This window comes from Pseudoalteromonas sp. 2CM32C, from assembly GCF_023161925.1.
In the GTDB taxonomy this organism is placed as follows: domain Bacteria; phylum Pseudomonadota; class Gammaproteobacteria; order Enterobacterales; family Alteromonadaceae; genus Pseudoalteromonas; species Pseudoalteromonas marina.
Genome location: NZ_JALNTI010000002.1, coordinates 346,028 through 403,698, shown reverse-complemented (window position 1 = coordinate 403,698; position 57,671 = coordinate 346,028). Strand labels below are relative to the sequence as shown.

The following is a 57,671-nucleotide window of genomic DNA, read 5'->3' as shown; positions in this document are numbered from 1 at the left end:
TAAAAAACCACTTAAAACAATGCTTGAAATCGCTAAACAGCGAGGCATGACTACAGCCCTATTAGCTACATCACAAATAAACCACGCTACACCAGCAAGCTTTGCCGCTCATAATGAATCACGTAATAATTACGACGAAATTGCTAATGATTATATTGATAATAAAATTGCAGGCAAACTACCCGTTGACCTAATGCTGGGTGGTGGTACTAAATACTTTATTCGAGACGATAGAAATTTAGTTGACGAATTTAAAGCAGCGGGTTACCAGTATGGTGACGATATTCAAAACCTTAATCAAATTACGCAACTTCCAGCTATCGGTTTATATGCCGCTAAAGGCTTACCTTTTGCGTTAGACGAAAACCCAACAAGGTTAACTAAGCTTACTTCTATAGCACTCGACCTTCTAGACAATCAAAATAAAGATGGTTTTTTTGTAATGATTGAAGGTAGCCAAATTGATTGGTGTGGGCATGCAAATGATATAGCCTGTGCCATGGCCGAAATGGATGACTTTGCATCTGCTATCGAAAAAGCTAAAGCGTATGTTGATAAAAATAAAGATACTTTATTAGTTATAACTGCTGATCACTCTACAGGTGGCTTAACATTGGGTGCGCACGGCCAATATAAGTGGGAAGCAGATGTTGTGCATGGCGTAAAAGCAACAGCGGGTACAATTACACAACACTTACTTGAGTCTGATGATTTAAAATCAGTGTGGAATAAATATACCAGCATTGCATTTACCCCTGAAAACAAAATAAAACTTGAGCAAGCTAAATCTATGGGTGACAAAGCACTCAACTTAGCCGTTAAAAGTATTATTAGTGACACAAGCTTTACTGGATGGACTACGGGTGGCCATACTGCAGTAGACGTACAAGTTTTTGCTTATGGTAAAGGGAGTGAACAATTTGTTGGCTCTCAAAATAATACAGATATAGCTGATAAGTTAATACACTTTATAGAACAGTAAAATAAATATAAAGCAAAAAAAACCGAACAATGTTCGGTTTTTTTATTAAAGGTTGATTACTTTTAAGCGTAAATATCTACCCCAATTAAATTTTGTACTTCAGCTCTGCGTTCTAAATTTGCAAACTCAGTATAGGTAGAAATGGCTTTGCTATTTTTTGCACTAGGCTGGTCGTAAATTGTTTGGCTGAAGTTTTCACCCTTTGCGCTAGTTTTGAACAATCGATTAGCAAGCTCAACACCCTCGGCACTGGTTTTTACATAATCAGTATTTGTTTTTTGAGCAGCAGCTTGATCTGCCAAACCTTGTGGTCTTGCAGTTACTCCCTTAGCAGGGATTACTCTACCAGGAATATCACCTGTAAAAAAACCTGAGCCAATGGGCAGCGTCATCACGCTTCTCCAACCTTAAACATAACTAAAATTATGATTTAAAAACAATCAATTTGCAAATTAACGCGGTACTGTTTTATTCGCGCCCTGGTAACTTTTTCCATGTTACGGTATCACGAACGTACTTTGGTTGGGCATCACTTGCTTGAACGCCCTGGCCTGCAATAAATGCGGCATCAACAAAGGCAAGCATAAAACGTGCATCTGGTAATGTTATGTCTGTATTAATAGTGATGTTTTCAAAGTTTGCTAATGCATCAGGGTACGTTTTAAAACCTGTGCCTACTGCAACTGATGCTTCGTTACTCGTTATATACTCATTAGTTAAAAGTTCAGGTTTAATAACACACTCGTTATTAACTAATTCCATTAAACCATTATTTTCTTGGTATTGTGCAAAGTAAATTTCACCCATACGCGCATCTATACTTGGAAAAACAAGTAAGCTGTTGTTTTGCTCGTATGCTTGTTGCGCCATAACAGCCAATGTAGAAACACCTACCAATGGTAAATTAGTTGAGTACGCTAACCCTTGAGCTATAGCAACACTAATTCTTACGCCTGTAAAACTACCGGGCCCTTGGCCAAAACCAATAACATCCAGTTCTTTTAATTTACAATTTGCTTTGGCCAATAACTCATCAATCAAAGGTAGAATTTTTTGACTATGCTGCTGAGGGCACTCTTCAAAATGATGAAATGTCTCTCCCTTATAATGTAAAACAAGTGATAGTGCTTCTGTTGAAGCATCAAGGGCAAGAATATTACTTTTGATCATTTTATTACTCTAATTAATTTGTTGTAAAAATGTATTAGCGACTTCTAAGCTTCGCGTACGACGCATTGCAGGTAAGCTTTTTAAGAACACTTGACCATATTGGCGTGTTACTAATCTATTATCACATATAACAAGCACGCCTTTATCTTTGCTATCACGAATTAATCGCCCTACACCTTGCTTTAAGGCAATAACTGCTTGTGGTAATTGGATATGTGCAAATGGGTCTTTTCCCTGCATTTGGCAATCCTGCATTTTAGCTTGCAACAAGGGGTCGTCAGGCGCTGCAAAAGGCAATTTATCTATAATAACACAGCTTAATGTACTGCCTCTCACATCTACCCCTTCCCAAAATGATGCCGTACCGAGTAGAACTGCATTACCATGGCGGGTAAATTTTTCTAAAATAATCCGCTTAGACATTTGCCCTTGCATATAAACGGGGTAGTCTATTTGCGTTGTGAGCCCCTCTGCAACTAAATGCATCATACGGTAACTTGTAAAAAGCACAAAACAGCGCCCTTGCGCTGATTTTATAAGCTCAAGGGTTAATTTTACAATAGCATGAGGCATATTATCAGCATGCGATTCTGGCAAGTATCTTGGCAAACACAATAATGCTTGGTTTGGGTAATCAAACGGGCTGTCAACCATCATGCTTTGTGCTGGTTTTAACCCTAAGCTTGCATTAAAGTGGTCAAGCTTATTATCAACCGAGAGCGTTGCAGAGGTAAACACAAATGCAGCACCGGTATCTTGCATCATTTGTGAAAATTTTGCCGATACATTTAACGGCGTAATATTTATAGTTAAAAAACGCCGTGTTGTCTCATACCAGTAACTAAAACCAGTTTGTGCTGTATCAAAAACCCGCTCTAATTGACCTTTAAATGCTAAAGCCCGTTCAAACGGATGTTCTATTTTATCGCTTCTGTCTAAGCATAGTTTTAGTACTTGATAAACAAAGTCCAAATCGCTAATGACACGATGCAGTGCTGCACATATTTGCTTATCGCTAAGCTTTTCTCGCCAATCACCTCTACTGCCATCAACACCAAACTGCAAGCGTAAATCAGCTACACTGGTCTCTAATTTATTCAAGCTTTTACCAAGTTGTAACATATCAGGAATTTCAGCTCGGTATATCGCGCGTAAATCGTTAATTAAATCCACCAGCTTTTTAGTACTTACACTTTCACCAAAATAGTCGCTGGCAATTTCGCTTAGTTGGTGAGCTTCATCAAAAATATAAGCGTCGGCTGTGGGCATCAATTCAGCAAAGCCACTTTCTTTAACAGCCATATCTGCAAAAAATAAGTGATGATTAATAACAACAACGTCAGCTTCAGCAGCAGTTAAACGCGCTTTTCGTATGTAACACTCTTGAAAGTCTGGACACTCTTTACCTAAACAATTATCTGCAGTGGAGTTCACATAAGGTAAAACTTTGGCGTCATCTTCTATACCAATACAATCAGCTAAATCGCCTGATTGTGTTTCACTTGCAAATTTAGCAACCATGGCAAGTTGATGCATAACATCGGGATCGTCTGTAGGCACATGCGCAACATGTTGATTTAGCCTGTAAGTACATAAGTAATTAGCGCGACCTTTTAGTAAAGCCGTTTTTTTTGTAGCACTGAGTGCCTTTACTAATTGAGGTAAATCACGATGATACAGTTGCTCTTGCAATGCTTTAGAGCCAGTAGAAATAATTGTTCTACCCTTAGACTTAAGCGCGGGTGCCAAGTAAGCGAACGTTTTGCCCGTACCTGTGCCGGCCTCAACAACGAGTTGGGAACTGTTTTTTAACGCTTGGGCAACTGCAACGGCCATATCAATTTGCGGTTGACGTGGTGTGTAGCCATCAAAAGATAACGCTAAGGGGCCGGTTGCACTAAACAATTGTTTGATAACAGCAATCACATTTTAAAAACAATAGCGCGATTTTACGTAAGGCTGTAACCAAGGGCAAGCAAATCCCCCTCCTAACAAAATATAAAAAATTAAAATTAAGTACTAAAGACTGCAAAAGGAGCAACCCATATAAAATATTTACTTACCAACATTTGAAAAATCGAGAGCTAAATGCGGGTAATAGTGATCACAACTTTTGTTAATAAGTGCCGTTGGCATTGCCGCAAATTGCCCATGATCTTTTAAATACTCCATATGCTTTTCGCCGTCAGCAGTAAATTGATGAAATAAAGAGTGGTTTACTCCATCAAATTCTAATGGCTTTATACTAACGAGGTCACATAGCTCTTTATTAAAGGCAGGTGTCGATTTCACCCACTTTCCCTCAATAAACTGCTCTACATAAGCGTGCATTGTAAACACATCATTTTTTAGTAACTTGTCTAACTTAGGTGTACTTAAATGATTACGAACATCTGCCAAACCCAAGCGGGCAGGAATATTAATAGCTCGGCTCAATGCAATTTGTAATGATGCCTTTGGAATACAGTATGCTGCTTTATTGTCTAAGCAATAGTCACTACTAAGTGACTTTGCCCCATCTAAAAGTGTAAAAGGATCATATTTAATTCCATCTCTTACAAGGTAATAAATTGAAATGGCCTTAGTGCGATCGTCATGGCCTTTAACATTTTTCAACCAGTTATTTATTTCACTGTGCTTTTGATTAAAATAAGCATCATTTTGTATATACTGCTGCAAACCATTCCCCTTTGTGACTCTGATTTTTATAAATTAAAATATTTAAAATGCATTTAATGTGAAATAAAATAACTTTAAAACAGTTACTTAAAAATTAACCGCTATTTGAAGTAGGTTTTAATGTTACTAATACAAAAATTAAAATAATATGTCTGCACGGGTACTTTTAACAGTCCGATTGGGCCAAATGAAATTATGAAAAATATAGCAATTATTGCCTACGAGGGATGCTGGGCCGTCAGCGTATTATTAGCTAAAGACTTTTTTACCATTGTTTCGTTACTCGACTCGCATTATTTATTGCCTCAAAGTTATAACGTAGAAATAGTTACGACAGACGGTGCACCTATAACAAGCTCAAGTAATTCAATTGTTGTTGCCGATAATTCGCTTTCTGACAAACCGTATGATTTAGTGATTATTCCACCAATTGAGGGCTCTAAATTAAAGAGTATGCCCTCTAGCAGTATATTAATAATTGAATGGTTAATACCTAAAATCAATAGTAGTACGTCTATTCTCAGCTTAAGCACTGGTTCTTATTTTTTAGCCGCCACAGGCGAGTTAAATAACACAGCCATTGCAACTCATTGGAGTTTGGTTAAACCATTGAGTAAACTATTTCCCGACTGCCAGTTTATTAATCATAAATCGTATTTAAAAATGGGAAGTATCTATACAACGGGCTCTTTTGAGGCGGGAATAAGTGTACTACTAGAAATAGTTGCAAAAGACAAAGGCGATCGCTTTTCCCAGCAATGTGCCACACATTTACTTATTTCTGACTCTGGTAAATTAAATTTTGCATTACCAAAATATAGTAGCCACAGAGACGAAAAAATTAGTGAGGTGCAAGACTGGATTTATAATCACTCAAGCAGCGTAATCACAATCGTTGAGTTAGCAAAATACTTTAATTTTAGTGAGCGCAATTTAAAGAGGCGATTTACGCAAGCAACCGGTATATCTATAAATAGGTACGTGCAAGAAGTGAGAATAGACAAAGCTAAAAAACTATTACTGTCTACAGATAAAACCGTAAACGAAATATCAATTAACGTAGGCTACGAAAACAGCAGCTTCTTCACCCGCCTATTTAAAAAAAACACAGGGCTAACACCCGCAAAGTGGCGTAAAAATGAATAATAAGTTTTAATTTTATGAGCATTTATGCCCATGTGTCTAAATGCTCAATACCATCGTCATCTTTATTAACGCTTTTTTTATGGGTTGACGGTTGAGTCTCGTCACTTAAACCGTTTAGTTTTTTCTTTTTCTGTAATTCTCTCTTTTTTTTGTTTTCAAGTTCTACTTTTTCACTCGCCGCGCTACTTTGCACACCTGCAATATGGAATGCCCCTTTAGTTTCAATTGACAGTCGCGTTATTCTACCCAAATAAGGGATCATCATATCCATTAATACATCCTTAAAGCCAAAGCCTAGTTGTGAGTGAAAATCAACCAATTGATATAATACAAACTAATGCGGTTACATCTATAGTATCGGCAGTTATAAGATATGCTTTAATTAAGCTTAAAAAACACTTGCCATAGTGGTGCATAATATGTTTTTATAATCGCGAAATTTATTAAAACAAATATTTGTTGAGCGTTACGTTAGTAACGAGCAGCACAAAGGAAATAAAATGCGCTTAAACCTGACAACAGTACATCATCACCACCATTCACCGGAATAACCTGTCAGGTCTTTCGCTGAGAGGTTATTCCTAAAAGGAACCTCTGGCGATTCATAACACATTGATTCATTTTCGCCCTGAGGTTCCCCTCGGGGTTTTTAGTTTTTAAATTAAAGGAAAATGAATAATGAATAACACAAATCGTCTACGTATCGCCATCCAAAAAGGCGGACGCCTGTCTAAAGATTGTCAAGATTTACTAAAGCAACTAGGTGTTAAATTAAACCTACGTGAGCAACGCTTAATTGCACACTCAACCAATATGCCAATTGACGTACTTCGTGTGCGCGATGACGATATTCCGGGCTTAGTAATGGACGGTGTTTGTGATTTAGGTATTGTTGGCGAAAACGTACTAGTAGAAGTACAAGCCGAACGTGAACGCCAAGGTGTACCAAGCGAAGTTAGCAAACTAGCAAAACTAGACTTTGGTTACTGCCGCCTTGCACTTGCATGGCCACAAGAGCTTGGCCCACGTGATAAAAGCTGGTTTGAAGGCAAACGTATTGCAACAACCTACCCAGAAATATTAACGCAGTGGTTAAAGCGCGAAGGCATTAATGCAAGCACTGTAATGCTTACAGGCTCAGTAGAAGTAGCTCCACGTGCCGGTCTTTCTGATGCAATTTGTGATTTAGTTTCAACCGGTGCAACGCTAGAAGCGAACGGCTTGATTCAAGGTGATACAATTTTAGAATCAAACGCATGTTTAATTCAAAATAAAGACCTGCAAGATGAAGACAAACTAGCGCTAATCAATAAGCTTATGCCACGCCTTCGCGGTGTTAAACAAGCTAAAGAAAGCAAATACATTATGCTACACGCGCCAAAAACTAAACTTGATGAAATTTGCGAAATTTTACCAGGCTCTGGCCAACCTACTCTACTTGCACTTGCTGGTAATGAAGAGTACGTAGCGCTTCACATGGTAAGCAGCGAAACATTATTTTGGGAAACAATGGAGCAGCTTAAAGCCCTAGGCGCTAACTCTATTTTAGTAATGCCAATTGAAAAAATGATGGAGTAAGTACCATGCTTCGTTGGAATGAGGAATCTTCACAAGTACAAGCAGCGGCGCTAATGCGCCCTGCGGTTTCTGCCAGCGCAAAGGTTGAAGCTATATGCCAAACAATTATGAGCGATGTGAAAGAGCAAGGCGATAAAGCCTTACTTGATATGGCTAAAAAGTTTGATAATAGAGCTAACCCTCGTTTACGTGTACCGCTTGATGAAATAAACGCATCAGAGCAAGCACTAAGCGCAGAGCTTAAATACGCAATTGACACCGCTTATGCAAACGTTAAACGTTTTCACGAAGCGCAATTGCCTAAAGATATTAAGTTATCAACCCAACCTGGCGTTGAATGTGAACTGAAATATCAGGCCATCGAAGCTGTGGGTATTTATGTACCTGGCGGCAGTGCTCCACTGCCATCATCGGTTATTATGCAAGGTGTACTTGCACAATTAAGTGGTGCTAAAACCGTCGTACTTGCCACCCCTGTGCAAGGTGATGAAAGCATTAACCCTGCGATATTATATGCAGCTAAGTTATGTGGCATTACAACTTTAATTGAAAGTGGTGGCGCAGGTGCAATTGCCGCAATGGCCTACGGCACTGAATCAGTGCCTAAAGTGAACAAAATTTTTGGCCCAGGTAATAGCTTTGTAACGATGGCCAAACAGCTTGTTGCGCAAACAATTCCTGGTATGGCAATCGATATGCCAGCAGGCCCTTCTGAAGTACTAGTTATTGCAGATGAGCGTGCAAACCCAGAATTTATAGCGGCAGATTTACTCTCGCAAGCTGAGCACGGCGCAGACTCGCAAGTTATTTTATTGTGTAACAGCGAAAGTATCATTGAGCAAACGCAGCAGGCTCTTACACGTCAGCTTGTTAAATTAAGCCGCAAAGAGACAGCCGAGCAAGCTCTGGCTAATTCATCACTTATTTTAGTGGACTCTGTTGAGCAAGCATTTGACGTATCAGCGCAATATGGCCCTGAGCACTTAATTTTGCAATTAGCAGATTCAACACCTTACTTAGATAAAGTAAAAAATGCAGGCTCGGTATTTGTTGGCGACTACACGCCAGAATCAGCGGGCGATTACGCATCGGGTACTAACCACGTGTTACCTACCTACGGTTACAGTGCAACCTATTCAAGCTTAAACTTGCTTGATTTTTTCCGCACATACACAGTACAAACTATAAGTAAAAGTGGCCTAACACAGCTGTCAAAAGCTATTTTACCACTAGCAGATGCAGAAGGCCTTGATGCACACGCAAATGCGGTTTCAATTCGTTTAGAGGCAATTAAAAATGAGCAATGAGAGCGCACAAGCGACTAGCTTATTACCACAAAATATTGCAGCCCTTGCTGCCTACAGCTCTGCTAAAAGTGAAAAGCTAACAGGGTCAACGTGGTTAAATGCCAATGAAAGCCCGTACGCTAAAAATATTGAACTGAGTATTGAAGATTTAAATCGCTACCCAGATCCACAACCGCAATTGGTTATTGACCGCTATGCTGCGTATGCAGAGCTTGAAAGCGAAAACGTATTAATGACGCGCGGCGCCGATGAAGGCATTGAGCTTTTAGTACGTACCTACTGCGAACCTGCAAAAGACAGCATTGCGTTATTTTTGCCAACCTACGGTATGTACAAAGTAACCGCTGATACGCATAACGTTGCAATCAATGGCTTAACCCAAGCGCTATTACTTGATGGCAGTGTTGATGAAATAGTTGAGGCAGTGGGCAGCTCAAAACTAGTGTTTATTTGTAACCCAAATAACCCAACTGGTAGCTTAACCCCCCTTGAAAAAGTAAAAGCACTGGCAACAGCGCTTGCCGGTAAAGCCTTAGTTATTGTTGATGAAGCCTATATTGAGTTTTGCCCTGAGCAAAGTGCTACAGCGCTGATTAACGAATATAGTAATGTAGTGGTACTGCGCACTTTATCTAAAGCGTTTGCGCTTGCAGGGCTAAGAACCGGTTTTACACTTGCACAAGAAAGTGTACTTGCACCTATTCGTAAAGTGATTGCGCCGTATCCGGTATCGGGTGTGGTAGCAAGTATTGCTGCACAAGCCATAGCGCCTGATGCAATTACATCAATGCGCCGCCAAGTGACTATTTTAAATAGTTTAAAGGCTAAGCTTGTACAGTGGTTAAACGCATCCCCTGCTGCATTAAAAATTCTCACTGGTGAAGGTAACTTTGTTACCTTAAAATTAGCCGACAAAAACTACTTTAAAGTAGCACTTGAACAAGGCTTAGTGATGCGCGCGTTTACCCTATACGGTGAAGACGATTGGCTACGTATCTCCATTGGTAATGAGCAAGAACTTGAGCAAGTAAAAATTTGGTTAGATGGCCTTGATAAGCCAGCAACCTCACCTCTTTTATCAGGACAAGAAGTATCATGAGTAACCCCTATTTATTTATTGACCGTGACGGCACCATAATTGAAGAGCCAATCACCGACAAACAGGTAGACAGCCTAGAAAAATTAGCGTTTTTACCTGGTGTTATCCCGGCTTTATTACAGTTACAAGCCGCAGGGTACCGTTTAGTGATGGTATCGAATCAAGATGGCTTAGGCACAGACAGCTTCCCGACTGCTGACTTTGACATAGCCCAAGATAAAATGATGGACATAATGCAAAGCCAAGGCATTAGCTTTGATGAAGTATTGATTTGTCCACACTTTGACGAGCAAAACTGTGATTGCCGTAAACCTAAAACAGGTTTATTAACTGAGCTTATGCGCTCTGGCAAAGTTGATTTAGCACGTTCATATGTAATTGGCGATCGCCAAACCGATATTGGCCTTGCTCAAAATTTATGTTGTGAAGGCATTTTGTATGATGGCAGCTGGCCTGCCATTGTTACAAAGCTTACAACTGCCAATCGCGAAGGCCGTGTTACGCGTAACACCAAAGAAACCCAAATTGATGTAGCCATAAACCTAGATCAAACTAAAAACGGTAGTATCGAAACAGGCCTTGGCTTTTTTGATCATATGCTTGATCAAATTCGCACCCACGCCAACATTGGTCTAAATATTAAAGCGAAAGGCGATTTACACATAGACGAGCACCACCTTGTTGAAGACATAGGTATTGCCCTAGGTGTTGCGCTTAAACAAGCGCTTGGCACTAAATCGCAAATAGCGCGCTATGGTTTTGCGCTACCTATGGATGAATGTAAAGCTGAAGCACAAATTGACTTATCGGGGCGCGCTTCGTTTGTATTAAACGCTAATTTTAGCCGCGAAAAAGCAGGCGATTTAGACGTACAAATGGTGGAGCACTTTTTCAAAAGCTTAAGCGATAATGCCGCTATTAGCCTTATTTTATCGGTCAGCGACGGTAACTGTCATCACCAAGTAGAAGGCTTATTTAAAGCGTTTTCACGTGCCCTTCGTATGGCAATAGCACAAGACACGACCCAACAAACAGCCAGCTCTAAGGGATGTTTATGATTGCCATAATTAATACCGGGTGTGCCAATATAAATTCAGTACGCTTTGCCTTTGAACGCTTAGGTCAAACGCCAACAGTCATTACCTCACCAGAGCAATTAGCTGGTTTTGAGCGTGCAATATTACCAGGCGTTGGACATGCATCTGTTGCCATGAAACGCCTTGTAGATAACGGCTGGCAACAAGCTATAAACGAATACCAGCGCCCACTTATGGGAATTTGCTTAGGTATGCAGTTACTGTGCGAAAGCACCGAAGAAGGTAACGTACAATGCTTAGGTAAAATACCAGGCCAAGTAAAAGCCCTTGATGTTGGCAATTTAACATCGCCGCATATGGGTTGGAATAACTTAAGCGTAAATAAAGAGCATGCACTTACCAAAGGCTTAACACAAGACGAGCAAGTGTACTTTGTACATAGCTTTGCGCACACCGTAAACGATGCAACACTTGTAAGCGGCGAATACGGCCAAACCTTTTCAGCCATAGTTGCAAAAGACAACTACGCTGGCATGCAATTTCACCCAGAGCGCAGTGCAAAAGTAGGCACACGTTTATTACAAAATTTTGTTGATTGGCAGTTATAAACGGCCCATTAACCAACAATAAAGAGATTATTTGTGATTATTCCAGCATTAGACGTATTACAAAATCAAATTGTTCGTTTATACCAAGGTAAGTACGACACTGCTCAGTTTTACCCTTTTGAGCTTGGCGCACGTTTAAAAGAATACGCCGATAGCGGCGCAGGTAAATTGCACCTTGTAGATTTAGAAGGCGCACGCGATCCAAGTAAAAAACAGTGGCAACATATACAAGCTGCAACTAAAGCGCTTAACGTACCGTACCAAGTGGGCGGCGGTATTCGCTCAGAGCAAGATGTAAGCGATTGGCTAAAAGCCGGCGCTAACCAAGTTGTTATTGGTTCTATGGCGGTAGAAAAACGCGAGCAAGTAAAAGCCTGGATTGAACAATTTGGCGCAGAGCACTTTGTTATTGCCCTTGATGTAAATAAAACAGCCACGGGCTGGGCTCCTGCTACGCACGGTTGGTTAAGTGAATCTGAGTTTGGTTTACTTGAGCTTGTAGATTTTTATGTAAGCTTGGGCGTTATTGACTTTTTATGCACGGACATCAGTAAAGATGGCACCATGACTGGCCCATCGTTTGAGCTTTACGAAGATTTAACTCGCCATAACAGCAGCATTAAAGTGCAAGCTTCGGGTGGCGTAAGTTCACTTGATGACATTAAAAAGCTTAAAGAGCTTGGCGTAGGTGGCGTTATTTTAGGTAAATCACTGCTTGATGGCGCATTTAGTGTTGAGGAGGCGTTGGCATGTTATCAAAACGCATAATCCCGTGTTTAGATGTAAAAGACGGCCAGGTAGTAAAAGGCGTTAAATTTAAAGGCCACGAAATAGTGGGCGATATTTTAACAATGGCAAAAGCATACAGCGATGCCGGCGCCGATGAACTGGTTTTTTATGAAATCAGCGCAAGTGTTGAAAAACGCCTACTTGATGTAAATTGGGTAGAGAGCATTGCCCGCCACATCGATATTCCATTTTGTGTGGCTGGCGGTATTAAATCGGTAGCCGATGCAGCACGTGTACTAGAGCGTGGCGCTGACAAAATAAGTATTAACAGCCCTGCTATTGCCCGCCCTGAGCTTATAAAAGAGCTACACGATGAATTTGGTAAGCAATGTGTTGTTGTAGGTATTGATAGCTTTTACGATGAAGTGACCGGCGAGTATTTAGTGTATCAATTAACCGGCGATCCTAATGCATCAAGCCGTACACGTTACAAAACCGAGGAATGGGTTAAACGCGTACAAGACTTAGGCGCAGGCGAAATTGTTTTAAACTGTATGAACCAAGATGGCGTACGTAACGGTTACGACAATGAGCAGCTAAGTAAAATGCGCGCATTATGTAATATTCCTTTAATCGCATCTGGCGGTGCAGGCAGTATGCAAGATTTTGTTGATGTATTTAAACAAAGCGAAGTCGATGGCGCATTAGCAGCAAGCGTTTTTCACAAAAATATGATTAACATTGGCGAATTAAAACAATTTTTAACCGATAACCAAGTGGCAGCAAGACTATGCAAGTAACACAACAAAACCAAACTCAAGTAGATTTTGCTAAAAGCGAAATGATCCCTGCGATTGTTCAAGATGCTCGCTCTGGTGTTATTTTAATGCAAGGCTTTATGAACAGCGAAGCACTAAAGGCGACGCTTGAAAGTAACAAAGTAACCTTTTACTCGCGTTCAAAGTCACGTTTATGGACCAAAGGTGAGTCATCAGAAAACTACTTAAATGTAGTCTCAGTACATACCGATTGTGACTACGACTCAATTTTAGTACTGGCTAACCCAGAAGGTCCAACATGCCACTTAGGCACACAAAGCTGCTTTGGTGATGATGCAAAACCTAGCCTAAGCTTTTTAGCGCAATTAGAAGATGTGATTGTTGAGCGTAAAAACGACGACCCAGCAAAAAGCTACACCGCTTCATTATTTGCTAAAGACTTAAGCCGTAGCTGTCAAAAAGTGGGCGAAGAAGGCGTAGAAGTAGCGCTTGCCGCAATGAAGCACGATAACGATGAGCTTACTAATGAATCGGCTGATTTAATTTATCACCTTACTGTATTGCTACAACGCCAAGGCTTAGCCCTAGAAGACGTTGTAAAATGCCTACAAGGTCGCCATAAATAGCGCCTGCTAAAGTAAATTAAAAAGAGGCTCATATTTTATGGGCCTTTTTATTTTCCCTTTTAGTTGAATAAATGATGTGTGTTATAGTGCATGGCTCAATTTATCGGTTACTGTGAACTATGAAAAACTATATTATCCTTCTTATTATCGTGTTTATTTTAGCGGGCTGTACAAGCAAAACTAATCAGACTACAACCAAAGCTACTACAACGAATCAGTCTGTAAAAACCACAGTCACATCCGATGAATGTAGCAGCATAAATAAACTAATAAATGGTTATGAGTTTGGTTTTAATTCAATCAAAACAGATAAAGTGAATAACCCGTTTTCAAACCAATGGCGCACTAATACTCATATCATTGGATCTGCCTGTACAATTACTTTAAATAAGTCTGAGCAAGTAAGTTACCAATGCCAAACACCTGTTAAAGCGCAAACGCATGCAGTAAATTCGCATCAAACACTTGCTGAACAGTTACGCCAATGCCTATCAAAAACAGGTTGGTTTGAAAGCCAAAAAGAAACAGCCAGTTCAATTTACAGCACCTTTGTACTTGATACTAAAAATCCGGTTATTACACTGTCTACAAATCAAGAAGGTAATGGGTTTTCTACTCGCTTTGAAATTGCTCCACCGTTAGGATTTTAATAATGCGAAAAACGAATAAAAACACATCTAAATTAAAAAGCGACTGTTTAGGCATATGTGAACGTCGCAGCGGTTATTGCAGTGGGTGCGGTCGAACTAATGAAGAAATATTTGATTGGATCATTCTTTCTCAAGAAGAAAAAAACGCCATTTTAGCACAGCCGCGAGCTGACTTAAAAAATCCATAAATTTGCCACTTGCGTGTAACAGCCCCTCTTTAGTATTGCTAAAAACGCTAGGGGGTGAACATCATGGCAGCATTATTTGTAATAAACTTAGCGCGCTCAGCGCAGCGACTCGCAAATACTCAAACGCAACTGGTACGTGTTAACTTGCCATTTGAACGTATTGATGCCGTAGATGGCGCACAATTGAGTACACTACAAAAGTACCTACATTACAGCCCGCAATTAAATAAACAACAGTATCACTATCCGCTAAGCAACGGCCAAATTGGCTGCTATTTAAGCCACCGTAAAGCATGGCAAAAAATAATTGATGAGAAATTAAAATACGCGATTGTGCTCGAGGATGATTTTTATATTGATGACAGCATTCATAACGCGATTAAAAATATTGAGCAGCTAAACCAGCCCTGGCAACTTATTAAACTCGCAGCCTATGAAAACCGCACTCGCCCTATTGCCTATCAGCAAAACCTAAATAACCACCAGCAGTTAGTCATACATAAAAAGCTAATGACTGGCTGCTGCGCTACAGCAATAAGCTATGAAGGGGCTGAGCAATTACTTAAAGCCACAGCTCAATTTGGCCGCCCTGTAGATTGCGACTTACAACATATTTGGGAAACCCACGTAAATGGTTTTTCGCTTATGCCATACCCTGTTTCACAAAATACCGACATACAGAGCGATATTGCAACCTGCGCTACTAAAACCAAGGTTAAAAAAGCTTTTTTGAGGCGTAAAGCACAACAAATTAAAAGCTGTATCTTTAATAAGGTTTATACAAGCGCCTTTGTAAAAAAATTTAAACAGAATGAAAAAGGAGCCTCAAAGGCTCCAAGTTTAATTACTCAACGCTTATAACATCCTTAAAAGCTGAGAACCTGGTATGCCAGTTTGCGGTAATAACGCAGGGGTAACTGCAAATACTTCTGGGATTTTACTACTGATTTCGTTCATCTTTTTGCGGTTATTTTGTTTATCATAAACATAGTATTTAAGGATATTTCCGTATACATCATCTTTTGCATCAACCTGCTCTAGAGTTTTTAATGCCTTATCGTAATCAGCAAGGTAAATATATGCCAGTGCTAAGTTATCAGCAGATCCAACATGTAGTTTCCCTCCAAGCTGTTTTGATAAATCTTCAAGCTCTACAACTGCAAGCTCATAACGCCCTAGTTGTATATACGCGGTTGCTAGTGAATTTTTTAAAAAGTAAGGCGGGTTACTACCAGGCTCATACCATTTTTCGTAAGCACTTAATATATCTTCATATTGCTCAAGTTTAGAGTAAACGTGATTTAGCAGCCTAAAGCTTTGTAGTTTGATTTCAGCTTCTTCAAAATCAGCAAGTTTATCTCTATTTAAGTGCCATTGTTGAATGCCTTGCGCAGCTTGGGTTAACAGTTCAGAGTTATCACTTTTTGCCCCTGCTGCACTTTTAAGAAGTTGTGCAAGTTGTTGATTATAAGCTTCACTTTTTACAGGTACCTGAGAAGTTTTACTACTTTGCTGTTTACTACTCGTATTACCATCTACAATTTGCGCTGCAGCTAAAGCACTAAAAGACATTGCCGCCGCAACCATAACCAAATATTTACTTTTCATTGTTTTTTCCTTGTTTAACATTTTGATCCTCTGAATATTAAAGCTCTTAGAATGAGCAATATTCAAAAGTGGGGGGGTAAAAAAGTTGTTTTTACTTATAACGTTTTGCTTTTTTAGTAATAAACTGGCTAAATCTAATTGGTATTTATCTTTTAGCTTTTCCATACACAATTCGTCACAGCTAAGTTCAAGTTGTTCTCGCGCTAAACCAGTTAACTTTAAGCAGATAGGATTCCACCAAAAAACGCTTTCTATAAAACAAATAAGCCACGTCCAATAAATATCACCTTGTTGTAAATGGGTTACCTCGTGCTGAATGACTGAATCTAATTCTTCACGATTTATCATCGTCGACTCTAACCAAATAACAGGCTTTATTAATCCTGTAGCAAAAGCTGGCTCTGTATGGGTTGTTAGTCTAATTGAATACTGATTGTTGATGTGTTTAAGTTCAGGACTTGGCTTTGAGTTAATGTATAAGTTTTTTATAAGCTTTACATATAAGCCCATGCGTAATAAAAACAATCCAAAACCAGCTAAAACTAAAACCATAAAAACAATACTAAGTGATGGCAATAAGTCCCATATACTCATATCGCTTTGTAATTCATCCTTAATTACTACTTGTTCAGCGTTTGGTATTAATGCTTTAACATCGGGAATCAATTGCGCCACGTTGAATGTGTAACGATTTGCCCCTTCAAATAACGGTAGCTGGGAAAAGTACTGCCAAGGGATAAACCAACATGCCAAGGCAATCATTAAAATGTAAAAGTTTAATCGTGCAGGGGCATTTTTTAATCCTTTTACTGTAAGTAAAATACATAAGCTAATAAGCGTGCAAGTTAGTAAATAATCCGTCATTACCCTCTCCTTTAATCTAACTTCTTATTTTTTAAAAGCGTTTGTAAGTATTCTATATCTTCATCATTTAGCTTTTCTTCTTTGATAAAGTGGGCAATTAAACTACGAGAATTACCTTTAAAAAATCGTTGCATAAAACTTGGCATAGCTTGCTCCGATAACGTGTCTTGAGTCACGATTGTTCTAAAAACAATGGCTCGCCCTTCATGTCCACAGCGCTCTATAGCTCCTTTATGTTCTAACCTATCTACAATAGTTTTGACTGTTGTATAGGCTACTTGTTTATCTTTTTGCTTATCAGCTAAAAGCACTTTATGTAGTTGACTCGCTGTACAGGGTTCTTCCTGCCAGAGCAACTGCATAATATCCATTTCAAAATCACTAAGTTTCATTGTCGCTCCTATTACTACACTTGTAGTGGTACTGTTACAAATGTAGTAGTAAGTAATCTTAGTGTCAATACAAAATTGACATGTGAATAAAAAACAATCGGTAGAAATATAAAAGTCTTAGGAAGGTTTTATAAAAAAGGTAGATAAAATAAAGAGGTATACTTATTAATCGATTTTAGAAAAACATAAAAAACGATAGTTTATTTTCAACTAACGCTTTTTATGCTTTAAAGTTTTTTATGAAAGGTATGAGGTAACTATGCTTTATCGAGCGCTTGGCTTACATCCGCAATTATGTCCGCAATGTTTTCAATACCGACCGATAGGCGAATTAAATCGCGGCTCACACCTGCGCTTGCAAGTTCTTCATCATTTAATTGACGGTGCGTGGTTGATGCTGGGTGGCAAGCCAGCGATTTAGCATCGCCAATATTAACTAAACGCAGGATCATATTAAGCGCATCAATAAAGCGCGTGCCTGCTTCAAGGCCGTCCGCGATACCAAAACTTAAAATACCTGAAGCTTTACCACTGGTGATTTTTTGGCTCATTGCATTATATGGGCTTGATGTTAAACCAGCGTAGTTAACCCAAAGTACTTTAGGATGATTTTCTAAGTATTCAGCCAGTTGCTGCGCGTTTTCGCAGTGGCGATCCATTCTTAAGCCTAAGGTTTCAAGGCCGATTAAAATGTCAGATGCGTTTTTAGGGGCAAGCGCTGCACCAGTATTTCTCAGTGGCACTACTCTACAACGCCCAATAAATGCAGCTTCAGCAAAGGCTTCGGTATAAACCACATTGTGATACGACGGATCGGGCTCGTTCATCATTGCAAAGCGTGTGGCATTGGCTTTCCAATCAAATTGACCTGAATCAACGATCATACCGCCAATAGCTGTACCGTGCCCGTTTATGTACTTTGTCAGTGAGTGAACCACTATATCGGCGCCTAGCTCAAATGGCCGGCATAAATACGGTGTAGCCACAGTATTATCAACAATAAGCGGCACACCTTTGCTATGAGCAATCTTAGCTAAACGCTCAATATCGACAATATTACCTGCAGGGTTACCGATAGATTCACAAAAAACAGCACGGGTGTTGTCATCAATGGCATCCTTGAATGCGCTAAAGTCATCAGCCTTAATCATACGCGCTTCAATACCTTGGCGGGGTAATGTATGGGCAAATAAATTATACGTACCGCCATATACTTGGCTGGTGCTGACAATATTAGTGCCTACTTCACATAAGCATTGAATCGCATAGGTAATAGCTGCCATGCCCGAGGCTACCGCTAGCGCGCCAATGCCCCCTTCCATTGCAGCAATACGCTGTTCAAGCACGTCATTAGTTGGGTTCATTATGCGGGTGTAAATATTACCAGGTACTTTTAAGTCGAATAAATCTGCACCGTGTTGCGTGTTATCAAACGTGTAGGATGAGGTATTGTAAATAGGTACTGCTGCTGATTTCGTGGTTTCTTCAGACTCGTAACCATGGTGCAGTGCTAATGACTCTAATTTCATAATTAATTCCTTTAGTAAATTATTAAAACATACCACTTAAGGGTAATTAAATGCACATAAAAATATAAAAGCAAAATAAAGAGATATTATAATCAATAAATACACAATTTATGATTAAACTAGTTGATTTTATTTTAGAGCACCTACCAGCTAATACTAGAGCATGAACTAAACTTGTTAATTCTTATTGTCTATTAAATTATCACCTCAATACATAGCAGACGCTGAATGTGAAGTACTGATATAACTCGACCGATTTAAAAGCCATGGCACAGTCAAAACCCAACAAATACGCGTTCATGCTGCTGTATATGGAAGTAATAAATTAAACGAAGTCTTAAATCGATTTATGTTTGAATTAGAAAACCATTTAAAAAATGTTATTTAAACACGGTGGTTACATCGCACCAGTTACAAGGTTTACTGCAAGTTAACTATAAAAACGTATCGAAAAATCAATGAGGTCCTGCTCAGGTATTGGTTTACTAAAATAATATCCTTGAGCTAGATCGCAACCAAGTTCTTTTAATATTGTGAGTTGTTCTTTTGTTTCTACGCCTTCAGCGACAACTTTTAACCCTAAACCATGTGACATGGCAATTGTTGCTTCTACTAAACTGTAATCCTCATTATTTTTTGTAATCCCATTTATAAAACCACGGTCTATTTTTAGTACATTAAACGGGTACTTCCTTAAATAACTTAACGAGGAATAACCTGTGCCAAAATCATCCATTGACAATATAACACCTAAATTTGTTATATCGTTTAATGTGTCAGTAATGCTGGACTCTCCACTCATTAAAACACCTTCTGTAATTTCAAGTTCAAGACTTTGAGGTTCAATGTTCGCATTTGATAACGATGTTTTGATAAAGTTAAACAGGTTCAGGTCTTTAAATTGACTAGGAGATAAATTTACTGCAATTGAAAAATTTCTGTTGAGCTGTTCTACGTTCTTCCATCGATTGAGTAAACTAAGTGACTCTTCAATAACAAACTCACCAATAGATATGATCACGCCTGTTTTTTCTGCAATAGGGATAAACTCATCTGGTGCCACACTTCCTAGTACAGGGTTTAGCCACCTGAGTAATGCTTCTGCCCCTATAATTTCGTTCTTTTTAACATCAAATTGCGGTTGGTAATAAAGAATGAATTCATTGCGCTGCAAAGCACCTCGCATTTGCTCTTCTATTGTTAAGCGTCGTTGGATTACAGTATTCATTTGATTAGTAAAAAACGAGTATGTATTTCGACCCAGAGCTTTGGCTTGATACATTGCCGTGTCGGCGTTTCTTAATAAATCAGACACAGATTTGCCGTTATCTGGAAACATTGCTACCCCAATGCTAATTGTTAACATTAACTCTCGCCCCTCAATTGTGAAAGGTTCTCGAAAATTTTGCAGGAGTTTTTCGGCAATACCCACAGCATTTTGTTGAGTGGAAATTCCTTTTGACAAAATAATGAACTCGTCGCCACCTAAGCGACCAATTGTGTCAGCTTTTCTTAATGCCCTTTGTAAACGATTGGCTGTTTCAATTAAAACTTTATCGCCTGCTTCATGACCTAGTGAATCGTTAATTTTTTTAAAATCATCTAAATCTAAGAAAAATACCGCTGCTTTTTCATCATTACGAGTCGCCTCAACTGTTAGCTGTGATAAACGGTCAAGAGCGAGTAAACGGTTTGGTAATTGTGTAAGGCTATCGAAATAAGCTTGTTTACGAATGAGTTGCTCTGATTGATGTTGTTCGGTTATATCTCGAATAATTATCATTATTTGGTCGTATTTTAAAACTTTGTTAATTCTTGCTTCAAAATACACCTGCCCTTGAGGAACGGACAGCTCATATTTAAACGTTACAATTTCATCTTGTTCAATTGCTTTTTCTATGTAAACTTCAAACTTTTTAGCAACACTCTTCGGTAAAATATCAAGCATATTATTACCAACAAATTGGTCAGGGGAGACATAGAGAGCATCTTGATTATTAGCATGGTAATCGATAATTATTCCGTTATAGTCCATTAAAAAAAGCAAATCTGGGATTGCTTCAAAAATGGTTTTTAGCATTTGTTCTTTAAATGTGGCAATGGCTTGGGCTTTTTTTACATCCGACAAATTAATGTCTATACAATACATTTGCTTGTTTTTAAATTCATTTTCAAACATTGCGTGGCTTGAATAAACGTATATGTCAGTTCCATTTTTATGTTTAAGTAATATTTCTGCAGCAGGGATTGCTACGCCTTCATTGATCCACTTTGTATGAGCCTCAATTACCATGTCTCTCATAGGGGCTGGTACTATCAGTTCTTCTAGCTTCTTTCCAAGTGCTTCCTCTTGTTTATAGCCATAAAGGAGTTCACTCCCTTTGTTCCAATACACAACTCGTCTTTGCTCATCATAACCTTGAACTGAGATTGAATTAACACTTTCAAATAATTGGTGCAATGAATCGTTAGTTACAAACTGTTTAGATAATTGATTTACAATTGAGTTGGCAGTCATGCTGAGTCTATCTCCTTTAAAATTTCCTTATTTTATAATAGAAGTTAATTGTTGAATTTCCATACACATATATTTAAAAAATAAGCTTAGGTTTATTATTAATTGTTGGAGCAATAAAAAAGGAGCCTTAGCTCCTTTATTACTATTTTTAAATGCTATTTAGTATCATTGGGGTGCTCAACACCCATCCAAGCTTTGAAAAGGGCTTTTTGTTTCTCACTTGCTTGTAAATTAGCAGTTACCTTTTTAGGTTTATCAAACTTTTCAGTTAATACTAATGTGAGGCTTTGTAATGCATCACGACGAATAAAGTCAATAACTACTTTATCACCAGGTTTAAACGTCTCAAGGCTAGACTTTAAATCTTTATTAACATGGAGCTTATTAATAGCTACAATTTTATCGTTAGTTGTTAAGCCTGCTTTCCACCCGCTACCATCGCGTTGAACATGCGTTAATGTTAAAAGCTGGCCGGTATTTTTAGCCACTGCGTCTATGCTGGCAATAGCCTTAGCAGCTTGTGGTCGTTCAAAAGTCAAACCTACTTTATTAAGCAACTCGTCAAAATTAATATATGCAGGTGAGTCCACATGCTCTTCCCACCAATTTGAATAATCGAGACCTGTCAGGTTTTGTAAAATGCTTAGTACGTCTTTTTCATCAAAGCCCGCTGGTAGCTTATGATTGTTATATAGTGCTTTATGCACATCACGGTAACTTACTTTACCCGCTGTTTTTTCTAGTAGGTCAATATCAAGTACCATTGATAACAATGAGCCTTCTGAATATATATTGGTACTGTAATTACGTCCGTGATCCCCACCTTGGTTAATCCATTTATCAAAACTCGTTTCACTGGCACTTTGAACTTCTCTGCCTGGTGTTTGTAAGTGTCGATTAATGGTTTTTGTTAGCCCTTTAAAAAACTCATCTGTCGTTTCAATGCCTGAACGCACTAATAAATGATCCTCAAAGTAGCTTGTTGAGCCTTCTGCAATCCAAAGTAATTTTGAGTAATTCATATTGGTGTAATCGTAAGGTACCAATCCATTTGGACGATATGCTTTTACATTCCAAGTATGAATAAACTCATGAGCTGCTGTGCTTATGAAACCTAAATAATCTTCACGAGAGCCAAATCGATCACGCGGCCTTTGAATTATGGTCGAATTTAAATGCTCGGTTGCACCACCAGCGCCAGAAGTAGCATGCACCATAAATACATACCGCTCATATGGGTAACTATCCCAAATTACATTACCGGTTGTTACTAGCTTTTTAAGATCACGCAACATTAATTCAACGTCGTAGTTACCCTCTCCCCAAATAACTAATTCGTACTCACGTCCATCAACGTTAAATGAGTGAAGTTGGTTAATACCTGTTTCGATAGGCGAGTCCACAAGCACATCGTAATTAGCTGCCTTGAACGAATGAGTGGAATCTAAATTATCCATTCCAGATACTGAACGCCACTGTTTCGGAACATCTAAATTAACCGTTACAGGCTCTTGTCGAAATGATTCGCTAAACATAAAAAAGCCAGAAGCGTCTATAAAAGCGTGGCTATCATCAATATGGCGAGCACGTTTACCAAGCTCGTTTGCATAGACCTGATACCCTACACTTACTTCTGTTGGTGTATCAATGTGAACACGCCATGTGCTGTGATCAATTTTTTCCCACTTTAAAGGATTACCCTCTTTATCTGTTGGGTTAAAGTAACGTACGCCATTGGCAAGATTTAGTATTTCATAACGGCCGGTGCGCCAAGAAGGTAATTTAATATCAAGATGGGCTTGTGCTGATTTAGGGAATTGAACGCGCACATCACCAAGATGGTGTTGGGGCTCGTCAATACTCAATGAATAGTTAACATCTGCAAATGCAGATGCAGATAACGCAGCACAAATTGATAAAACTAATAACTTTTTCATAGAAACCTAATTAAGACCTTAATTGTGCTCAAGGTTAACAAGCGTACATTTAAATGTGAATTAAAAGCGATAAACACTCATGTATACGAGTTTGTACGCACTAGGTTAATAAAATTATAGAGTTTTTACCGAGATAACTACACTTAATATAAATTTGTTGTAGACTTAGAATAATAAAATTACAAATCATGGTGGCTTGCCTAGGTGTCAGAAAAATCTACTGCTACAGAGAAAAAACTTAAACAAGCAATTGGTGCGCGCATGGCACTTGAAGACGCGCGAAAACATCAAGTAGACACCCTCTCTATTTTCTCATCTAAACTATCTTTAGCCTGTAAGGGTCTAGACACGGAGCTTGATAACAGACTTGCTAACTTTAGAAGCGCATTAAATAAAGGCGTTGGTTTTGACGATTTATCCCCTTTAATCGACGAAACAATAGAGCTGTTAAAAAAGCAAGAAGCCATACAACTATCGCAGCAACGTGACCTGCAAGAAAGTGTTTTATCTGCTGGCAGACAACTACAAAAAACCAAAGGCTTGCCAGAGGGTACACGCCGCTCGTTAAGAAACTTACTTGATCACGAAATGAATAACGTCCACTCCACTCATGACTTTATTCCGCTACTAGAAAAATTAATAAGCTTTTATCATCAGGCATTAAACACAAAGCTACGTGCTGATAGCAATATTAGCTGTGAGGCCACGCCTGCACTAGCGCAAAAGCTGCTTGAACTCGCTAACGATTTAGTTCTTGAAGATGAAGCAACTGTAGAAATTAAACGTATTAAGAGCATTATATCTGAAAGCGATAATTTAGGGTCTTTGCTCGATACGGCCATAAATATAATTACTGTTGTTGTTAAAAATATAAATAAAGAACGAGAATCAGCGCAAAGCTTTTTATCGTCGCTTAACCAAACAATTGAAGAACTACACAAATCAATAGTCGCTACAAGTAAGCACTCAACCTCAATGGGGACTGAGTTTGAAAACCTAAATAAAAGTATTAAAAGTAAAATAGAAAGCTTAAACGAAAAAACACAATCTGCGACTTCTATTTCATCATTAAAAGAGCTTGTTGATAATGAGTTAAAGTCGTTAACTCAAGACTTTATGGCAAAAGAAAAACTAGAACGCGAAGACAGAGAAATACTTGTATCTAGTTTTAGTGAGATTAATGGTCGTATTGGTACGCTTGAAACAAAGCTTACAAAATACAAAAAACGCTTAAACGATCAACGTTTTAAAAGCCTGCTGGATGGGTTAACAAAATTACCTAATAGAGCCGCTTTTGACGAACGTTACAATCACGAAATGCATTTATTTAATGTTCAGCAATCAAATGTTACGCTGGTCGTTATCGATGTTGACCACTTTAAGTCAATAAACGATAGATTTGGCCATACAGCTGGCGATATAACGTTGCAAGTTATTGCAAAAGCATTACAAAAGTCGATAAGAAAATCTGATTTTATAGCGCGATATGGCGGTGAAGAATTTGTGCTATTAATGAGCGAAACCACTGTTGATAATGCAGTTGCACCGCTTGAAAAACTCAGAAAGGTTATAAAAAGTATCCCGTTTAAGTTTAAAGATAAGCAAATTGAAATAACTATCTCCGTAGGCGCTACGCAATTAAAAAAAGGTGATACGCCAATTAAAGCTTTTGATAGAGCCGATGACGCTCTGTATGAAGCCAAAAATTCAGGTAGAGACCGCCTTTGTATAAGTAAATAATGTCATTCGATTATAAATATTGTAAATGTATGACTCAGTAGTAATTTACATAAATAGCAAGGAGTACGCCCATGTTAATACAGTTAAACCCAACTGGTGTATTAGATTTATTATCTCAGTTAGAGGTTGATTTATTAGAACAATCTTCTACCAGCGAACGTTATAAATTATTTAGAAATTGTGTGTTAGCGGTACTCAATGTAGGCAGCCACACAGACGAAAGTTCGCAAATATACGACAAGTATAAAGATTTTGATATTCGCTTGCTCAGCCGAGAGCGCGGTATAAAAATTGAACTTGAAAACCCTCCAAAAACAGCCTTTGTAGATGGTGAAATAATCACCGGTATACACGAACACATATTTTCAGTTATCCGCGATATTTTATTTATTTGTCAAAAGTACGAAAAAGACCTGCAAGAACAAAAAGCCATAACTCATATGGTGTTTGATATGCTCAGAAATGCGCATGCACTTCGTGTAAACAGCGAGCCTAATATGGTGGTTTGTTGGGGTGGACATTCAATAAACGAAACTGAGTACAAGTACACCAAACAAGTGGGTTATGAACTTGGCTTGCGTGGATTGAATATTTGTACTGGTTGTGGACCTGGGGCAATGAAAGGTCCAATGAAAGGTGCCACCATTGGCCATGCTAAACAACGTATTAAAAACAATCGTTATTTAGGGTTAACAGAACCCAGCATTATTGCAGCTGAACCCCCTAACCCAATAGTAAACGAACTCGTTATTTTGCCAGATATAGAAAAACGGTTGGAAGCATTTATACGCACAGCTCATGCAATTATTATCTTTCCAGGTGGTGCGGGCACTGCCGAAGAACTATTGTATTTACTAGGGATTTTATTGCATCCTGATAACGAAAAGCAGTGTTTGCCCGTTATTTTAACAGGACCAAAACAAAGTAAAGATTACTTTGAAAAACTCTGTGAATTTATTGAAATGACACTCGGCAAAGAAGCATTAGACAAATTTGAAGTGATTATTGATGATCCGAGTTTAGTAGGTCAAAAGCTAAAATCTAAAATGGCCAATGTACGCGAGTATAGAAAAAGTGAAGGCGATGCGTATTACTTTAATTGGACGCTTAAAATTGATCACGATTTTCAGCAGCCTTTTGCACCCACACATGAAAATATGGCAAGCTTAGACCTACATTTGGATCAACCAAAACAACAGCTTGCAGCAAACTTACGACGTGCATTTTCTGGTATTGTTGCGGGTAATGTTAAAGATGAGGGTGTACGCGCTATTAAACAACATGGACCTTATACCCTCAGCGGCGAGCCTGCCTTAATGCAAGATATGGATGTACTTTTACAGGCTTTTGTTGATCAAGGTCGTATGAAACTTCCTGGTAGTAAGTATATTCCGTGTTACAAAATAAAAGCATGAGTCGTATAGTTTGAAACCCCATTTATTATTAATTGATGCGCTTAATTTAATTAGGCGCATTTACGCAGTTGACGCAAATCAAAAACATAGCAACGAAAAGCAATTGGTGCTTACTTGCAGCGAGCGTGTAGCTCAAGCATGCAAAAAAATGCTTCGCATAACGGATGCAACACATGCTATTGCGGTATTTGATGGGGATAAAAGTTGGCGTTATCACTTTTATGAACATTACAAACACTCAAGAGCCCCAATGCCTGAAACGCTAAAAAGTGCGTTGCATCATTTTAAATCAGCAATAGAGGAAACCGGTATTGTTGTTTTTGAACCAATAAATGATGAAGCTGACGATATTATTGCTACCCTTGCTTGCAAAGCTGCTGATAATAAAATCACGAGTACTATCGTATCCACTGACAAGGGATTTTTACCGTATTTAAACAGTGAAATACATATTTACGATTACTTTAAAAGGCAGCACTTAGATGAACCTAAAATACATGAACGCTTTGGGGTAGATAAGAATAAACTCGTCGATTTTTGGGCGCTTGCAGGCGATAAAACGAATGATATTCCTGGTGTTAAAGGCGTTGGTATAAAATCAGCTCAACAGCTTGTTAATAATTACACCTCTATAAATGAAGCATTGAGCGATGAATTACTTAATTCAGGACTACGCAAAAAGCTTGAAACCAATATGGATATGTACGTTATCTCCAAACAATTGGTTAGTTTAAGAACAGATATTAATTTAGGGTTTAGTTTAAAGCAGCTCAGGCTTAATTAGTCGCAAGTAAATAGCGTGTATTTACAGCAAAACGTATACTAATACCCTGGTAGTATTTAAGGTAAATAGTGTTGAAAAAGTTTATTCGGTATTTAATTTTAGGCTTGGGGCTATATGCGCTCATTGCAACTTTAGTGATTGCTTTTTACAAAGACGATCCTCAAGCTATGATTTGGCAAGATCGAGAGTCATTTAACAAGCGCTACATTGAAAAACTTTCTCTAGATTCTCAAACTACACTCAACACCGTACTTGATTACCTTGGCAGCCCAGACCTGACATTTGCTAAGCGGGATAACGAACAAGTATTGCAGATTATTTTTTATCGTACTCAGCATATTACGTCAGACGGAATAACGACAATGGATGAATGCACAGGTTTATTATTTAAAAATGGCCAACTCATTTTATGGGGACCAAGTGCGTACAGTAAATATCAGGAAGAAGTTAGGTGAAGGCATAATGGATGAGCCACTTGCGAATCGTTTAAAGCAACTGCACGAAAATACGCAGCGTCTTTTAACAGGCTATAATAACAAAGAACATTGGCAAGCTTTATATCCTATGGCTTGTAAATTAGCTGAACAGTATAGAATCTTATACGAACACTACCCTAATGCACTGTTGTCTAAATTAACGTTATTTAATCCTCAATACAGCTACTCAACTAATTTAGTTATAAGCCAATGTGTAATTACCGCCGGCTTATGCGCTAGCCAAAATTACGATAAAAAACTTACCGAACTTTATATTAGCGCTTCGCTTGTAGAGCATATATGTGTTTGTTCGCAGTTAAATAAGCTAGCTGAACAGTCTAAATTTAGTGCCAATGATAAAAAAATTTGGCAGCTTCGCCACCAATTTGCAGCAAAAATAATGTTGAGCTGCGGCAATAGCGCAGCCCCTATTACACATATACTCGCTAAACTAAATAAATATAAGCAAGCCCTTGTAAACACGCCTAAAACAATGCTTTACGATGGTGGAATTACGCTTGTTGCATTAGCTAATATAATAGCAATGAATATAACTCATACCCCTGCTAAAAAGCACATAAGTTTTTATCAAGCTTTGGCCGATATATATTTGCGCACGCCAAATCTGTTTGCACAACATTTGGTCAAGTCTTACGTGGCCGAAGTGGGACCCTTTTTAGCTGGTAGCCGAGTTATATATCAAGATCAAAGTATGGTTTATTTAGCTACCGACAAACAAAACCGACACATTTTAGTTAACTCAGAAAATAAACAGAAATTAGCTTGGTATAGAATAAAAGCGTCACTAAAAGACAATCCCAAACAATGGAAGTGTGCAGATAAAAAGCTTATATACAGTGTATGGAACAGTGAACATATTACTATTAACGAGCCAAGCAGTTTAGATAAACCAAGGCAACTAATTGAGTTAATTAGTCAAATTAAAGTTAACCAAGAATATAGTTTTAAAGGTTTGAATAAAATAATGGGTCATCACCCTGAGATTATTGCGCGAGTATGTGAAGCCGTAAAACCTTATAATAAAGAACATCAAGCAGCTAAAGATCTCCGCCATAGCTTGTCGATGGTTGGATACAATAATGCACCTGCGATTATTCAGCGCGTTGTATTTGAACAATTGGTGAATTCAACACCTCACCCACTACAAAGGTTTATAGTAAATCGATTAGACAGCTTAGTAAAAATAATGGCTTTATTGGTAGCACCTAATAAGCAGTATCAATTTGAGCACATAACTTTACCTCTGTATGCATATACTCATTTTATGTTAACCCAATGCAGTACTCACTTAACACGAAAAATAGCTATCGATGAAGTGCCTAACAAAACGCTAAGTTCACCATTTAGTGCATTTTTTGGTGTAGCAAGTATTAAAAATGAACACATCGAAGCATTGTTTTCACAATTACTGAGCGATAACCCTTGGGCAAACACGTTGTTACAGGCAGAGCAAACAGCAAAAAAACAGCTAACAAATAAACATAAGCTATGGGTCGCCTTAAAAGTTATTGCGCAACAGGTTTTCAAACCAGAACTAAAATTAACCCCATGGCAACAGCAAATTCTTAGTGAACAACTAAGCTTAAATGGCTGGAATGAAGAGCGCACTTTTTACGACCAATTAGGAAATCTTCAAATATATAACAATATTTAGTTCGGTTATTACCATTATAAATACAAGTTATACCCATTATTTATTCTATAAACTGGCAAAATAAGCGTTAAATTGGTATAAATGCGCCCTTAAAATTTTCAACCATTCACATAAATGACCTAACAAGCAGCTACTCTCTCAGAGTAGTAATTTATGTGCACATCAAACTCTTTAAAGGAAAAGATAATGGCCAAACAAACCATCACAGTGATCAAAGGCGACGGCATCGGTCCTAGCATCATCGACTCAGCACTTGAAATACTAAAAGCCGCAGGATGCGATTTTGATTATGAATTTGTTGATGCTGGCCTAGCCGCTCTAGAAAAAACAGGTGAGTTACTTCCACAAGAGACAATTGATACAATTGCTAAAAACAAAATCACACTTAAGGGCCCGTTAACTACCCCTGTAGGTGAAGGTTTTACGTCTATTAACGTAACACTGCGCAAGCAATTTGGCTTATACGCTAACGTACGTCCAGTAAAATCATTTGTAGGCACTAAAGCACGTTACGATGATATTGATATCATCACTATTCGCGAAAATACACAAGGTATGTACTCAGGCGCTGGCCAAGTAGTGAGCGAAGACGGTAATGAAGCAGAAGCAAAGTCTGTAATAACGCGTGAAGGCGCTGAAAAAATCGTAACATTTGCTTATGAGCTTGCGGTACGAGAAGGCCGTAAAAAAGTAACAGCGGTTCACAAAGCGAACATTTTAAAATCTACTTCTGGCTTATTTTTAAAAGTTGCTCGTGAAGTAGCTGAGCGTTACCCACAAATTGAATCAACAGAGATGATTGTTGATGCAACGTGTATGAAACTTGTAATGACACCAGAAGAGTTTGACGTTGTTGTAACGACTAACCTATTTGGTGATATTTTATCAGACCTATGTGCTGGCTTAGTAGGCGGTTTAGGTATGGCACCAGGTGCAAACATTGGTGAAGATGCTGCAATTTTTGAAGCTGTGCACGGTAGCGCACCAGATATCGCGGGTAAAAACCTAGCAAACCCTACCTCAGTAATTTTAGCGTCTATTCAAATGCTAGAGCACTTAAACATGGGTGACACAGCGGAGCGAATTCGTAGCGCTGTTGCTGATGTAATTAAATCAGGTGACCGTACTACACGTGATTTAGGTGGCAGCCACGGAACAACTGATTTCACACAGTCAGTGATCGATCGCCTGTAATTTAATAAAACGTTCAAAAAAGCCAGCATTTTTGCTGGCTTTTTTATGCCATTTAAGGGCGTTTAAATCTAATTGAAATTAACAACATAAAAATTAATAACCCACCAAGCGACCCTCCACTAGAGCTTGAACCGCTATTAGTTTGAGATTGTGCTACCGTTACGGATAAGTCATCACTAATAACCTCTCCCGTAATTGTGTCGGTTATAGTTAAAGTAACAGAATAACTGCCAGCATTTTGATACGTATGACTTGGGTTTTGAACTTGAGAAAGCTCACTGCCGTCACCAAAATCCCAGCTATATGTATAATTTTTAAACCCACCTATGACATCCGCGTTAAATTGGACCGTTAAATTATTTGTTGAAAAAACGGTATTAACTGCAAGTGGAACATTTACGTTTACATTTACGTTTTGAGATACCGACATTCCTTGGTCGTCAGTCACTGTTAGCGACAATAAATAATCACCCGAGTGTAAATAGTCATATGAAATGCTCTGTGATGCTAGCGAACTGCCGTCGCCTAAATTCCACAAATAACTGTATGGTGCTAACCCTCCTGCAACTTCAGCTTTTGCCGTTAGTAGCCCTTGTGTTATTTCGTAATCAATTTCAGTAATACTCAGGGGTGCGACAATAATGACTGTTGTTGTTGCTACCTGCTCTTCTTCACCGTTGCTTGCAGTAAATTTAACATCATAGCGTCCGTAACTCTCAAAAACGTGCGAAGGGGATAACTCAGAACTTGTTCTGCCGTCACCAAAATCCCAAGTAAACGTATCGGATGGCGAAAGCGTCAATCCATCAACTGTAAAATCTGCTGTGAAATCTGAGAGTGAGTAACTAATGCCATTTGATGGCTCGTAATTTAATAATATTTCTATGCTTTGATTATCGTTTTCTTGGTTTGTGAGCGTAAAACCAAAGCCAACTTGTGGTAATTTAACACCCGATTCAGCTTGTTCTGCAAAGCCATAGTCCATCTCGTCACTAAAAGAGCTGATAGCAGATAAATCGTCATCTCCTAGACCTGCTCGTTGAGCATAAAGGCTAAATGCGGCATCTCTTATTTGAATAGCGGTATTTGCTGGTGATTGCGTGCCTCCTTTATTGATAGCACGCTGATCTGCGTCAACAACCAATGCAAAACCACTACCAGGGTGCTCAGTTGTATTGTTATCAGTGTGCGACTCATCGCTGTACCACAGTAATAATCCCGGCGAGTAACCTTCTTTTTGTAATCCACTATCTATACCCGAATAGTCACGCAAATGCAGGTAGTAGTAAGATGGCATAGCAAATACATAACTCCCTACTTTTGCAAACCCGGATAAGGTCGTATTACTTTGAGTTTCTGCGTTATTTTGCCAAATTAATGAACCATTTTGCTCAATGCGCATATCGTCAATAACAAAACCATAATAATGCGTATTAGCGTCTGTTAAGTATTGTACTTGTAACTCTATTGTTTGCCCTGCATAAGCAGATAAATCAAATTGATGCGTTAAGTATCCGTTAGGAAGTTGTGCATCAGGATTTAAAAATGAATCACCTGTAATATAAGGACCAATATTGCCATAGAAAGGGTTAGTAGGTTGCGTATAGTTACCCGCGATTGGCACACCATTAACCTTTATTTGAACTAAGTCATAATCTTGCTCAATGCTATAAAAAGCAACAAAGCTCAGCATAAGCGACTCTGTCGTGCTTGGTAAATTAATGGTGTTCACTAAGCGAGTATTAAGATTATCGCCGGTATTTGAATAATATTGAAAAACGCCTTCTACTGGTGTTTTAAATTTTTCAAGCCTTGGTGGTAATGTGACCTTTACTTGGCTTTGTGATTTAGACGTACTTGATGCGTTATTAATCACTTGCACTGGGTTCGTAACAACCTCATCCATATCAAGGCTAAGCTGGTTTACCCAATTACCTTGGTAGCGTGTTTGAAGATATTCTAGCGCATATGGGCTAAACATTACTGGCTCAGACCCGCGTGGTGAACCCGCCCACGTACCTGACGACATAACCGACCATGAGGCTACAGGCTCACCTACCGTATTAGACTGTAAATCGTATTCATCTTTTAAACCTAAATCGTGGCCAAACTCATGAACAACAACACCGATGGCGGCATCAATAGGGTTTATTGTGTAACCAAATAGTTTTATATCACTCCCAACAACTTCAGTTGGTTGGCTATTTTCGTCTAAAACATAATAACGATGTGACCAAATTGCATCTGTTGATAAATAACCCCCGCCCGACTCCTCACCAATACTAGAATGAAAAATCATAACATGATCGATTATCCCATTTGGTTCGTCGGTAATACCATCACCGTCTATGTCATCAAGATCAGTTAAGTCATAATCAGCCAAATTAATATTAAATTGTGCAACCGCTTTTTCAACAGCTTCTTTTACAAGGCTCGGCGCATTTTTATCTCGGGTAGAGCCTAAACGTTCACCATAAAATTTAGCGTTATTTTTTGCAGTTACCCACCCGTAAACTTGCCCTTCAAAATTAAGGCTGTTGCCAGAAGCCGCTTTATAATAATCGGCCGCCGATAAAAGAACCTGTCCGTCAGGGCCTTCATAGCCGTTAGTGTTAAACAGCATCTGCTGGTAATGATCTGGGGAGTAGTCGGTATAAAACATATCAGTGTCTTGGGGAGTTAACTGGTTTTCGTCGTGCTTTAAATCAGGAAAATCAACTAAAATAGTTAATACTTTAACGGTATTAACTCTATCATCTGGGGTTAACTCCGATGAAAAACTAGATTGTTGGCTAGATAAGAGCCCCTTTTGTATTGAGTTATATGTAGATAAACGAGGTAGCTGGCTAAACCCATTTTTTAATGCTACTTGCACAGGTGATTGATTATTGACGTATTCATTGTAAGACGCTTCTAACTCATCGGAAGTTAAGTCTTCTTTTTTATTAAGCCAATACAAAATACGTTCTTTGTTGGTTACACCTATATCGTGCGGAGTAGATGTTTTAGCTACAGTTATAGAGCTAAACAACGTAGTAATAAGTGTAAGTAACGCTATTTTGTTCACTGTATATTCCTCAAACAATTTGTTAAGCACATCATACCTAATAACAACTATTTAAACATGTTATAAACCAGCTTTAAGTATACGTTAGCAATCTATAATTGCTTAATACTAAAACAACAGCAAACAAAGCAAAAATAAGCGCGCTGCATATTATCTCCCTAAAAACTTCAAATTAAACGTACAAAAAGCAACAAACCACTAAAAAACAATAAAAAACGAATTTAAAATGCAAAAAACAACATTCAAGGTTGACATAAACACTTAAAACACTTAAAAATAAACCCATATAAAATTTCACACCAAAGCAGTGTTTTGCTGAGTAGAGTAAATAACTATGAAAACACAATTTAACCTTCTAGTCGTTCTCGTACTGGTCTTAGTAATAAGCCCAGCGGGGATGTATTAAAAGGTAATACTGCTTTTTAAAAACCCCCGCACCACGCGGGGGTTTTTTTATGCACAAAAAAAGCGCAGAGGAATGAGGATGAGCAAACAAGAGTATAATGGCTCTGAACTAGTCGTTCAGGCATTAAAAGAATTAAAGGTAAAATATATATTTGGCTACCCAGGTGGCTCAGTATTAGATTTATACGATGCACTTTTTCAACAAAATGATATTGAGCACATCTTAGTTAGGCATGAACAAGCAGCAACACACATGGCTGACGGTTATGCACGTGCTACTGGTGAGGTCGGTGTTGTTCTTGCTACTTCAGGCCCTGGTGCTACAAATTGTATAACCGGTATTGCAACTGCGTACATGGACTCAATTCCGATGGTTGTATTATCTGGGCAGGTACCTACTAGTCTAATTGGTGACGACGCCTTCCAAGAAACAGACATAGTGGGTTGCTCTCGACCAATTGTAAAACACAGCTTTAACTGCAGAAGTGCACAAGAAATACCTGCAATATTGGCAAAAGCTTTTTATATTGCAAGCACTGGTCGCCCTGGGCCTGTTGTTGTTGAGCTACCAAAAGATATGCTTAACCCTGCTGTCAAATTTGAATACGACTTCCCTGCAACGACTGAACTTCGAACTTACAGCCCAAATACCAAAGGCCATTCAAAACAAATTAGAAAAGCAGTGGCCGCTATATTGGAAGCTAAAAAGCTAGTTATATATTCTGGGGGTGGCATTATCATTTCAAACACCTCAGAGCAATTAACACGCTTAGTAGAATCATTGAATGCACCTATTACCAACACTTTAATGGGTTTAGGTGGTATTTCAGGGGTTCACCCTAACTTTATCGGTATGCTCGGGATGCACGGCACGCTAGAGGCCAACAAAGCTATGGCAAATGCCGACGTTATATTGGCATTAGGCGCTCGCTTTGATGATCGGGTTACAAATAACGTTAAAAAGTTTTGCCCTAATGCGACTATTGTTCACGTAGATGTAGACCCTACCTCTATTTCTAAAACCATTAAAGCGCATATACCTGTTGTAGGTTGTTTAGACACTGTACTTAAACAGCTACAAGACGGCATAGACAAAAGCACAATTAAAATAGATCGCAGTGCACAAGAAGATTGGTGGCGACAAATTATTAGCTGGCGTGAACAAAAATGTTTGGGTTACAAACAAAGCCCTTCAGAAAAAATCAAGCCTCAAGCTGTCATTGAAGCGCTTTATAAAGCAACAGACGGCGAAGCATACATCAGCTCTGATGTAGGGCAGCATCAAATGTTTGCAGCACAGTATTACCCATTTAAATACCCTCGCCAATGGATCAATTCAGGCGGATTAGGCACTATGGGCTTTGGTTTACCGGCTGCCATGGGCGTTAAGCTCGCATTTCCTGATAAAGAGTCGGTGTGCGTAACTGGCGATGGTTCTATTCAAATGAACATTCAAGAGCTTTCTACGTGCTTGCAGTACAACTTAGCCGTTAAAGTCGTCTCTCTTAACAACCGCTCATTAGGAATGGTACGCCAATGGCAAGATATGGTGTACGGCGGTCGTCATTCATCATCTTACATGGACTCACTACCTGACTTTATAAAATTAGTTGAAAGCTATGGCCACGTAGGCATTCAGGTAAACACACTTGACGAGCTTCAACCCGCGATTGATAAAGCAATGAGCATAACGGATCGTCTAGTATTTTTAGACATACTTGTCGACGAAAAAGAACATGTGTACCCAATGCAAATTAAATTAGGTGGCATTGACGAAATGTGGTTACGTAAAGGAGTTAAAGCATAATGCGTCGTATTTTATCAATATTATTAGAAAACGAACCCGGTGCACTATCTCGTATTGTTGGACTATTTTCACAACGAGCATATAACATTGACAGCCTAACGGTAGGTACTACTGACGATCAGTCTTTATCGCGCATTACCATAACAACAATGGGTGACGACCGAATTGTTGAACAAATTACCAAGCAAGTTAACAAGCTCGTTGATGTATTAAAAATTATTGATTTAACAGAAATGAGCCACATTGAACGAGAACTACTCCTTGTAAAAGTATTTGCACAAGACGAAACAACGCGTGCCGCAGTTACTCGTGTAGTAGATGTGTTTAAAGGTGATATTTTAGATATGGGCCGTCAGAGTTACAGCTTACAACTTGTGAGCAGCACAGACAAAATAGAATCATTTTTAGATACGCTACGCCATGAAACAGATATCATAGAAGTTGTACGTTCAGGCGCAGTTGGAATTGGTAGAGGCGATAAAGCCTTAAAAGCATAACTTTTCAAATACTGAGCCGTTACATTACGGCTTTTTCAACACAAAAAAAAAGGGCTTATTAGCCCTTTTTACAATTAATTTGTAAAACCAATTATAGGTTTACTTGGTCTTTAAGACCTTTACCTGCTTTAAAGCTTGGGATAGTTGCCGCTGCGATTTGGATCTCAGCACCCGTTTGAGGGTTACGGCCTGTGCGTGCAGCACGTTCTTTAACTGAGAAAGTACCAAAACCAACTAATGCTACTGAATCACCTTCTTTAAGTGCAGAAGTTACAGCGCCAGTAAATGCGTCAAGAGCACGTGTAGCTGCGGCTTTAGAAATTTCCGCGTCAGTAGCAATTTTTTCAACTAATTGAGCTTTATTCATTGTTAGATTCCTATTCGTTATTATTTTGCCTTCGCAAAACCTATCTTTATGTATTTTTTAAAAGTTAGCAACAGCAAATTGCAATTTTTAGTTAAAATCTTATAAAACACATAAAATTATATTAATTTCCGCTAAAATACAGCATCTTGTGTTAACAAAGACTTAATTTTTGTACAATTTTGGTGCATGTTAATCAGCATATAAAAACTATATTTTTTCGATAACTAAGGTCACTTCCCCGACCTCGACACCAAACTTAACAATAGATGTGCGGTTAATCAAGCGCGATTGTGTTACCAAGTACATCCAATCATCAAAATTAACTTCTAAAGTACTTCCGTCATAAGGGAGTTCTACGTTGTAGTTCCAATGAAATACACTGCCATCACTTTTACCTTGTGCAACGCCAAGAACGTCTGCAGCAGTCCCTGTAAGGGTGTTATCGTCATTAAGGGTTATTTTCCAGATGCGTTTTTGTGTTTCACCATCATCATATACAAAGTCTTCTTCTATGACGCCCTGGTTGCCCTCCCACGTAGCGTTCATATCAACTACCAACTTACGGGTTAACTCACCTTTAAAGTCTTGCACTACGCCGTATGCTTTTAATTTGCCGCTAAAGAAGGTCTTAAAGTCAAAATTGGGAGTTGTTTTACTGTAGTGTTCTACATTAGGGGCTGAGCAACTAACCAAAAAAAGTGCAAATACACACACAAAAATCGTTTTTAACGCGTTATTAATAATCATTTTAATTTCCTAATAGTTTTTTTCTTAAAGCTGGCTCTGACGTATTTTTACCTAACCAAATAGCTAAAAAATCACTTGAAAACGCAACATCATCAATTACGCCAACTTCGCTATCGTTATGCAAAAAAGTACTTTTGCCTTCTTTATCAGTTATCAGCGTTAACGAATCACCTTTACCTATGTTTGGCCAAATAGACAAAAGCACCTCATCGTACTTGCCGACTAGATTTTTTTTACCTATGTGATCCCACTGCTCATTGGTTGCTTTAACTATATCTTTGGCGTCAAAATCACGTAAATAGGTCAGCTTAAATTTGACGGGGTGTTCACCCAAAGCATAATCGCCAGAAGGGGTATACAAGGTGGCGTCATAAACATCCCAAAACAAGTATTCCATTCTACCCTCGCCCACTTTGCTAAATTCAACATTAGCAAAGGCAGAAGTAGACAATAAAAGACATAAAACAGTTATGGTTATGATTGATTTCACGATTAAAGTCCTTCTTTTAATAACAAATAAAAGGGTAAACTAATTTTGACTTGCTAAAATAATCGACTTAATTTTTTGGTTTATAAATACAATAAACGTAAAGGCTGCCGACCAAATAACACCGTAGGCTACCCAAAACTGCCATAGCGGTAAGCCTAAATTAATTACGTTAAAACGCGCACCCGCCCAGTAGCTAGCTGGCGCAAAAATAAGGCAAACAACAAATACCTGCCAAAGTCTTAATCGACTTAAAAAATGCATCGATGTATTTAATGAAAGAAGCAACGCGGCCCATAGAAGTACCAGCCAAATTGGAAAAGGATCAACTTTAAATGAAAGTAGACCAAGCTCCACCGCTATGTATTCAAGTAGCAAAGCAATAGGAAGTGCTTTTAATAGCAATAATGCATCTTGTTTTTTTTGCTTTGACAAATAAAACATTAAGACAATGATTCCAGCGCTAAATAAAAGTGATTGTCCTTCAAGCAGTAATGATAAAAACCAGACTGCTTGAAACAAGACAAAATTAATAAGCGAGTGCAATTTCATCTACATTGCTACTAAAGCGAGGTTTACGCGCCATTAAATGTACAGTACTGGTTGCACGCGTTCTAAATGCGCCTTCACAGTACGCAAAATAAAATAACCATAACCTATAAAAGCGGTCATCAAATTTCGTGCGGTCTAGATCTGGCCAACTTTTGATAAAGCGTTCACGCCAGTCAGCTAAGGTTCGTGCGTAATGCGTTCCAATATCACTAACAGTATGGATAACCATATCTGTGTTATTTTTGATTTGCTCACTCATTTCGTTTAATGAGGGTAAACACCCACCAGGGAAAATATACTGTTGGATAAAATCTGAATTTTTAAGGTAGTGCTTGTATCGCTGATCGCTTATGGTGATTGCTTGTATCAACATTGCGCCATCGTCTTTGAGTAGCGAACCACACTGGGTAAAAAAGCTAGGTAAATATTCGTGGCCAACCGCTTCAATCATTTCAATCGAAACGAGTTTGTCGTATTTGCCCGTGAGTAGTCTGTAATCAAGCTTAAGAAGCGTAATTTTGTTCTCTAAGCCTAACTCTTTAATTTTTTCTGCAACAAAGTCATGTTGCTCGTCAGATATTGTAGTAGTCGTCACGTGGCAGTCGTAATGTGTTGCTGCGTAAATGGCAAATGCGCCCCATCCAGTGCCAATTTCTATAACGGAATCGCCAGGTTGCAATTCTACTTGTTCACATATGCGCTTTAATTTGTACTGCTGCGCGTCCTCTAGACTGGCATCTTTTGATGGATAAACAGCACACGAGTAAAGCATTTCTTTACTCAAAAACGATTCGTATAAATCGTTACCTAGATCATAGTGAGCAACTATATTTTTTTTAGAGCCTGACTCAGAATTTTTATTTTTTAAATGAGTTAGTCTGTGGGCAATGTTGCTGAAAAACGCGAATTTTTTCTCAAACTCGTCTAACTGTTTTTCATTTATAGCAAATAACTCAATTAGTCGGGTTAGATTGTCACAACTCCATTGACCTAAAATGTAAGACTCGCCTGCACCAACACTTCCAGATAATGCAAACGCCTTGTACATCGCTTTGTCGTGAATTGTTACCGTTACTTTTAAGTCGGATGATGCATCTCCAAAAACAAGCTGCAGATCTTCATCAATAACGGTGATTTGCCCTGTTTCTATTGAAGAAAAAGCTTTAAATACTAATTTTTTATAAAGCCCTGTAAACCAGCCTGTGTTTTGTTCGCAATTTAAGCTAGACACTTTTTCCATTAGAACACCTATATTATTTTTATTACTGCTTGTATGTAATTTGTGACTTTTAAGAATGACCTAAAAAAGGCACTCTTTTTATAAACAGCTTCAACGCTTGGTAATAAATACCTTTAAATATTGTCCACGTCATTGCTGGGAATCGTTTTAACAACTGACTCATTTCTTTTTCAGTCAGTTCTTTGCGGGTTAATCGAAGAGTAGCATCAAATAGCAATTCTCCATCCCGTTTATTTTCAATATGAATCAATGTTTTATCTTGCGTTAACCTAATTGTCCAATGATAGTTCATATCAAGGTTCATAAAAGGTGATACGGAAAATACTTTTTTAAAGTTCACTTTTTTTTCTAGTGGTATCAAGTAGTAGTGTCGCTCGTTCCATGGTGTATTACTAACTTCAGCCACCATGTACTTAAATTCACTGTCGCTATGACCATAAAAGAAGAAGTTTACTGGGCTAAAATAAATACCAAAGCAACGGAGCTGTCCAAGCATGTATACATGGTTAAAAGTCTCAGTTACACCAAGCGATAATAACTGATGATTTGCACGTTCAATGATTGACGCATCATTATTGTGGGGCTTATTAACAAAGTAGTCTGATTCGTTAAACTTTAATGCTTTTGAACCAGACGTACCTAACCATTTATGCTTATTGTTCAATTGCTCTGGGTTGTTGAGATCAACCCACATCATATAAAGTGGATTACTAAAATGATGAGTCTTAACAGCAAAACGGCGATGCTTAACATCGCCTAAATAAACAGCACTAGTCAAATTCAACCCCTAGCTGCCTTGCCACATCTACACCACTGCGTACACCATCTTCATGAAAGCCGTTGTACCAATAGGCACCACAAAAATAACTATTATTTTGACCATCGATCGTTTGTTTAAGCCCTTGCGCAGCAATAGACTCTTTGTTGAAAACAGGGTGATGATAAGTGAATTCACGCAATATTTTGCTTTTATCTATCCCTTCAAGGTGGTTTAACGTAACGCAAAACTGCGTGTCTGATTGAATACCTTGCAATATATTCATCTGGTAGGTAACAACAGCTGCTTTATCGGTATTATTATTTAATAAATAATTCCAACTAGCCCAAGCGGCTTTTCTGTCAGGTAGTAAATTTGTATCTGTATGAAGTACTACTGAATTTTCAGTGTAAGGAATTGCGCCAAGTACTGATTTTTCTTGGCTTGTTGCATCACCAAGTAGTTTGAGTGCTTGGTCTGAGTGGCACGCAAAAATAACTTTATCAAAAACGTGCTGCTCACCACTGGCAAGCTCAATGGTTACATCGTCATTTGCACGTGTTACCGATTTAATATCAGTGTTAAGTTTTATTCTGTCAGCAAACCCTTTAATTAATGGGTTTATGTATTCACGTGAACCACCAGGTACAACATACCATTGCGGCCTATTTGTGATATCTAAAAGGCCATGATTAAAGAAAAACTTTACAAAAAACTCTACGCCTACGTTTTCCATTTCTTTAATACTAGTAGACCAAATAGCTGCGCCCATAGGTAAAATATAATGATATTTAAAAAAGTCGTTAAACTGATTTTCATTAAGTAGCTGACCGAGTGTTTGCGATTGCTGATATTCGCCTTTTTCGTGTATTGCTTTACATAGTTTGTTAAATTTAACTATGTCAGATAACAAGCGCCAAAATTTAGGCCTAAAAATATTTCTTCTTTGTGCAAATAAACTGGTGAAGGTATGGCCATTGTACTCAAAGCCTGTTGCCTCATTATGAACACTGAAACTCATTTGGGTTTCTTGCTTTTTTATACCAATACGCGCAAGTAACTTTTCAAAATAAGGGTAGGTTCGGTTATTAAAAACAATAAATCCGGTATCCACGGCGTAATTAACGCCCTTAACATCTACGTCAACAGTCGCAGTGTGCCCGCCAATGTAATCGTTTTTTTCAAATAAAGTGACATCGTAGTGTTTGTGAAGCAAATGCCCACATGTTAAACCTGATACACCAGTTCCTATTATTGCTATTTTTTTCAACGGGTTAATCCTTTTGCTATTTTAAGCCAAAGCGGTAAAGGCAATACCCGCAATGCTTTTAATATAAGCGTAAAGCGATACGGAAAGTGTACCTCTTTACGTCGTTTGTTTATTCCTTTGATCATATAATCTGCCGCTTCTTCAGCGGTCACTGCCATAGGCATGGGAAAATCATTTTTTTCGGTCAGAGGGGTTTTTACAAACCCTGGGTGAACTAACGTGACATCCACATTCATCAAATCAACGGCTAGGCTTTTAGCTAAATAACTTACGCCCGCTTTAGACGCCCCATAAGCCTCGGAGCGTGGTAACGGTAAGTATGTAACGCTTGAGCTAACAATAACTAATTGACCGCCACTTTTAACTTTAGGGAGTAATGCTTCTAAGCAGTAGCCAACCGACAGTAAATTTGCATTAATTACGCGCTCAAACAGAGCGCTATCAAAGTTTTTTGCGTCGTCTATGTATTCACAATTGCCCGCATTAAGAATTACTCGGTCAAAGTGTGGGTATCCAATGGTTGCTTCTTTAATATCTTTTAGGCTTGTTGCATCAAACTTACAACTTTCTATGTTGTTATGTTTTGAAAGCTCAGCTAGTTTTTCTGTATTACGTCCACATGCAATAACGGTGTCGCCCATTTGTGCATATTTAATAGCTAGTTGTTCGCCAATGCCTGACGTTGCGCCTGTAATTAAGGTAACCATAATTAGCCCGCCCTCTTATCAATGTAACTAACTACACTACCTAGAATTGGAATATGCTTGTAAAGTAGTTCGCCAACGTTGAAATAATCACGATGCTTAACAATTTTATCATTATCAAAAGTTAGTTTACTGTGCCCCTGCACAGATATGGTTTTACCAGAAGCCAGTTTGGGATGTGAATAATGCATTGTCCAATAAACAAATGCATTGTTGTTGATACCAAACGAATCCGTTATATCAAATTGACAATGCTTAACATTGCTATATAAATTTGCAAAATAGTCACGCAAACTTTCAATGCCGTTAATTTCGTGCATCGGATCAATAAATTGAATATTGTCGGCATAAATGTCACTTAATAAGTCCAAATTAGAGCTATTAAGTTGCTGGTAAATATCAACAAAATTATCTACTGGTAACTGGTTATCCATATCATACCTTAAATGCAGCGAGCGCACGTTCACGTGCAGCTTTGTGGTCAACAATTGCTGGCCAGTAACATTCACTTCCCTTGCCTGTTGCAGCTAAGTAAGTATGCGGAAAATGAATGTGTTTATCTGGCACATTTTCAAGCTCAGGCAAATACTTACGTATAAACTTACCTGTTGGATCAAAGCGCTCACTTTGAGTAATAGGGTTGAAAATCCTAAAATACGGTTGTGCATCACACCCTGTGCTTGCAGCCCACTGCCAGCCACCATTATTAGAAGCTAAATCGCCATCAATAAGGTGCTGCATAAAAAATCGCTCACCTTCACGCCAGTCAATTAATAGGTGTTTAGTTAAAAAGCTGGCCACTACCATTCTTAAACGGTTATGCATCCATCCAGTTTGCTTGAGCTGTAACATAGCTGCGTCTACGAGTGGGTAACCCGTACGTCCTTCGCACCACGCGTTAAATTCTTTTTCACTTTTTCGCCATTCAACAGGATTGTATTTCTCGTTAAAGTTTTCACCACGAGAGAGCTTCGGGTACTCTGCAATAAGATGCCTGTAAAACTCTCGCCAAATAAGCTCGTTAACCCACGTGAATGTTTTACTTTTTGATGTAGTCAGAATGTCGGGGTAACGTTGCTGTATATTAATTAGCAACTGCTTTGGGCTAATAATGCCCAGCGCTAAATACGGGCTCAAACCCGATGTACCTTTAATACTGGGGATATCACGCTGATCGTCGTAGCTTGTTAACTTATCGCAAATAAAATTATCAACAACACTCAAAAGTGTTTCATCATCAACAGGCCATTTATCCGAACTACCATCGCTTTCAAGGTGCTGGCTTTTTTCAATTTTTATAGGGTTTTGTTCTAGTGGCCATTGCGCCAAGCTAAAGTGAGTATCTTGATACTGTTTTAACCATGCGCGTTTAAATGGTGTGAATACTTTATACATTTCATTACTTTGGTTTTTAATGCTACCAACAGGCGCAATTAAATCTCCTTCGTATAATGTAAAAGTAATGGAACGTTTGTCACATTGCGCTAAAATTGCTTTGTCTCGATTTACTTCGTTAAGCTCATATTCTGTATTAGCAATAATATGCTGAAAATCATGAGTTTCACAAAACGAAAGTAGTTCAGATTCACAATCACTAAAGTTAGGAGCGTTTATTACATTAAGCGTGATGCCGAAGTTGGCAAGTTGCTCTTGCAAATAAGTTACACGTCGCTTTAGTAGATCAATTTGTATTGGCGCTGCTTGGTGCTGTTGCCACTGCTTTTCGCAAACAAAAAAAATGGCGTGTTTAGCGCCATTATTTAGCGCTTCTATTAACGCTTCATTCGAAAAAAGGCGCAAATCGCGCCTAAACCAAAATAATGTATTCATTAAATACCAAATCGTAGTTTTAAATCATGAGGATAGGGATTAAAAAACACCTGCTTTTCTAGGTACTCTTTAGGGTGAACTTTTAGATGGTGCTTAAGTAAAGTAAGAGGCACATAAAGCGGCACTAAACCAGAACGATACTCGTCTATTGCTTCACGTAGTTCTTGCTTTTCAACCTTAGCGAGGTCTTTTTTAAAGTAACCTTGTAAATGCATTAAGGTGTTACAGTTATTACGACGAGATGCTGGTTTTTTAAGCCCTGTCATTAAACCTAAAATGTATTCATCGGCCAATGCGTTTATATCATCACCAGCGTAGGTTCCAAGTAACTTGCCAAGCTCTCGATAAGCTTGGTAATTGTGTGCCATTAATAAATACTTATGCTTTGCATGAAATTGCGTTAAGTGATGAACACTTAATGGTTCTTTTACAAGCTGCTGCCAACTGTTTAGAACGTACACGCGCATTACAAAATTTTCACGCAGGTGTATGTCGTTTAACCTACCATTTTCCTCGCAAGGCAAAAGTGGGTTGTGCTTCATAATTTGTTCTGCAAAAAAACCAACGCCCTCTGAGGTGTTACCCGTCCCAGCCTCGTTGTATATTTTTATACGCTCCATGCCACAACTTGGACTTTTTGCACAAAATACAAAACCACTCAACTCTTTAGCTTGCTCAGTAGCAACCTTTATACCGTATTCAGTTAACTGCGGCCCAACATCACCAGAGCCATCAGGACGGCAAACTTTAATTGTGTCGCCAACTCGAACTTGGCGAATTGTAGGTCGAGGTATTGGTAAGCCAACCGCAACCTCAGGACAAAAGCGTGTGTATTCAACATGCTTTGCAAGTTCGTCCATACAAAAGTTTGACCTTTTGTGACCTGTATCAAATCTAACTTTCTCGCCTGCTAAGCAGGCGCTTATACCTATTTTTATTGTAGTTTTTTGCATGTAATCTCTTAGTAGATTAAATTACCAATTGGATTTAGTAATTTACTTAGCCCTTTATTAAAATGTAGCGCACTGCTCACAACTGTAAAGCATAAACACCCATCTTTTGTTATTGGCGTGTGTTGATGACGACCATCTTGCCAAATAAAGTCACCTGGCACGTAGTGTCCGTCTTCATCACAAAACTCACCGTCAAGTAATAGGGTTATTTCAAAACCTGTGTGCGTATGTTCAGGAATTTCACCGCCCGCATCTATGTGCAGTAAACTTGAACGTAATGCACCATCATCTAGTGCTACACGTGAACGGGCTAATTTGCCAACTTGAGTAAACTTGCTGTGCGAAATACGAGTCAGAGCACGAGGGAGTTGGTAATTGTGATCATTTACACTTACTTTAACTGGCTCTACTTCATACACTTCGTCTACAGAATCGTCTGCAGTAATTAAGTCAAGCACATTCATATCAAACTCTTCAAGCAACTGAGATTGATTATTAACTGGTTGCTCAAAAGCTTCGGCGTCTTCACTAAACAAAGCATCTGCATTGCTTGCTTCTATTTTTGATACTTTTTCTTGGCAAACAGGACACATATCCACATGTATCGAAACTGCAAGGCTCAAAGAGGCACTTAACGACGCTGAACAATACTCTGTAAGTAGTGTTTCACTCGGGTGATGTTTAATCATGCTGATCTCCCATTTCATTACGTAATTTCTGCAAGGCTAAACGTAATCGTGATTTTACCGTGCCTACTGGAATATTAAGTTGTTGAGCTAATTGCTCTTGCGACATATCTTGAAAATAAACACCACGAACAACCTCACGTTGAGCAATGGGCAATTTATCAAGGTAGCGTTTAATTTGTTTGTCTTCTAAATGGTCAGTGTATTCGTGATTTGTGTCTTCAGAATCATTAATTAAAGGCCAAATGTCTTCGCTGATGTTTTCTTCTTTATTGCTCTTCATTTTACGAAGCATATCAAATGACGCATTACGCATAACTGTATAAACCCACGTAGTAGCAGCACCCTTATCGCTGTTGTATAAGTGTGCTTTGCGCCATACAGACGTTAATGTTTCTTGTACAAGCTCCATGGCTTGTGCTTCTACACCAAATTGCTTTATTCCAAAGCGTTTAATTTTTGGTGAAAAGTATTCAAATAAATAGGCAAATGCTTTTTTATCACGGTCTTGTGCAACCGATAGTAATGCTTGCATGAGTTCAGAACTAGGCGTTTCTGGCATGGCAGTATACTTACCTGTATTAGGTTCACAACGAGTTGACTGTTGTTGACTTACCATAGTAATTAATCCCATTATTGTTTTGATAAAGGTAATACGTGCAATAAATGCTATGAGATCACATTATTTAGGCAAATTCGTTATTAATTACAGTATGGAGGAAATTAAGTAAGTTATCAAAGTTAGTTTCGAACGCAAGTTGTTGTTTTTTCTCGATCGAAATAGGTAACAACTCAAGCCAACGAGCGGCTATCCAAGCTAAATTATTAAAGTTAGTTGTTTTGTAAAGTAGGCTAAGTTCAGGGTTACCATAAAAAACATTACGCAATGCGTCATGCAATAAAAAATGCTCACCAACTTGTTTGTTTTTATCGCTATACCAGTAAGGCGTTTTGCAATCAGATATTAAACCATGGCGAAGTTCTTCTTCGTCTTGGTAAACATCATTTATTTGAACACTTTTAGACGCAAAAACATCAATAAGCAGCACGTCATTATCGTCTTGGTCAAAGTCGATTATATCAACCAAGCATCCTTGGGCACTAATGTTAAAAGGTGTGTCATGCTCAAACGTACATAGCACAAACCCCGTGTTATTTTTCAATGCGGTTTTAACCATGTTTAAATAACGAGGTTCAAAAATACGCAAACGCGTATAACCTTCAGGTAAAATAAAAATGGGTAATGGGAAAATCGCACGTTTCATAAAGTCTACTTCTATCAATAACACTTCCTTTATTTACGTGCGTTTTTACTAAGTCGATCAGCTTTAAGTAAACCGAATTAATTGCATTATACTTAATTGGTTAAATATTAAGCCACCCACCCATACTCTTTAATGCTTGTACAGATACATACGCAGTTATAATACTCACTACGGGTGCCAACATAAGTGCAAATAATCCAAGTTCGGTACTCATCGCCTTATTCCTTTAAGTTGCTTATTTTGCGTTATTAACTGCAGGGTCTTTACTTTCTGCCGCTTCATTACTCACTAAATCAACAGGCTCAATTAACGTTTCCAGTGTTAATTTTGTATCAAAATAAAGTGTTTCTTTTATAGATTTTTCAAGCTCAATGGTGGTTTGCTTAATGTAGGTAGTTACACTGTTTGTTAAAATATCAGTTACATCTAGGTCCACTTCTGTCGCGTTTACTTGCGAAGAACCTAATACTAATAAACTAGCCATAGCGATTTTAATTGAATGTTTCATAATGGTATTCCTTGTTTGTGTATTGTTTAGACGTAGTTATATACTCAAGGGTTGTGCCAAGATGAAAATAAAGTTTAAATCGCTGATATTAATAAAGTTTTAATGAGCTGGTTAATTTATTGAAATTCAGGAAAGGTTAATTTAACCACGTAATTTTATTTTTTAGCCATTTTTTAGTTAAAAAATAAATAGGGGTATGCTTAATTTTTTTATGCTAGCTAAAAAATTTAAATACAAAATGGCACGGTGAATTACAAAGTCATTACAAAAAAACACACAACTTTAAATAATGGTTTTGAAATAACAAAAAAGTGAATATCAAAAAAATGTGTAGGCCTGGGTTTACTTTTTACCTAAACGATAGGCATCAACCATACTCAGCACCCAAATAATTATCATAAGTGGCAAATATTTGTACTCTGCAAGTTTTGCACATGCCAGTGACGGCTCTTTTGCAGCACCTAATATAGAGGTGATGGTCATCGGTATTTTTCCTGCCACAATTTCATTGGCTGTACATTGTGCAACGGCAAATATATCTTTCATCGTTAAAATTAATAATACCGAAAACACACCAGCAAATATTGCACCTATTAAATGTTTTTTTAACGAAAAGTGCCCTGCCCCTGGGTAAATAATGGCTGTTAGTAATGCGGCTTTTAAATTTGCTTTCATGGTTATTAACTTGAGTTTAGTTGAAAATAGGCCAACCCATAGTGAATTATTTTTGTTTAAAATCAAGAAAAAGCTTTAACTTATACAGTGATTGAAAATTTCAGCGTACACTTGTACACTAAACGCAAATTAAATAGTGGTAGGAGCAGTAATGTCACTCGACGCCCCTTATTCTCGTAAAGAAGAACAGCTCAATGTTATAAGCCACGCACTCGGTATTTTTTTTGCTGTTTTTGTTATGTGGGATTTATTTAACCAAGCAACCAGCACTAAAGCCAATATAAGTACCGCAATATACGGTAGTAGCTTATTTATACTATTTTTATCTTCAACACTATACCACGCGAGCGTGCAACCTAAGTTGCGTGCCTTGTATAAAAAGTGTGACCACTGCGCCATTTATTTGCTCATTGCAGGCACATACACTCCTTTTTTATTGCTCTCACTATCGGGGGCCTGGTCATGGGGTACACTCAGCTTTATATGGACCGTTGCGATTGCAGGTGTTGCATACAAAATACTTGTTAAAAATGGTAACAAAAAAATATCCTTAGCCACCTACCTACTCATGGGGTGGTTTGCATTAGCCATTATCTATCCGTTGTATTCAAGCATTGATGTAAAAGCTTTGTATTGGCTACTCGCTGGCGGAATTTTTTATAGCGCAGGCACATTATTTTACAGCGCTAAAACAACTCAATTCAGTCACGCAATTTGGCACTTATTCGTAATAGCTGGTTGTATTTGTCATTATATTTCGATCAGCACCTACGTTTATTAATGGCTGCTTAGAGCTGTCGTTAATAGTTACTTTTCATTTTCGTCAAAGTATATTGCTTGCATAGTCAGTAAAACGACCCAATCGCTCGTTTTTGTCTTGAATTAAAAACCAGAACGACTGTATTTTGTTAGTACTAGCAAATACTTAAGAAGTTTGTTACAAATGAATAATTAAGACAAACAAGCGATGCTGTGGTAGAAATACGCGCGATTAGCTCGCTACAAACATGTTATGCATTTTTGAAGGAATATGAATGTCGGTAGAAGTGATCAAAGAAAAAATCTTTCAGTTCTTATCCTCAAGTGAACCTGAGGTTATGGCTATCAAAGGCGAGTGGGGAGTTGGAAAGACCTTTAGCTGGAAGAAGTTTCTTAAAGATGCCAACTCTGAAGATAAAATAAACCTTGAACGATACTCCTACGTATCCCTTTTTGGTATCAACTCCCTAGAAGCTTTTAAGTATTCAATTTTCGAAAATGTTATTAAGAAAGAAATTATCGGTACTGAGGCTAGTATTGATACTTTCAAAAATAATACTTCGAGCCTAATCGAATCATTTGGAAGGCAATCGTTTAACTTATTAAAGGGTGCGCCAATAGTTAAATCATTCAGTCCTGCAATAGAGACAATCTCATTTTTGTCACTAAATAGCACTCTTATTTGTATAGACGACTTAGAAAGAAAAGGGAAAGGACTAGAAATAAAGGATGTATTAGGGTTGGTATCACTACTAAAAGAGCAAAAGAAATGTAAGGTAGTGTTGCTTCTCAATGACGGAGAAGATGGTCTCGAAGATTATGAGAAATACCGTGAAAAGGTAATTGATATCGAGCTTGGTTTTGCACCAGATCCAGAAGAGTGCGCGTCAATAGCATACTCTGACGAAACGCCCGCTCATTCTAGGCTAAGAGAATTGACTACAAGCCTAGGTATTCGAAATATTCGTATACTTAAGAAAATCGAGAGATTGGTTACTTTGTCTTTACCTCTAACAGAAGATTTTGAACCAGAAATATCAGATCAAGTCATACACTCCCTAGTGCTTTATGCATGGAGTTATTTCTGTTCAAATTCGAATGAGGATATACCAACCTTAGAGTTTATAACTAGTAAGGGCTATACACTTCTTGGTATAGGGGATGAAGAAGTCAGTGAACAAGATAAGAAGTGGCAAACTACTCTACAAGCATATGGTTATCAGCTTAATGACGAGTTAGATTTATTGTTGGCAGAAACTGTCAAAACAGGATATTTCGTCGAAGAAGATTTCAAAGAAAAAGCATCTAATAAAAATCAGGAAATAGTCGCATCTAAATCTGAGGGCTCTTTCTCGGAAGCTTGGCGACTCTATCATGATACTTTCAATGATAACGGCGATGAGGTTATTAATGGATTGTATGAAAGCTTTAAGGAAAACTGTAAATATATTACACCCACGAATCTAAATGGCACTGTTTCATTGTTTCGGGAATTAGGTGAAGAGGATAAAGCAACAGAAATTATTGATATCTACATAGAAAGTAGAAAAGACGAAACTGAGCTCTTTAACATGGAGGAGAATAATTTCTTTGGTGATATTAGAGATCAAGAGATTATAGACAAATTTAACGATACTTATAAACAGTCTGTTACTACCGAGACAGCGAAACAAGTCTTAGATAGGATTGCTGGCCAAAGTGGATGGAATCAACGCGACGAAGTTGTGCTAGCAAACACACCTATTGATGATTACTACCATTTATTTAAAACCGAGGTTGGTCGGCACCTTTCATCCTTTGTGACTACATGTTTGAAATTTGGCCAGTTTGGGAATGCTAGTGATCAACAAAAAGAGATTGCCAATAGAGCTACAGAGGCACTACGAAGAATTGCCTCAGAAAGCGAAATTAACAAAAGAAGGGTCAAGAAGTTCGGAGTGAGCTTTGAGGATGCATAACAAGGCGCTGCTACGGAAAATTTACTCGCTGGCGCTCCTAAATTTCCGCAGAGCGCGGCGTTATACGCACTGGTGGCGCTAATCTGTCAATGAATGTCACATATATGACGTATCAATATAGGGGCTTTCTTACGATAATAATTTGAAATTTTATCTTTGAGGAAGTAATTATGGAAATGCAATTAAACGTAAAAAAGTTGAAGCAGTTAAGAGAATCTAAAGCATGGAGTCAATCGCAACTCGCGGATGTTGCAGGGATCAGTTTAAGAACCGTTCAACGTATCGAAAAATCAGGAGTCGCATCACCTGAATCGGTCATGTCAATCTGTTCTGCTTATGATATTCAGACAAGCGATATTATTGAGAAAGAAAAGATTCCTATTGATATGGCTCCAACTTTCTTAAGTGCGGTTAGATACAAAGTTGATCATGTGAATATAAAAGCAACACTAGTCTCATTTTTTGTGGCATTTATAATCGCTTTTATTTTAACGGTATAATGCGTATAACAAGTTACTCAAACGGGCGCTGCTCCTCACCCTATTTAGTGGACACCTCCTCATCACTTTGAGGAGGCTAAAATGCCTAGATATACCCAATCTAGAAAGACATATTTTACCCCGTTAATTTTAAAATCAAAGCAGTCAAACTAAGCTTACGAGACGATGCAATATCAAAGGATGTTGCAGGGGCGCTAGGTATTCATCTGTTAATACTGAGTACTTTGCAAAAATATCTAGAAGGTATTTTACTGTGCCGAATGGCACTTATTTATCGGATCTACACTGGCAATTAGCCTAAAGTGTTAATTTTACTGCCATCTACACTCACGCATATTTACTTTGTCGTTTTTAAAAAGTACACCTTCTGATAATAATTTTTGACGCTGTGCTTGGTACTTGTTACTGCCTACAGGGAACGCTATTTTACCTTGGCTGTTTACAACACGATGCCATGGAATAACAGAATCACTTGGCATTATTTTTAATAAACGCCCAACTAAGCGTGAGTTTTGCGGAAATCCAGCCAACGTAGCGACTTGACCATAGCTTGCTACTTTTCCTGCTGGGATACCGGCTATTACGGTATAAATAAGGGTTTCTTTTTCAATATCCATTTTTATCAGCGTAGGCCTTACTTAGTTGTTTAAATTGCTCCCATACAGTGCGTGCCACAGGGCCATGATGAATAGCATGCTGCCTAAACGCTCTTATTTGTGCGCTAAATTTATGTTCGCGGTCTGTAATATGGATTTCTTGTAATAAGCCTGCTTTTATTTCAGGTTTGCAATGCTCTAGGCTCATCATTGCCCATCCGGCCCCTGAAAGTAAAAACGATTTTAAAGTTGCTACATCGTCTATTTTCATCATTGCAGAACCCTTAGAGTAAGATAGCCTATCGCTGTCTATACTTAAATCGCTTTCAAACATAGCTAAACACGGATAGGTTTGTAATTGTGTGTATGTTAACTGTTGGGGTAATAGCCCTTTAGCACTTACTATACCAATATCGAGCTTACCTATGGGCACACTTTCTAAGTCACCTGTAGCATGAAATAAATCAAACCAGGGGCCAATACCTAACTCTGCTTGCCCACTATTAACTTGTTCTAACGATACAAACCGTTTGCCACTGGTAATACAAAACTCTGTACTCGTAAACTGCCTAAAAGTATTACTTATGATCTTGTTATAACTTTGTTTATGGCAGAGCTGTTCGTAACAAATTTGATATTGGGGTTCATTTCCTAACGAAAGCTCTTCTGCGAGTTTGGCAAGCTCGTCATTTGCATGCAGTAACTGTTGTGCTTCACGATGAAAAATACGTCCTTTTTCAGTAAGCTGTAACCGGTACTTAGTTCTATCTAGCAGCTCAAAGCCTATTTGTGCCTCTAAGTTTTTTATAGCCAACGTTAGCGCAGGCTGTGTTTTATGAAGCTTTTGTGCAGCGCCGCTCAAACTTGCGCTTTGCACTATGGCATCTAATATTACTAATTGATTCAGCTTCATATACCGCCTCAAAACATTATAAGTAAAACTTATTAAGTCTCTAAAATTTAATGAATTTTATTTTATATGTTTGCAGCGTATCCTGCACTTAATTATTTTGCCAATATTGCAACGGAGAAGACATGAAACTCTTTCGTCTATGTTTACTAACAACGACCCTACTTAGCTTAATTGCCTGTTCTGAGCCAGAACAACAAGTTAAAGAAGAGCCCATTCGCCCTGTTAAGCTGTTCAATATTGGCCATGACTCTCAAATCAATATTCGTAGTTTCCCAGCTGAGGTGGTTGCAAACCAAGGATCTTACCTTGCATTTAGGGTAAACGGAGAACTTATAGAGTTTCCGGTTCTTGCTGGTGAACACGTTGAAAAAGGCGATTTACTAGCCAAATTAGACCCTGAAGATTTTCAACTTCAGTTTGATGAACGTAAAGCACGTTACGAATTGGCAAAATCGCAACTGAGCCGAATTGAACAATTATTCGAGAAAAAAATTACCAGCCAATCTGAGCTCGACCAAGCAACAGCCAATATGCAAATTGCTGAGTCGGCATTTAAAATTGCTGAAACCAACCTTGAGTACAGTGAACTGCGAGCCCCTTTTGCGGGCACTGTTGCCAAAGTGTTTGTAAAGAATTTTGAAAATATTCAAGCTAAACAAAACATTTTGCGCCTAGAAACACGCGATTTAATGGACGTAGAAATTCAGGTTCCTGAAAAAATAGTGGCGCGATTCAAAAAAGGCACGGATTACCACCCTACTGTTAAATTTGATGGCTTTGAAGATAAAGAATACACGCTCGATATTAAAGAATGGGACACTCAAGCCGACCCAGCAACACTCACTTATAAAGTGGTGTTTTCGTTACCCGTGCCTGAGGACTTTAACTTACTAGCAGGTATGACTGGCCGCGTTTTAATTGATTTAAGTAAAGTAACACGTTCGCAGGTTGCTTACACAATACTCCCTATTGAATCGGTTTTTTCTGATCCACAAGAAGCAATTAAAAATAATGCCTATGTTTGGCTTTATGATGAAAGTACCGGCCAAGTCCATAAGCAAGCTGTTGAAGTTGGCCAATTACACCATGATGGCATAGAGGTACTTAGCGGTATTAAAGAGGGCCAAATTGTCGTGTCTGCGGGTGTTCACTCGATTGAAGAAGGCATGAAAGTTCGTCCATGGAATAAAGAGCGAGGCTTATAATTATGAGCTTTGCACAATTTTCTATAAAGAAAAAAGTAATTAGTTGGATGTTTGCCCTGCTGCTTTTAATTGGTGGTAGCGTATCGTATTTTGATTTAGGCCAGTTAGAAGACCCTGAATTTACACTTAAACAGGCCATGGTTATTACCATGTACCCTGGCGCATCGCCGCAGCAAGTCGAGGAAGAAGTTACTTTTCCACTCGAAAATGCAATTCAACAGTTACCCTATGTTGACCACGTGACTTCTATTTCATCCAACGGGAAGTCGCAAATCGCCGTGGAAATGAAGAGCACTTATCGAAAAGAGCAACTTCGCCAAATTTGGGATGAAATGCGTCGTAAAATAAACGATCTTTCTCCGTCTTTACCCAGTGGTGTTTACCCAAGTACAATTTTAGATGACTTTGGCGATGTATATGGTGTTTTATATTCTGTTGTAGGTGATGGCTATTCTTACGATGAACTAAAAGACTACACTGACTATTTAAAGCGTGAACTGGTATTAGTTAAAGGGGTAAGCAAGGTAACCATTGCAGGTGAGCAACAGCCGCAAGTAATGGTAGAAATATCTACCCGTAAATTAGCCCAACTTGGTATTGCACCCAGCCATATATTTGCTTTGTTACAATCTCAAAACACGGTGTCTAACGCAGGTAAAATTAGAGTGGGCGATGAGTCGATTCGTTTTCATCCTACTGGCGAATTTAAAGATGTTAAAGAACTTGAAACTCTGCTGATTTCTAAACCTGGTGCGAGCGAGCTTATTTATTTGGGTGATGTTGCCGAAGTATTTAGAGAGTACGCTGAAGTACCAACTAATGTAATTAGATATAACTCTGAGCAAGCGCTATTAATTGGCGTATCGTTTATGAATGGCGTTAATGTAGTTGATGTAGGTAAACGTATTGATGCTCACTTAGCAGAACTTGAGTACCAGCGCCCGCATGGTATTGACGTGAATGCTGTATACAACCAGCCAAAAGAAGTAGAAACCTCAGTAGACGGTTTTATTGTTAGCCTGCTAGAAGCCATTGCGATAGTAATTGTGGTACTCCTTATTTTTATGGGCCTTAAAAGCGGCATTTTAATAGGCGGTATTTTATTACTAACGGTTTTAGGCACCTTTATTTTTATGAAGTTGTTTGCCATAGACTTACAACGTATATCGTTAGGTGCCCTTATTATAGCCCTTGGTATGCTGGTAGATAACGCTATAGTTGTTACCGAAGGAATTTTAATTAACCTAAAACGTGGCCAAACCAAACTCAAAGCCGCAGTTAACATTGTGGAGCAAACTAAATGGCCATTGTTAGGTGCAACTATTATTGGTATTACTGCGTTTGCGCCAATTGGTTTAAGCTCCGACGCAACCGGTGAGTTTGCGGGCAGCTTGTTTTGGGTGTTGTTTATATCGCTGTTACTTAGCTGGATAACCGCCATTACTTTAACTCCATTTTTTGCAAACCTTATGTTTTCAGAAAATGAATTTAAAAAAGATAAAAACACCGAAGACGATTCAGATAACGACCCATACCAAGGGTTTATTTTTACAGGCTATAAAGCGCTATTAGATTTAGCAATGCACTATCGTAAGTCAACAATGATCCTCATGGTTGTATTACTGTGCAGTGCCGTAGTGGGTTTTGGTTCGGTTAAGCAGTCATTTTTCCCTGCCTCAAACACACCTATGTTTTACGTAGATTACTGGCAACAACAAGGTTCGGATATTCGTGCCACACTAGATGGCATAAAGAAGCTTGAAAACTATTTGCAACAAGAGGAACTTGTAAAAGAAGTAACAAGTACAACCGGGCAAGGTGCGCCACGCTTTATGCTTACTTATGCGCCTCAAAAGTCTTACTCGTCGTATGGACAACTTATTATAAGAGTAAAAGACCGCGAAGCAGTTGCGGTTGTTATGCAAAAAGTACGTGATTATTCTCAAAATACACCATTATCAGCTCAACTAAAAATAAAGCCTATGGAGATTGGGCCTTCTACTGATGCAAAAATAGAAGCCCGTTTTACAGGCCCTGACCCTGTCATTCTTAGAAAACTCGCAGCTGAAGCTGAAAAGCTTATGGCTCAAGATGACGGCGCATTTAATATTCGTAATGATTGGCGTGCGCGAACCAAAATGATTCGTCCACAGTTTAACGAGCAAAAGGCACGACGCTTAGGCATAAGTAAATCAGATCTGGATGATGTGCTGCTCACAAGCTTGTCGGGTAAACAGGTGGGTGTATACCGTGATGGTACTCAATTACTGCCAATTATTGCGCGCTCCCCTGCTAATGAGCGTCTTAATGTAGATAGCGTTCATGATTTACAAATATACAGCCCTGTTTTAGGTGTATTTGTACCAGTAACTCAAGTGGTAGATGAGTTTATCGTTGAATGGGAAGACAGCCTAATCATGCGTCGCGATAGAAAGCGAACAATAACGGTAATGGCCGACCAAAATGTGCTAGGAGATGAAACAGCCGCTAAATTGTTTGCCCGAGTACGAGGCCCTGTTGAATCTATAGAGCTACCTCATGGTTACTCATTAGAATGGGGCGGCGAATATGAATCTTCAAGCAAAGCTCAAAAGGCTATATTTGGGTCTTTGCCGCTTGGCTACTTAGCTATGTTTGCTATTACGGTTTTACTGTTTAACTCATTAAAGCAGCCTCTTGTAATTTGGGCCACAGTTCCACTGGCAATTATTGGTGTCAGTGCCGGTTTATTAGCAATGAACGCGCCGTTTAGTTTTATGGGCCTACTTGGGTTATTAAGCTTAAGTGGTATGCTCATTAAAAATGGCATTGTATTAGTCGACCAAATAAACCTTGAGCTAAAAGCGGGCAGCTCACCTTACCAAGCGGTTTTTGATTCTGGGGTGAGCCGTGTGCGCCCTGTTGCAATGGCTGCAATCACTACAATACTCGGTATGATCCCTTTGCTGTTTGATGTGTTCTTTCAATCTATGGCGGTCACAATTATGTTTGGTTTAGGCTTTGCGACCATACTCACATTAATAGTAGTGCCTGTTTTATATACTATGATTTTTAGAATTGAATACCAACCACGTAAATAAAGACATAGTAAGTGTTTAACTAAATAAAAATGCCACAGCGTAAACTGTGGCATTTTTTATAACTTAAATAAATACAGTGGTAATTGCTTAGCTTATTTTTTTAAACTTAGCTTAGTGCGTGAGCCTGCTTTAT

General features: G+C 38.5%; 56 protein-coding genes and 1 pseudogene (2 of these 57 running past the window's edge). 27 read left to right on the top strand and 30 right to left on the bottom strand.

Going from position 1 to position 57,671, the window contains the following annotated elements; all coding sequences use genetic code 11:
* Positions 1–982: the 3' portion of an alkaline phosphatase gene (locus MTF67_RS05695; RefSeq protein WP_248518951.1), read on the top strand. Its footprint begins 308 nt before the window's first position; the window shows 982 of its 1,290 coding nt (coding positions 309–1,290); the start codon falls outside the window, past its left edge; the stop codon is at positions 980–982.
* Between the two features lie 62 nt (positions 983–1,044).
* On the opposite strand, the gene MTF67_RS05690 is transcribed toward MTF67_RS05695, so the two are convergent.
* From MTF67_RS05690 to MTF67_RS05675, 4 genes are all read right to left on the bottom strand, one after another.
* Entirely contained in the window at positions 1,045–1,374 is a 330-nt protein-coding gene (locus MTF67_RS05690) for a hypothetical protein (RefSeq protein WP_248518950.1), read from the bottom strand.
* A 76-nt stretch (positions 1,375–1,450) separates the two neighbouring features.
* Positions 1,451–2,152 carry a tRNA (adenosine(37)-N6)-threonylcarbamoyltransferase complex dimerization subunit type 1 TsaB gene (gene tsaB / locus MTF67_RS05685; protein ID WP_248518949.1) on the bottom strand — a complete coding sequence of 234 codons (702 nt, stop codon included), beginning with the start codon at positions 2,150–2,152 and terminating at the stop codon, positions 1,451–1,453.
* 9 nt (positions 2,153–2,161) lie between these two features.
* Entirely contained in the window at positions 2,162–4,078 is a 1,917-nt protein-coding gene (locus MTF67_RS05680; RefSeq protein WP_010556200.1) for an ATP-dependent DNA helicase, read from the bottom strand.
* A gap of 129 nt (positions 4,079–4,207) precedes the next feature.
* Positions 4,208–4,831 carry a transglutaminase-like domain-containing protein gene (locus tag MTF67_RS05675; protein ID WP_243534194.1) on the bottom strand — a complete coding sequence of 208 codons (624 nt, stop codon included), beginning with the start codon at positions 4,829–4,831 and terminating at the stop codon, positions 4,208–4,210.
* A gap of 195 nt (positions 4,832–5,026) precedes the next feature.
* Here MTF67_RS05675 and MTF67_RS05670 point away from each other — a divergent pair, with 195 nt between their 5' ends.
* On the top strand, positions 5,027–5,977 hold the full coding sequence (locus MTF67_RS05670) for a helix-turn-helix domain-containing protein (RefSeq protein ID WP_243534192.1): 951 nt from the start codon (positions 5,027–5,029) through the stop codon (positions 5,975–5,977).
* Between the two features lie 22 nt (positions 5,978–5,999).
* Here MTF67_RS05670 and MTF67_RS05665 read toward each other — a convergent pair whose 3' ends face one another.
* Complete coding sequence (locus tag MTF67_RS05665; RefSeq protein ID WP_058429252.1) at positions 6,000–6,248, bottom strand: hypothetical protein; 249 nt, start codon at positions 6,246–6,248, stop codon at positions 6,000–6,002.
* Between the two features lie 407 nt (positions 6,249–6,655).
* Between MTF67_RS05665 and hisG the strand changes: the two genes are divergently transcribed.
* The 11 genes from hisG (at position 6,656) to MTF67_RS05610 (ending at position 15,439) form a co-directional block, all read left to right on the top strand.
* Positions 6,656–7,555 (top strand): ATP phosphoribosyltransferase, encoded by a 900-nt coding sequence (gene hisG, locus MTF67_RS05660; RefSeq protein ID WP_008129142.1) that lies wholly within the window; start codon positions 6,656–6,658, stop codon positions 7,553–7,555.
* A gap of 5 nt (positions 7,556–7,560) precedes the next feature.
* The gene (hisD, locus tag MTF67_RS05655; protein WP_008129145.1) at positions 7,561–8,862 is read left to right on the top strand and encodes a histidinol dehydrogenase; all 1,302 of its coding nucleotides are present in this window, start codon (positions 7,561–7,563) and stop codon (positions 8,860–8,862) included.
* Positions 8,852–9,961, top strand: a complete 1,110-nt coding sequence (gene hisC / locus MTF67_RS05650) for a histidinol-phosphate transaminase (protein WP_248518948.1) — start codon at positions 8,852–8,854, stop codon at positions 9,959–9,961. Before hisD ends, hisC begins: the two co-directional genes overlap by 11 nt.
* The gene (gene hisB, locus MTF67_RS05645) at positions 9,958–11,019 is read left to right on the top strand and encodes a bifunctional histidinol-phosphatase/imidazoleglycerol-phosphate dehydratase HisB (RefSeq protein ID WP_039037380.1); all 1,062 of its coding nucleotides are present in this window, start codon (positions 9,958–9,960) and stop codon (positions 11,017–11,019) included. The genes hisC and hisB overlap by 4 nt, the downstream gene beginning before the upstream one ends.
* The gene (hisH, locus tag MTF67_RS05640) at positions 11,016–11,606 is read left to right on the top strand and encodes an imidazole glycerol phosphate synthase subunit HisH (protein ID WP_004586382.1); all 591 of its coding nucleotides are present in this window, start codon (positions 11,016–11,018) and stop codon (positions 11,604–11,606) included. The genes hisB and hisH overlap by 4 nt, the downstream gene beginning before the upstream one ends.
* Before the next feature lie 33 nt (positions 11,607–11,639).
* Complete coding sequence (locus tag MTF67_RS05635; protein WP_004586383.1) at positions 11,640–12,374, top strand: 1-(5-phosphoribosyl)-5-[(5-phosphoribosylamino)methylideneamino] imidazole-4-carboxamide isomerase; 735 nt, start codon at positions 11,640–11,642, stop codon at positions 12,372–12,374.
* On the top strand, positions 12,356–13,135 hold the full coding sequence (gene hisF, locus MTF67_RS05630) for an imidazole glycerol phosphate synthase subunit HisF (RefSeq protein ID WP_248518947.1): 780 nt from the start codon (positions 12,356–12,358) through the stop codon (positions 13,133–13,135). Before MTF67_RS05635 ends, hisF begins: the two co-directional genes overlap by 19 nt.
* The gene (gene hisIE, locus MTF67_RS05625; RefSeq protein WP_006793442.1) at positions 13,126–13,740 is read left to right on the top strand and encodes a bifunctional phosphoribosyl-AMP cyclohydrolase/phosphoribosyl-ATP diphosphatase HisIE; all 615 of its coding nucleotides are present in this window, start codon (positions 13,126–13,128) and stop codon (positions 13,738–13,740) included. Before hisF ends, hisIE begins: the two co-directional genes overlap by 10 nt.
* A 119-nt stretch (positions 13,741–13,859) precedes the next feature.
* On the top strand, positions 13,860–14,390 hold the full coding sequence (locus MTF67_RS05620) for a hypothetical protein (protein ID WP_039037381.1): 531 nt from the start codon (positions 13,860–13,862) through the stop codon (positions 14,388–14,390).
* Between the two features lie 2 nt (positions 14,391–14,392).
* On the top strand, positions 14,393–14,578 hold the full coding sequence (locus tag MTF67_RS05615; RefSeq protein ID WP_248518946.1) for a DUF1289 domain-containing protein: 186 nt from the start codon (positions 14,393–14,395) through the stop codon (positions 14,576–14,578).
* A 63-nt stretch (positions 14,579–14,641) separates the two neighbouring features.
* Entirely contained in the window at positions 14,642–15,439 is a 798-nt protein-coding gene (locus tag MTF67_RS05610; protein WP_248518945.1) for a glycosyltransferase family 25 protein, read from the top strand.
* Here MTF67_RS05610 and MTF67_RS05605 read toward each other — a convergent pair.
* From MTF67_RS05605 to MTF67_RS05585, 5 genes are all read right to left on the bottom strand, one after another.
* Entirely contained in the window at positions 15,434–17,050 is a 1,617-nt protein-coding gene (locus tag MTF67_RS05605) for a M56 family metallopeptidase (protein ID WP_248518944.1), read from the bottom strand. The two genes, MTF67_RS05610 and MTF67_RS05605, sit on opposite strands and share 6 nt — an antisense overlap.
* An 11-nt stretch (positions 17,051–17,061) precedes the next feature.
* A complete protein-coding gene (locus MTF67_RS05600; protein ID WP_248518943.1) occupies positions 17,062–17,442 on the bottom strand; it encodes a BlaI/MecI/CopY family transcriptional regulator in 381 nt (126 codons plus the stop codon).
* A gap of 257 nt (positions 17,443–17,699) precedes the next feature.
* On the bottom strand, positions 17,700–18,971 hold the full coding sequence (locus tag MTF67_RS05595; protein WP_248518942.1) for an aminotransferase class I/II-fold pyridoxal phosphate-dependent enzyme: 1,272 nt from the start codon (positions 18,969–18,971) through the stop codon (positions 17,700–17,702).
* A 430-nt stretch (positions 18,972–19,401) separates the two neighbouring features.
* Entirely contained in the window at positions 19,402–21,489 is a 2,088-nt protein-coding gene (locus MTF67_RS05590; RefSeq protein ID WP_248518941.1) for a bifunctional diguanylate cyclase/phosphodiesterase, read from the bottom strand.
* Positions 21,490–21,644: 155 nt separating this feature from the next.
* On the bottom strand, positions 21,645–23,426 hold the full coding sequence (locus MTF67_RS05585) for a M61 family peptidase (RefSeq protein ID WP_248518940.1): 1,782 nt from the start codon (positions 23,424–23,426) through the stop codon (positions 21,645–21,647).
* 204 nt (positions 23,427–23,630) lie between these two features.
* On the opposite strand from MTF67_RS05585, the gene MTF67_RS05580 reads away from it, so the two are divergent.
* From MTF67_RS05580 to MTF67_RS05555, 6 genes are all read left to right on the top strand, one after another.
* On the top strand, positions 23,631–25,166 hold the full coding sequence (locus MTF67_RS05580) for a GGDEF domain-containing protein (protein WP_058429243.1): 1,536 nt from the start codon (positions 23,631–23,633) through the stop codon (positions 25,164–25,166).
* A gap of 71 nt (positions 25,167–25,237) precedes the next feature.
* On the top strand, positions 25,238–26,581 hold the full coding sequence (gene ppnN / locus MTF67_RS05575) for a nucleotide 5'-monophosphate nucleosidase PpnN (RefSeq protein WP_039037389.1): 1,344 nt from the start codon (positions 25,238–25,240) through the stop codon (positions 26,579–26,581).
* Positions 26,582–26,591: 10 nt separating this feature from the next.
* Positions 26,592–27,365 (top strand): flap endonuclease Xni, encoded by a 774-nt coding sequence (gene xni, locus MTF67_RS05570; RefSeq protein WP_248518939.1) that lies wholly within the window; start codon positions 26,592–26,594, stop codon positions 27,363–27,365.
* A gap of 68 nt (positions 27,366–27,433) precedes the next feature.
* On the top strand, positions 27,434–27,820 hold the full coding sequence (locus tag MTF67_RS05565; protein WP_033019488.1) for a DUF3192 domain-containing protein: 387 nt from the start codon (positions 27,434–27,436) through the stop codon (positions 27,818–27,820).
* A 7-nt stretch (positions 27,821–27,827) separates the two neighbouring features.
* On the top strand, positions 27,828–29,516 hold the full coding sequence (locus tag MTF67_RS05560; protein ID WP_248519119.1) for a hypothetical protein: 1,689 nt from the start codon (positions 27,828–27,830) through the stop codon (positions 29,514–29,516).
* Between the two features lie 186 nt (positions 29,517–29,702).
* Positions 29,703–30,710 carry an isocitrate dehydrogenase gene (locus tag MTF67_RS05555; RefSeq protein ID WP_006793428.1) on the top strand — a complete coding sequence of 336 codons (1,008 nt, stop codon included), beginning with the start codon at positions 29,703–29,705 and terminating at the stop codon, positions 30,708–30,710.
* Positions 30,711–30,762: 52 nt separating this feature from the next.
* Here MTF67_RS05555 and MTF67_RS05550 read toward each other — a convergent pair whose 3' ends face one another.
* On the bottom strand, positions 30,763–33,777 hold the full coding sequence (locus tag MTF67_RS05550) for an immune inhibitor A domain-containing protein (protein WP_248518938.1): 3,015 nt from the start codon (positions 33,775–33,777) through the stop codon (positions 30,763–30,765).
* 484 nt (positions 33,778–34,261) lie between these two features.
* Between MTF67_RS05550 and MTF67_RS05545 the strand changes: the two genes are divergently transcribed.
* Positions 34,262–35,989, top strand: coding sequence for an acetolactate synthase 3 large subunit (locus MTF67_RS05545; protein ID WP_248518937.1), 1,728 nt, complete (start codon positions 34,262–34,264; stop codon positions 35,987–35,989).
* Positions 35,989–36,486: an acetolactate synthase small subunit gene (gene ilvN / locus MTF67_RS05540; protein WP_006793425.1), complete on the top strand. Its 498-nt coding sequence runs from the start codon at positions 35,989–35,991 to the stop codon at positions 36,484–36,486. Before MTF67_RS05545 ends, ilvN begins: the two co-directional genes overlap by 1 nt.
* 91 nt (positions 36,487–36,577) lie before the next feature.
* Here the strand turns inward: ilvN and MTF67_RS05535 are convergent, their stop codons facing one another.
* The 16 genes from MTF67_RS05535 to MTF67_RS05460 all read right to left on the bottom strand — a co-directional run bounded on the left by MTF67_RS05535 (position 36,578) and on the right by MTF67_RS05460 (position 48,527).
* A complete protein-coding gene (locus tag MTF67_RS05535; protein ID WP_006793424.1) occupies positions 36,578–36,853 on the bottom strand; it encodes an HU family DNA-binding protein in 276 nt (91 codons plus the stop codon).
* A 207-nt stretch (positions 36,854–37,060) separates the two neighbouring features.
* On the bottom strand, positions 37,061–37,600 hold the full coding sequence (locus MTF67_RS05530; protein WP_006793423.1) for a DUF3833 domain-containing protein: 540 nt from the start codon (positions 37,598–37,600) through the stop codon (positions 37,061–37,063).
* 1 nt (position 37,601) lies between these two features.
* Positions 37,602–37,997, bottom strand: coding sequence for a chalcone isomerase family protein (locus MTF67_RS05525; protein ID WP_138739736.1), 396 nt, complete (start codon positions 37,995–37,997; stop codon positions 37,602–37,604).
* A 132-nt stretch (positions 37,998–38,129) separates the two neighbouring features.
* Positions 38,130–38,639: a DUF2878 domain-containing protein gene (locus MTF67_RS05520; RefSeq protein WP_039037394.1), complete on the bottom strand. Its 510-nt coding sequence runs from the start codon at positions 38,637–38,639 to the stop codon at positions 38,130–38,132.
* Complete coding sequence (locus tag MTF67_RS05515) at positions 38,617–39,879, bottom strand: cyclopropane-fatty-acyl-phospholipid synthase family protein (protein WP_039037395.1); 1,263 nt, start codon at positions 39,877–39,879, stop codon at positions 38,617–38,619. Before MTF67_RS05515 ends, MTF67_RS05520 begins: the two co-directional genes overlap by 23 nt.
* 49 nt (positions 39,880–39,928) lie before the next feature.
* A complete protein-coding gene (locus MTF67_RS05510) occupies positions 39,929–40,657 on the bottom strand; it encodes a DUF1365 domain-containing protein (RefSeq protein ID WP_008129195.1) in 729 nt (242 codons plus the stop codon).
* Entirely contained in the window at positions 40,650–41,906 is a 1,257-nt protein-coding gene (locus tag MTF67_RS05505) for an FAD-dependent oxidoreductase (protein ID WP_006794852.1), read from the bottom strand. Before MTF67_RS05505 ends, MTF67_RS05510 begins: the two co-directional genes overlap by 8 nt.
* The gene (locus MTF67_RS05500) at positions 41,903–42,613 is read right to left on the bottom strand and encodes an SDR family NAD(P)-dependent oxidoreductase (RefSeq protein ID WP_039037396.1); all 711 of its coding nucleotides are present in this window, start codon (positions 42,611–42,613) and stop codon (positions 41,903–41,905) included. The genes MTF67_RS05505 and MTF67_RS05500 overlap by 4 nt, the downstream gene beginning before the upstream one ends.
* A 2-nt stretch (positions 42,614–42,615) precedes the next feature.
* Positions 42,616–43,044, bottom strand: coding sequence for a nuclear transport factor 2 family protein (locus MTF67_RS05495; protein WP_039037397.1), 429 nt, complete (start codon positions 43,042–43,044; stop codon positions 42,616–42,618).
* A gap of 1 nt (position 43,045) precedes the next feature.
* On the bottom strand, positions 43,046–44,440 hold the full coding sequence (gene phrB / locus MTF67_RS05490) for a deoxyribodipyrimidine photo-lyase (RefSeq protein ID WP_039037398.1): 1,395 nt from the start codon (positions 44,438–44,440) through the stop codon (positions 43,046–43,048).
* Positions 44,440–45,393, bottom strand: a complete 954-nt coding sequence (locus tag MTF67_RS05485) for a DUF523 and DUF1722 domain-containing protein (RefSeq protein WP_006794848.1) — start codon at positions 45,391–45,393, stop codon at positions 44,440–44,442. The genes phrB and MTF67_RS05485 overlap by 1 nt, the downstream gene beginning before the upstream one ends.
* 8 nt (positions 45,394–45,401) lie before the next feature.
* Complete coding sequence (locus MTF67_RS05480) at positions 45,402–46,082, bottom strand: ChrR family anti-sigma-E factor (RefSeq protein WP_039037399.1); 681 nt, start codon at positions 46,080–46,082, stop codon at positions 45,402–45,404.
* Positions 46,075–46,698, bottom strand: coding sequence for a sigma-70 family RNA polymerase sigma factor (locus MTF67_RS05475; protein ID WP_008129206.1), 624 nt, complete (start codon positions 46,696–46,698; stop codon positions 46,075–46,077). Before MTF67_RS05475 ends, MTF67_RS05480 begins: the two co-directional genes overlap by 8 nt.
* A gap of 67 nt (positions 46,699–46,765) precedes the next feature.
* Complete coding sequence (locus MTF67_RS05470) at positions 46,766–47,344, bottom strand: LON peptidase substrate-binding domain-containing protein (RefSeq protein WP_033025371.1); 579 nt, start codon at positions 47,342–47,344, stop codon at positions 46,766–46,768.
* Positions 47,345–47,579: 235 nt separating this feature from the next.
* Complete coding sequence (locus MTF67_RS05465) at positions 47,580–47,852, bottom strand: hypothetical protein (RefSeq protein WP_039037400.1); 273 nt, start codon at positions 47,850–47,852, stop codon at positions 47,580–47,582.
* A 342-nt stretch (positions 47,853–48,194) separates the two neighbouring features.
* Positions 48,195–48,527 (bottom strand): hypothetical protein, encoded by a 333-nt coding sequence (locus MTF67_RS05460; RefSeq protein ID WP_008129213.1) that lies wholly within the window; start codon positions 48,525–48,527, stop codon positions 48,195–48,197.
* A gap of 151 nt (positions 48,528–48,678) precedes the next feature.
* On the opposite strand from MTF67_RS05460, the gene MTF67_RS05455 reads away from it, so the two are divergent.
* The 4 genes and pseudogenes from MTF67_RS05455 to MTF67_RS05440 form a co-directional block, all read left to right on the top strand.
* The gene (locus MTF67_RS05455) at positions 48,679–49,308 is read left to right on the top strand and encodes a hemolysin III family protein (protein ID WP_039037401.1); all 630 of its coding nucleotides are present in this window, start codon (positions 48,679–48,681) and stop codon (positions 49,306–49,308) included.
* Between the two features lie 253 nt (positions 49,309–49,561).
* Positions 49,562–51,244, top strand: a complete 1,683-nt coding sequence (locus tag MTF67_RS05450) for a KAP family NTPase (protein ID WP_248518936.1) — start codon at positions 49,562–49,564, stop codon at positions 51,242–51,244.
* 170 nt (positions 51,245–51,414) lie between these two features.
* Positions 51,415–51,744: a helix-turn-helix transcriptional regulator gene (locus MTF67_RS05445; protein ID WP_039037403.1), complete on the top strand. Its 330-nt coding sequence runs from the start codon at positions 51,415–51,417 to the stop codon at positions 51,742–51,744.
* A gap of 81 nt (positions 51,745–51,825) precedes the next feature.
* Positions 51,826–51,989: pseudogene (locus MTF67_RS05440) on the top strand (IS3 family transposase); the annotation flags it as partial.
* Between the two features lie 66 nt (positions 51,990–52,055).
* Here MTF67_RS05440 and MTF67_RS05435 read toward each other — a convergent pair.
* Positions 52,056–52,361 carry an MGMT family protein gene (locus MTF67_RS05435; protein WP_248518935.1) on the bottom strand — a complete coding sequence of 102 codons (306 nt, stop codon included), beginning with the start codon at positions 52,359–52,361 and terminating at the stop codon, positions 52,056–52,058.
* Positions 52,351–53,253 carry a LysR family transcriptional regulator gene (locus MTF67_RS05430; protein ID WP_008127847.1) on the bottom strand — a complete coding sequence of 301 codons (903 nt, stop codon included), beginning with the start codon at positions 53,251–53,253 and terminating at the stop codon, positions 52,351–52,353. Before MTF67_RS05430 ends, MTF67_RS05435 begins: the two co-directional genes overlap by 11 nt.
* 122 nt (positions 53,254–53,375) lie before the next feature.
* On the opposite strand from MTF67_RS05430, the gene MTF67_RS05425 reads away from it, so the two are divergent.
* Both MTF67_RS05425 and MTF67_RS05420 read left to right on the top strand, forming a co-directional pair.
* Positions 53,376–54,458, top strand: coding sequence for an efflux RND transporter periplasmic adaptor subunit (locus MTF67_RS05425; RefSeq protein WP_248518934.1), 1,083 nt, complete (start codon positions 53,376–53,378; stop codon positions 54,456–54,458).
* Between the two features lie 2 nt (positions 54,459–54,460).
* Complete coding sequence (locus MTF67_RS05420) at positions 54,461–57,538, top strand: efflux RND transporter permease subunit (RefSeq protein WP_248518933.1); 3,078 nt, start codon at positions 54,461–54,463, stop codon at positions 57,536–57,538.
* Positions 57,539–57,630: 92 nt separating this feature from the next.
* Here MTF67_RS05420 and rluF read toward each other — a convergent pair whose 3' ends face one another.
* Positions 57,631–57,671: the 3' end of a 23S rRNA pseudouridine(2604) synthase RluF gene (gene rluF, locus MTF67_RS05415; RefSeq protein WP_248518932.1), read on the bottom strand. 925 nt of this gene lie beyond the right edge of the window; 41 of the gene's 966 nt are visible here — the last part of the coding sequence; its start codon lies beyond the right edge, outside the window — the gene reads right to left on this strand; its stop codon occupies positions 57,631–57,633.

Coding starts and splice junctions, on each gene's coding strand:
- MTF67_RS05690 (WP_248518950.1), bottom strand. CDS start 1,374: ATGACGCTGCCCATTGGCTCAGGTTTTTTTACAGGTGATATTCCTGGT.
- tsaB (WP_248518949.1), bottom strand. CDS start 2,152: ATGATCAAAAGTAATATTCTTGCCCTTGATGCTTCAACAGAAGCACTA.
- MTF67_RS05670 (WP_243534192.1), top strand. CDS start 5,027: ATGAAAAATATAGCAATTATTGCCTACGAGGGATGCTGGGCCGTCAGC.
- MTF67_RS05665 (WP_058429252.1), bottom strand. CDS start 6,248: ATGGATATGATGATCCCTTATTTGGGTAGAATAACGCGACTGTCAATT.
- hisG (WP_008129142.1), top strand. CDS start 6,656: ATGAATAACACAAATCGTCTACGTATCGCCATCCAAAAAGGCGGACGC.
- hisD (WP_008129145.1), top strand. CDS start 7,561: ATGCTTCGTTGGAATGAGGAATCTTCACAAGTACAAGCAGCGGCGCTA.
- hisC (WP_248518948.1), top strand. CDS start 8,852: ATGAGCAATGAGAGCGCACAAGCGACTAGCTTATTACCACAAAATATT.
- hisB (WP_039037380.1), top strand. CDS start 9,958: ATGAGTAACCCCTATTTATTTATTGACCGTGACGGCACCATAATTGAA.
- hisH (WP_004586382.1), top strand. CDS start 11,016: ATGATTGCCATAATTAATACCGGGTGTGCCAATATAAATTCAGTACGC.
- hisF (WP_248518947.1), top strand. CDS start 12,356: ATGTTATCAAAACGCATAATCCCGTGTTTAGATGTAAAAGACGGCCAG.
- hisIE (WP_006793442.1), top strand. CDS start 13,126: ATGCAAGTAACACAACAAAACCAAACTCAAGTAGATTTTGCTAAAAGC.
- MTF67_RS05620 (WP_039037381.1), top strand. CDS start 13,860: ATGAAAAACTATATTATCCTTCTTATTATCGTGTTTATTTTAGCGGGC.
- MTF67_RS05615 (WP_248518946.1), top strand. CDS start 14,393: ATGCGAAAAACGAATAAAAACACATCTAAATTAAAAAGCGACTGTTTA.
- MTF67_RS05610 (WP_248518945.1), top strand. CDS start 14,642: ATGGCAGCATTATTTGTAATAAACTTAGCGCGCTCAGCGCAGCGACTC.
- MTF67_RS05605 (WP_248518944.1), bottom strand. CDS start 17,050: ATGACGGATTATTTACTAACTTGCACGCTTATTAGCTTATGTATTTTA.
- MTF67_RS05600 (WP_248518943.1), bottom strand. CDS start 17,442: ATGAAACTTAGTGATTTTGAAATGGATATTATGCAGTTGCTCTGGCAG.
- MTF67_RS05595 (WP_248518942.1), bottom strand. CDS start 18,971: ATGAAATTAGAGTCATTAGCACTGCACCATGGTTACGAGTCTGAAGAA.
- MTF67_RS05590 (WP_248518941.1), bottom strand. CDS start 21,489: ATGACTGCCAACTCAATTGTAAATCAATTATCTAAACAGTTTGTAACT.
- MTF67_RS05585 (WP_248518940.1), bottom strand. CDS start 23,426: ATGAAAAAGTTATTAGTTTTATCAATTTGTGCTGCGTTATCTGCATCT.
- ppnN (WP_039037389.1), top strand. CDS start 25,238: ATGTTAATACAGTTAAACCCAACTGGTGTATTAGATTTATTATCTCAG.
- MTF67_RS05560 (WP_248519119.1), top strand. CDS start 27,828: ATGGATGAGCCACTTGCGAATCGTTTAAAGCAACTGCACGAAAATACG.
- MTF67_RS05555 (WP_006793428.1), top strand. CDS start 29,703: ATGGCCAAACAAACCATCACAGTGATCAAAGGCGACGGCATCGGTCCT.
- MTF67_RS05545 (WP_248518937.1), top strand. CDS start 34,262: ATGAGCAAACAAGAGTATAATGGCTCTGAACTAGTCGTTCAGGCATTA.
- ilvN (WP_006793425.1), top strand. CDS start 35,989: ATGCGTCGTATTTTATCAATATTATTAGAAAACGAACCCGGTGCACTA.
- MTF67_RS05535 (WP_006793424.1), bottom strand. CDS start 36,853: ATGAATAAAGCTCAATTAGTTGAAAAAATTGCTACTGACGCGGAAATT.
- MTF67_RS05530 (WP_006793423.1), bottom strand. CDS start 37,600: ATGATTATTAATAACGCGTTAAAAACGATTTTTGTGTGTGTATTTGCA.
- MTF67_RS05525 (WP_138739736.1), bottom strand. CDS start 37,997: ATGGAATACTTGTTTTGGGATGTTTATGACGCCACCTTGTATACCCCT.
- MTF67_RS05520 (WP_039037394.1), bottom strand. CDS start 38,639: ATGAAATTGCACTCGCTTATTAATTTTGTCTTGTTTCAAGCAGTCTGG.
- MTF67_RS05515 (WP_039037395.1), bottom strand. CDS start 39,879: ATGGAAAAAGTGTCTAGCTTAAATTGCGAACAAAACACAGGCTGGTTT.
- MTF67_RS05500 (WP_039037396.1), bottom strand. CDS start 42,613: ATGGTTACCTTAATTACAGGCGCAACGTCAGGCATTGGCGAACAACTA.
- MTF67_RS05495 (WP_039037397.1), bottom strand. CDS start 43,044: ATGGATAACCAGTTACCAGTAGATAATTTTGTTGATATTTACCAGCAA.
- phrB (WP_039037398.1), bottom strand. CDS start 44,440: ATGAATACATTATTTTGGTTTAGGCGCGATTTGCGCCTTTTTTCGAAT.
- MTF67_RS05485 (WP_006794848.1), bottom strand. CDS start 45,393: ATGCAAAAAACTACAATAAAAATAGGTATAAGCGCCTGCTTAGCAGGC.
- MTF67_RS05480 (WP_039037399.1), bottom strand. CDS start 46,082: ATGATTAAACATCACCCGAGTGAAACACTACTTACAGAGTATTGTTCA.
- MTF67_RS05475 (WP_008129206.1), bottom strand. CDS start 46,698: ATGGTAAGTCAACAACAGTCAACTCGTTGTGAACCTAATACAGGTAAG.
- MTF67_RS05470 (WP_033025371.1), bottom strand. CDS start 47,344: ATGAAACGTGCGATTTTCCCATTACCCATTTTTATTTTACCTGAAGGT.
- MTF67_RS05465 (WP_039037400.1), bottom strand. CDS start 47,852: ATGAAACATTCAATTAAAATCGCTATGGCTAGTTTATTAGTATTAGGT.
- MTF67_RS05460 (WP_008129213.1), bottom strand. CDS start 48,527: ATGAAAGCAAATTTAAAAGCCGCATTACTAACAGCCATTATTTACCCA.
- MTF67_RS05455 (WP_039037401.1), top strand. CDS start 48,679: ATGTCACTCGACGCCCCTTATTCTCGTAAAGAAGAACAGCTCAATGTT.
- MTF67_RS05450 (WP_248518936.1), top strand. CDS start 49,562: ATGTCGGTAGAAGTGATCAAAGAAAAAATCTTTCAGTTCTTATCCTCA.
- MTF67_RS05445 (WP_039037403.1), top strand. CDS start 51,415: ATGGAAATGCAATTAAACGTAAAAAAGTTGAAGCAGTTAAGAGAATCT.
- MTF67_RS05435 (WP_248518935.1), bottom strand. CDS start 52,361: ATGGATATTGAAAAAGAAACCCTTATTTATACCGTAATAGCCGGTATC.
- MTF67_RS05430 (WP_008127847.1), bottom strand. CDS start 53,253: ATGAAGCTGAATCAATTAGTAATATTAGATGCCATAGTGCAAAGCGCA.
- MTF67_RS05425 (WP_248518934.1), top strand. CDS start 53,376: ATGAAACTCTTTCGTCTATGTTTACTAACAACGACCCTACTTAGCTTA.
- MTF67_RS05420 (WP_248518933.1), top strand. CDS start 54,461: ATGAGCTTTGCACAATTTTCTATAAAGAAAAAAGTAATTAGTTGGATG.